The organism is Kitasatospora sp. NPDC096077, assembly GCF_040303245.1.
Lineage (GTDB): Bacteria > Actinomycetota > Actinomycetes > Streptomycetales > Streptomycetaceae > Kitasatospora.
Map to the genome: position 1 here is coordinate 1 of NZ_JBEOSV010000064.1, position 50,840 is coordinate 50,840.

Annotated in this window: 50 protein-coding genes and 1 rRNA gene; 36 read left to right on the plus strand and 15 right to left on the minus strand. The window is 72.3% G+C overall.

Going from position 1 to position 50,840, the window contains the following annotated elements; translation table 11 throughout:
- The 9 genes from rrf to pstB all read left to right on the plus strand — a co-directional run.
- A 5S ribosomal RNA gene (gene rrf / locus ABTZ03_RS34910) occupies nt 1–76 on the plus strand; the annotation flags it as partial.
- A 72-nt stretch (nt 77–148) separates the two neighbouring features.
- A complete protein-coding gene (gene mshD, locus ABTZ03_RS34915; protein WP_350517190.1) occupies nt 149–1,123 on the plus strand; it encodes a mycothiol synthase in 975 nt (324 codons plus the stop codon).
- A 353-nt stretch (nt 1,124–1,476) separates the two neighbouring features.
- Nucleotides 1,477–3,654 carry an RNA degradosome polyphosphate kinase gene (locus tag ABTZ03_RS34920; RefSeq protein WP_350517191.1) on the plus strand — a complete coding sequence of 726 codons (2,178 nt, stop codon included), beginning with the start codon at nt 1,477–1,479 and terminating at the stop codon, nt 3,652–3,654.
- A gap of 122 nt (nt 3,655–3,776) precedes the next feature.
- Entirely contained in the window at nt 3,777–4,865 is a 1,089-nt protein-coding gene (locus ABTZ03_RS34925; protein WP_350517192.1) for a CHAD domain-containing protein, read from the plus strand.
- 28 nt (nt 4,866–4,893) lie between these two features.
- Nucleotides 4,894–5,394, plus strand: a complete 501-nt coding sequence (locus tag ABTZ03_RS34930) for an NUDIX hydrolase (protein ID WP_502894687.1) — start codon at nt 4,894–4,896, stop codon at nt 5,392–5,394.
- Nucleotides 5,395–5,621: 227 nt separating this feature from the next.
- Complete coding sequence (pstS, locus tag ABTZ03_RS34935) at nt 5,622–6,758, plus strand: phosphate ABC transporter substrate-binding protein PstS (RefSeq protein ID WP_350517193.1); 1,137 nt, start codon at nt 5,622–5,624, stop codon at nt 6,756–6,758.
- Between the two features lie 150 nt (nt 6,759–6,908).
- Complete coding sequence (gene pstC, locus ABTZ03_RS34940; RefSeq protein WP_350517194.1) at nt 6,909–7,886, plus strand: phosphate ABC transporter permease subunit PstC; 978 nt, start codon at nt 6,909–6,911, stop codon at nt 7,884–7,886.
- Nucleotides 7,883–8,959, plus strand: a complete 1,077-nt coding sequence (gene pstA / locus ABTZ03_RS34945; protein WP_350517195.1) for a phosphate ABC transporter permease PstA — start codon at nt 7,883–7,885, stop codon at nt 8,957–8,959. Before pstC ends, pstA begins: the two co-directional genes overlap by 4 nt.
- A gap of 43 nt (nt 8,960–9,002) precedes the next feature.
- Entirely contained in the window at nt 9,003–9,779 is a 777-nt protein-coding gene (gene pstB / locus ABTZ03_RS34950) for a phosphate ABC transporter ATP-binding protein PstB (RefSeq protein ID WP_350517196.1), read from the plus strand.
- 282 nt (nt 9,780–10,061) lie between these two features.
- Here pstB and ABTZ03_RS34955 read toward each other — a convergent pair whose 3' ends face one another.
- Nucleotides 10,062–11,057 (minus strand): inorganic phosphate transporter, encoded by a 996-nt coding sequence (locus ABTZ03_RS34955; RefSeq protein WP_350517197.1) that lies wholly within the window; start codon nt 11,055–11,057, stop codon nt 10,062–10,064.
- 5 nt (nt 11,058–11,062) lie between these two features.
- Nucleotides 11,063–11,683 (minus strand): DUF47 domain-containing protein, encoded by a 621-nt coding sequence (locus tag ABTZ03_RS34960; protein ID WP_188298808.1) that lies wholly within the window; start codon nt 11,681–11,683, stop codon nt 11,063–11,065.
- A gap of 356 nt (nt 11,684–12,039) precedes the next feature.
- On the opposite strand from ABTZ03_RS34960, the gene ABTZ03_RS34965 reads away from it, so the two are divergent.
- Nucleotides 12,040–12,420 carry a metal-sensitive transcriptional regulator gene (locus ABTZ03_RS34965; protein WP_350517198.1) on the plus strand — a complete coding sequence of 127 codons (381 nt, stop codon included), beginning with the start codon at nt 12,040–12,042 and terminating at the stop codon, nt 12,418–12,420.
- Between the two features lie 71 nt (nt 12,421–12,491).
- Here ABTZ03_RS34965 and ABTZ03_RS34970 read toward each other — a convergent pair whose 3' ends face one another.
- Both ABTZ03_RS34970 and ABTZ03_RS34975 read right to left on the minus strand, forming a co-directional pair.
- Nucleotides 12,492–12,680: a hypothetical protein gene (locus ABTZ03_RS34970; RefSeq protein ID WP_400929272.1), complete on the minus strand. Its 189-nt coding sequence runs from the start codon at nt 12,678–12,680 to the stop codon at nt 12,492–12,494.
- 207 nt (nt 12,681–12,887) lie between these two features.
- Nucleotides 12,888–13,787, minus strand: a complete 900-nt coding sequence (locus ABTZ03_RS34975; protein WP_350517199.1) for an SCO4651 family lipoprotein — start codon at nt 13,785–13,787, stop codon at nt 12,888–12,890.
- Between the two features lie 159 nt (nt 13,788–13,946).
- On the opposite strand from ABTZ03_RS34975, the gene ABTZ03_RS34980 reads away from it, so the two are divergent.
- Nucleotides 13,947–14,141 carry a hypothetical protein gene (locus tag ABTZ03_RS34980; RefSeq protein WP_350517200.1) on the plus strand — a complete coding sequence of 65 codons (195 nt, stop codon included), beginning with the start codon at nt 13,947–13,949 and terminating at the stop codon, nt 14,139–14,141.
- Here ABTZ03_RS34980 and ABTZ03_RS34985 read toward each other — a convergent pair.
- Nucleotides 14,138–14,932: a phosphatase PAP2 family protein gene (locus ABTZ03_RS34985; RefSeq protein ID WP_350517201.1), complete on the minus strand. Its 795-nt coding sequence runs from the start codon at nt 14,930–14,932 to the stop codon at nt 14,138–14,140. The genes ABTZ03_RS34980 and ABTZ03_RS34985 overlap by 4 nt on opposite strands.
- A gap of 179 nt (nt 14,933–15,111) precedes the next feature.
- Complete coding sequence (locus ABTZ03_RS34990) at nt 15,112–16,290, minus strand: C40 family peptidase (RefSeq protein WP_350517233.1); 1,179 nt, start codon at nt 16,288–16,290, stop codon at nt 15,112–15,114.
- Between the two features lie 248 nt (nt 16,291–16,538).
- On the opposite strand from ABTZ03_RS34990, the gene ABTZ03_RS34995 reads away from it, so the two are divergent.
- From ABTZ03_RS34995 to ABTZ03_RS35020, 6 genes are all read left to right on the plus strand, one after another.
- Complete coding sequence (locus ABTZ03_RS34995; protein ID WP_350517202.1) at nt 16,539–16,889, plus strand: DUF8827 family protein; 351 nt, start codon at nt 16,539–16,541, stop codon at nt 16,887–16,889.
- Nucleotides 16,890–17,058: 169 nt separating this feature from the next.
- Complete coding sequence (locus tag ABTZ03_RS35000; RefSeq protein ID WP_350517203.1) at nt 17,059–17,877, plus strand: hypothetical protein; 819 nt, start codon at nt 17,059–17,061, stop codon at nt 17,875–17,877.
- Nucleotides 17,867–19,150, plus strand: a complete 1,284-nt coding sequence (locus tag ABTZ03_RS35005; protein ID WP_502894684.1) for a hypothetical protein — start codon at nt 17,867–17,869, stop codon at nt 19,148–19,150. Before ABTZ03_RS35000 ends, ABTZ03_RS35005 begins: the two co-directional genes overlap by 11 nt.
- A gap of 7 nt (nt 19,151–19,157) precedes the next feature.
- On the plus strand, nt 19,158–20,747 hold the full coding sequence (locus ABTZ03_RS35010) for an SCO6880 family protein (RefSeq protein ID WP_350517205.1): 1,590 nt from the start codon (nt 19,158–19,160) through the stop codon (nt 20,745–20,747).
- Nucleotides 20,748–20,797: 50 nt separating this feature from the next.
- Entirely contained in the window at nt 20,798–22,147 is a 1,350-nt protein-coding gene (locus ABTZ03_RS35015) for an ATP-binding protein (RefSeq protein ID WP_350517206.1), read from the plus strand.
- 219 nt (nt 22,148–22,366) lie between these two features.
- Nucleotides 22,367–24,166, plus strand: coding sequence for a bifunctional metallophosphatase/5'-nucleotidase (locus ABTZ03_RS35020; protein WP_350517207.1), 1,800 nt, complete (start codon nt 22,367–22,369; stop codon nt 24,164–24,166).
- A gap of 72 nt (nt 24,167–24,238) precedes the next feature.
- Here the strand turns inward: ABTZ03_RS35020 and ABTZ03_RS35025 are convergent, their stop codons facing one another.
- From ABTZ03_RS35025 to ABTZ03_RS35045, 5 genes are all read right to left on the minus strand, one after another.
- The gene (locus ABTZ03_RS35025) at nt 24,239–25,723 is read right to left on the minus strand and encodes a sensor histidine kinase (RefSeq protein WP_350517208.1); all 1,485 of its coding nucleotides are present in this window, start codon (nt 25,721–25,723) and stop codon (nt 24,239–24,241) included.
- The gene (locus tag ABTZ03_RS35030) at nt 25,720–26,490 is read right to left on the minus strand and encodes a response regulator transcription factor (RefSeq protein WP_350517209.1); all 771 of its coding nucleotides are present in this window, start codon (nt 26,488–26,490) and stop codon (nt 25,720–25,722) included. The genes ABTZ03_RS35025 and ABTZ03_RS35030 overlap by 4 nt, the downstream gene beginning before the upstream one ends.
- Before the next feature lie 126 nt (nt 26,491–26,616).
- The gene (locus tag ABTZ03_RS35035; protein ID WP_350517210.1) at nt 26,617–27,843 is read right to left on the minus strand and encodes a S1C family serine protease; all 1,227 of its coding nucleotides are present in this window, start codon (nt 27,841–27,843) and stop codon (nt 26,617–26,619) included.
- A 115-nt stretch (nt 27,844–27,958) separates the two neighbouring features.
- Nucleotides 27,959–29,017, minus strand: a complete 1,059-nt coding sequence (locus tag ABTZ03_RS35040) for a LacI family DNA-binding transcriptional regulator (protein ID WP_350517211.1) — start codon at nt 29,015–29,017, stop codon at nt 27,959–27,961.
- A gap of 136 nt (nt 29,018–29,153) precedes the next feature.
- A complete protein-coding gene (locus ABTZ03_RS35045) occupies nt 29,154–29,885 on the minus strand; it encodes a response regulator transcription factor (protein ID WP_350517212.1) in 732 nt (243 codons plus the stop codon).
- Between the two features lie 647 nt (nt 29,886–30,532).
- On the opposite strand from ABTZ03_RS35045, the gene ABTZ03_RS35050 reads away from it, so the two are divergent.
- The 7 genes from ABTZ03_RS35050 to ABTZ03_RS35080 all read left to right on the plus strand — a co-directional run bounded on the left by ABTZ03_RS35050 (nt 30,533) and on the right by ABTZ03_RS35080 (nt 35,185).
- The gene (locus ABTZ03_RS35050; RefSeq protein WP_350517213.1) at nt 30,533–30,826 is read left to right on the plus strand and encodes a MoaD/ThiS family protein; all 294 of its coding nucleotides are present in this window, start codon (nt 30,533–30,535) and stop codon (nt 30,824–30,826) included.
- A 5-nt stretch (nt 30,827–30,831) separates the two neighbouring features.
- Complete coding sequence (locus tag ABTZ03_RS35055) at nt 30,832–32,292, plus strand: hypothetical protein (RefSeq protein WP_350517214.1); 1,461 nt, start codon at nt 30,832–30,834, stop codon at nt 32,290–32,292.
- 101 nt (nt 32,293–32,393) lie between these two features.
- Nucleotides 32,394–33,116 carry an LmeA family phospholipid-binding protein gene (locus ABTZ03_RS35060; RefSeq protein WP_350517215.1) on the plus strand — a complete coding sequence of 241 codons (723 nt, stop codon included), beginning with the start codon at nt 32,394–32,396 and terminating at the stop codon, nt 33,114–33,116.
- 250 nt (nt 33,117–33,366) lie between these two features.
- Entirely contained in the window at nt 33,367–33,447 is an 81-nt protein-coding gene (locus ABTZ03_RS35065; protein WP_350517234.1) for an Ms5788A family Cys-rich leader peptide, read from the plus strand.
- 229 nt (nt 33,448–33,676) lie between these two features.
- Nucleotides 33,677–34,513: a sulfurtransferase gene (locus ABTZ03_RS35070; RefSeq protein WP_350517216.1), complete on the plus strand. Its 837-nt coding sequence runs from the start codon at nt 33,677–33,679 to the stop codon at nt 34,511–34,513.
- A gap of 37 nt (nt 34,514–34,550) precedes the next feature.
- Nucleotides 34,551–34,841 (plus strand): DUF1416 domain-containing protein, encoded by a 291-nt coding sequence (locus tag ABTZ03_RS35075; RefSeq protein ID WP_030244525.1) that lies wholly within the window; start codon nt 34,551–34,553, stop codon nt 34,839–34,841.
- Between the two features lie 65 nt (nt 34,842–34,906).
- The gene (locus tag ABTZ03_RS35080) at nt 34,907–35,185 is read left to right on the plus strand and encodes a DUF3099 domain-containing protein (RefSeq protein WP_350517217.1); all 279 of its coding nucleotides are present in this window, start codon (nt 34,907–34,909) and stop codon (nt 35,183–35,185) included.
- Between the two features lie 22 nt (nt 35,186–35,207).
- Here the strand turns inward: ABTZ03_RS35080 and ABTZ03_RS35085 are convergent, their stop codons facing one another.
- Nucleotides 35,208–35,570, minus strand: coding sequence for a DsrE family protein (locus ABTZ03_RS35085; protein WP_350517218.1), 363 nt, complete (start codon nt 35,568–35,570; stop codon nt 35,208–35,210).
- A 348-nt stretch (nt 35,571–35,918) separates the two neighbouring features.
- On the opposite strand from ABTZ03_RS35085, the gene ABTZ03_RS35090 reads away from it, so the two are divergent.
- The 3 genes from ABTZ03_RS35090 (at nt 35,919) to ygfZ (ending at nt 38,048) form a co-directional block, all read left to right on the plus strand.
- Nucleotides 35,919–36,503 carry a heme-binding beta-barrel domain-containing protein gene (locus tag ABTZ03_RS35090; protein WP_350517219.1) on the plus strand — a complete coding sequence of 195 codons (585 nt, stop codon included), beginning with the start codon at nt 35,919–35,921 and terminating at the stop codon, nt 36,501–36,503.
- A 98-nt stretch (nt 36,504–36,601) separates the two neighbouring features.
- The gene (locus ABTZ03_RS35095; RefSeq protein ID WP_350517220.1) at nt 36,602–37,066 is read left to right on the plus strand and encodes a Fur family transcriptional regulator; all 465 of its coding nucleotides are present in this window, start codon (nt 36,602–36,604) and stop codon (nt 37,064–37,066) included.
- Nucleotides 37,067–37,085: 19 nt separating this feature from the next.
- Nucleotides 37,086–38,048: a CAF17-like 4Fe-4S cluster assembly/insertion protein YgfZ gene (ygfZ, locus tag ABTZ03_RS35100; RefSeq protein WP_350517235.1), complete on the plus strand. Its 963-nt coding sequence runs from the start codon at nt 37,086–37,088 to the stop codon at nt 38,046–38,048.
- A 47-nt stretch (nt 38,049–38,095) separates the two neighbouring features.
- Here ygfZ and dtd read toward each other — a convergent pair whose 3' ends face one another.
- Complete coding sequence (dtd, locus tag ABTZ03_RS35105; RefSeq protein WP_350517221.1) at nt 38,096–38,554, minus strand: D-aminoacyl-tRNA deacylase; 459 nt, start codon at nt 38,552–38,554, stop codon at nt 38,096–38,098.
- 522 nt (nt 38,555–39,076) lie between these two features.
- On the opposite strand from dtd, the gene ABTZ03_RS35110 reads away from it, so the two are divergent.
- The 3 genes from ABTZ03_RS35110 (at nt 39,077) to ABTZ03_RS35120 (ending at nt 41,009) form a co-directional block, all read left to right on the plus strand.
- A complete protein-coding gene (locus tag ABTZ03_RS35110) occupies nt 39,077–39,688 on the plus strand; it encodes an RsiG family protein (RefSeq protein ID WP_350517222.1) in 612 nt (203 codons plus the stop codon).
- Nucleotides 39,689–39,760: 72 nt separating this feature from the next.
- Complete coding sequence (locus tag ABTZ03_RS35115) at nt 39,761–40,720, plus strand: asparaginase (protein WP_350517223.1); 960 nt, start codon at nt 39,761–39,763, stop codon at nt 40,718–40,720.
- Between the two features lie 79 nt (nt 40,721–40,799).
- Nucleotides 40,800–41,009, plus strand: a complete 210-nt coding sequence (locus tag ABTZ03_RS35120) for a dodecin (RefSeq protein WP_350517224.1) — start codon at nt 40,800–40,802, stop codon at nt 41,007–41,009.
- Between the two features lie 130 nt (nt 41,010–41,139).
- On the opposite strand, the gene ABTZ03_RS35125 is transcribed toward ABTZ03_RS35120, so the two are convergent.
- A complete protein-coding gene (locus ABTZ03_RS35125) occupies nt 41,140–41,631 on the minus strand; it encodes an inorganic diphosphatase (RefSeq protein ID WP_350517236.1) in 492 nt (163 codons plus the stop codon).
- A gap of 76 nt (nt 41,632–41,707) precedes the next feature.
- Between ABTZ03_RS35125 and dacB the strand changes: the two genes are divergently transcribed.
- From dacB to folE, 6 genes are all read left to right on the plus strand, one after another.
- Nucleotides 41,708–43,351, plus strand: coding sequence for a D-alanyl-D-alanine carboxypeptidase/D-alanyl-D-alanine endopeptidase (gene dacB / locus ABTZ03_RS35130; RefSeq protein WP_350517225.1), 1,644 nt, complete (start codon nt 41,708–41,710; stop codon nt 43,349–43,351).
- Between the two features lie 161 nt (nt 43,352–43,512).
- Nucleotides 43,513–44,697, plus strand: a complete 1,185-nt coding sequence (locus ABTZ03_RS35135) for an Rv3626c family coenzyme F420 biosynthesis-associated protein (protein ID WP_350517226.1) — start codon at nt 43,513–43,515, stop codon at nt 44,695–44,697.
- Nucleotides 44,698–44,981: 284 nt separating this feature from the next.
- Complete coding sequence (gene tilS, locus ABTZ03_RS35140; protein ID WP_350517227.1) at nt 44,982–46,109, plus strand: tRNA lysidine(34) synthetase TilS; 1,128 nt, start codon at nt 44,982–44,984, stop codon at nt 46,107–46,109.
- A gap of 70 nt (nt 46,110–46,179) precedes the next feature.
- On the plus strand, nt 46,180–46,734 hold the full coding sequence (gene hpt, locus ABTZ03_RS35145; protein ID WP_045692298.1) for a hypoxanthine phosphoribosyltransferase: 555 nt from the start codon (nt 46,180–46,182) through the stop codon (nt 46,732–46,734).
- Nucleotides 46,735–46,961: 227 nt separating this feature from the next.
- A complete protein-coding gene (ftsH, locus tag ABTZ03_RS35150) occupies nt 46,962–49,016 on the plus strand; it encodes an ATP-dependent zinc metalloprotease FtsH (protein ID WP_350517228.1) in 2,055 nt (684 codons plus the stop codon).
- A 109-nt stretch (nt 49,017–49,125) separates the two neighbouring features.
- Nucleotides 49,126–49,731, plus strand: coding sequence for a GTP cyclohydrolase I FolE (gene folE, locus ABTZ03_RS35155; protein ID WP_350517229.1), 606 nt, complete (start codon nt 49,126–49,128; stop codon nt 49,729–49,731).
- A 28-nt stretch (nt 49,732–49,759) separates the two neighbouring features.
- On the opposite strand, the gene ABTZ03_RS35160 is transcribed toward folE, so the two are convergent.
- Nucleotides 49,760–50,548: a ferritin-like domain-containing protein gene (locus tag ABTZ03_RS35160; protein WP_350517230.1), complete on the minus strand. Its 789-nt coding sequence runs from the start codon at nt 50,546–50,548 to the stop codon at nt 49,760–49,762.
- Between the last annotated feature and the right edge of the window lie 292 nt (nt 50,549–50,840).

Sequence of the window (50,840 nt, forward strand, 5' to 3'; positions counted from 1 at the left end):
GAACCCGGAAGCTAAGCCTCACAGCGCCGATGGTACTGCAGGGGGGACCCTGTGGGAGAGTAGGACGCCGCCGAACAATCATTCAGAAAAGCCCCTGATCCCTTCGGATCAGGGGCTTTTCGCATTTCCCTTGACGTATCGTCGGGGCATGGACGATCAGACAGCGGTCATTGCGAACAACGTGCTCCGGCCCGAGCAGCGCGACGGCGCCCTGCGCGTGCTGGCGGAGGCGCAGGCGGTCGACGGCCGGGCCGCCGTGTCCGAGCAGGGCCGGCTCCGGCTTCGGAACGCCGAGACTCCTCGCCCGGGCGTGACCCACGTCGTCGAGACCGAGGCCGAGGCCGGGGCCGGAACGGAGACCGTCGTCGGCTACGGCCAGGTCGAGGTGCCGGAGGCCGGGACCGCCAATCCGGCCGCCGAGTTGCTGGTCGACCCGGCCGCCCGCGGCCGTGGCCTGGCCCGCCCGCTGGTCGACGCCGTGCTGGCCGAGGCCCACGCGGCCGGCCGGGACGCGGTGGACTTCTGGGTGCACGGCGGCCACCCGGCGGCCCGGCACCTGGCCGAGGCATACGGTGCCGAACTGGTGCGCGAGCTGCGGCAGATGCGTCGGACCGGTCGGCAGACCGAGGCGGTGGCCGTCCCCGCGGGCATCGAGCTCCGGACCTTCCGTCCGGGGGAGGACGACGCGGAGTGGCTGCGGCTGAACGCCCTGGCCTTCGCCCACCACCCGGAGCAGGGTTCCTGGACGGAGCGGGACCTGGCGGAGCGGATCGCCGAGCCCTGGTTCGACCCGACCGGCTTCTTCCTGGCCACCCGGGACGGCAAGGTGGTCGGCTTCCACTGGACCAAGGTGCACCCGGCCACCGCCACTGAGCCGGAGCTCGGCGAGGTGTACGTCGTCGGCGTGGATCCGGCCGAGCAGGGCAGCGGCCTCGGCCGCGCGCTGACCGCGGCGGGACTGCGTCATCTGACGGGGTCGGGCGCCGGCGAGCGTGGACTGGAGACGGTCCTGCTCTACGTCGACGCCGACAATCCGGCGGCCGTCCGGGTGTACGAGCGACTGGGTTTCACCGTCCACGAGGTGGACCTCATGTACCGCGCCCGGTACCGGACCGCCCACTAGCAGCAGCTTCGGCACCCCTGCGGGACCCTCTGCGACACCCCTGCGACACCCCTGCGGCGGTAACGAAGCGGTCGCGGGCGAGGGGCCGGACCCGGCTCCGCCCCTTGCTCCGACCGACTCAGCTTTCCTCCTGGCCATGCGGTGTTTACCGTGGATTCAATTGCTGCCGCGAAGATCACAGGATGAAGTCCGTAGTGTCTCGCTCGTGCAGAGTCGACCGCCCTTCTCCGGCCGGTCCTGTACGGACCGCGCCCGGTGGGTGGGCGCTGTCTCCGGGGGCGACCCGGGGCGAGGGCGACGGCCCGCAGAGCCCATCGCGTCCGGACGCCGTCCTGCTGGAGGAGCTGGAACCCATGAGCACCCCCCGCCCCGTCCCTGCCCCGGCGTCGCCGACGGCCCGGATGTCCACCGCCCTGGTCGTCCCCCCGGAGCTGCCGGCCTCGGACGAGCAGGAGTTCGAAGCGTTGCCCCAGGGCCGGTTCCTGGACCGTGAGCGCAGCTGGCTCGCGTTCAACGAACGCGTTCTGGAGCTGGCCGAGGACCCGGAGATACCGCTGCTGGAGCGGGCGAAGTTCCTGGCGATCTTCGCCAGCAACCTGGACGAGTTCTTCATGGTCCGGGTGGCCGGCCTCAAGCGCCGGATCGCCACCGGCGTCGCCCAGCGCAGCGCGTCCGGCCTCCAGCCGCGCGAGGTGCTGGACCTGATCTGGACCCGCTCGCGCGAGCTGATGGCCCGACACGCCGCCGCGTTCCAGCAGGAGGTGCTGCCGGACCTCGCCACCGAGGGCATCGAGGTGGTCCGCTGGCCGGAGCTGGCGGAGAAGGAGCAGGCCCGGCTGCACACCCTGTTCCGGCAGAAGATCTTCCCGGTGCTGACCCCGCTGGCGGTCGACCCGGCGCACCCCTTCCCGTACATATCGGGGCTCTCCCTCAACCTGGCCGTGGTGGTCCGCAACCCGGTCTCCGGCCACAAGCACTTCGCCCGGGTGAAGGTGCCGCAGTCGCTGGCCCGCTTCCTGGAGGCCTCGCCTCAGCGGTACGTCCCGCTGGAGGACGTCATGGGCGCGCACCTGGAGGAGCTCTTCCCCGGGATGGAGGTGCTCGCCCACCACGCGTTCCGGGTCACCCGCAACGAGGACCTGGAGGTGGAGGAGGACGACACCGAGAACATCCTCAAGGCCCTGGAGAAGGAGCTGATGCGGCGGCGCTTCGGCCCGCCGGTGCGGCTGGAGGTCGAGGAGTCGATCGACCCCTACATCCTGGACCTGCTGGTGCGGGAACTGAACATCACCGAGGCGGAGGTCTTCCCGCTGCCCGGGCCGCTGGACCTGACCGGGCTGTTCGGGATCGCCGAGCTGGACCGGCCGGAGCTCAAGTACCCGAAGTTCGTGGCCGGTACGGCCCGCGGGCTGACCGACGTCGAGTCGGCCTCCCAGCCGGACATCTTCGCCGCGATGCGCGAGCGCGACGTCCTGCTGCACCACCCGTACGACAGCTTCTCCACCTCGGTGCAGGCCTTCCTGGAGCAGGCCGCCGCGGACCCGGACGTGCTGGCGATCAAGCAGACGCTGTACCGCACCTCGGGCGACTCGCCGATCGTGGACGCGCTGATCGACGCGGCCGAGGCCGGCAAGCAGGTGCTGGTGCTGGTCGAGATCAAGGCGCGCTTCGACGAGCAGGCCAACATCAAGTGGGCCCGCAAGCTGGAGGAGGCCGGCTGCCACGTGGTCTACGGCCTGGTCGGGCTGAAGACCCACTGCAAGCTGTCGCTGGTGGTCCGCGAGGAGGGCGACACCCTGCGCCGCTACTCGCACGTCGGCACCGGCAACTACCACCCGAAGACGGCCCGGGTGTACGAGGACCTCGGTCTGCTCACCTCCGACCCGCAGGTCGGCGCGGACCTCTCGGACCTGTTCAACCGGCTGTCCGGCTACTCCCGTCGGGAGTCCTACCGCCGCCTGCTGACCGCCCCGCGCGGTCTGCGGGACGGGCTGGTCTCGCGGATCCACAACGAGATCGCCCACCACCGGGCCGGTCGGCCCGCGTACGTGAAGCTCAAGGTCAACTCGATCGTCGACGAGGCCGTGATCGACGCGCTCTACCGGGCCTCGCAGGCCGGGGTGCCGGTGGACGTCTGGGTGCGCGGGATCTGCGCGATCCGGCCGGGGGTGCCGGGGCTCAGCGAGAACATCCGGGTGCGCAGCATCCTGGGGCGCTTCCTGGAGCACTCCCGGGTCTTCGTGTTCGGCAACAACGGCGATCCGGAGGTGTGGATCGGCAGCGCCGACATGATGCACCGCAACCTGGACCGCCGGATCGAGGCCCTGCTGCGGATCACCGACCCGGCGCACCGCGCCGAGCTGTCGGGGCTGATCGACCTGGGGGTGTCGGACGAGACCGAGTCCTGGCACCTGGCGCCGGACGGTGCCTGGGCCCGCCGCTCCCAGGACGCCGAGGGCCGCCCGCTGCGGCACGTCCAGGACCTGCTCATCGATTCGCGCCAGCGCCGCCGGGCCGCCACCTCGCGCTGACGCGTCCACTGATGCGAGCCGCCGGAACGGTCGGGGCCCCCGGGGCCCCGGGGGAGCCGTTTCCGGCGGTCGGCCACCAGCTCCGGGGGAAGGTCCCCGGGGGAACGGGGATCTACCACGCCATGACCGAAGCGCCGATGACGGCCCAGGCGGCCTCCACAGCGACCGCCGGGGACATCCTTTCCCGCCAGCTCACCGCCCAGGCCGGGGCGTTCCTGCGCGCCCTGCCGCTCGCGGTGGGCGAGGTCGGCGCCAGACCGGGTTCGGCCGCGGCCGTCCCGGCGAGCGGCACCGTCGACCTGCTGCGGGCCGTCCGGCGGATCGGCGGGCTGCTGCACACCTTCGGCGCCGTGTTCGAGCAGGCCTGGGCGCAGGAGTCGCGGACCGAACTGCGCTGGCTGCTCAACCTGCTTGCGCTGGAGCCCGGTTACGTCCGTCGCTCGGCCCGGCTGCTGGGCGCGGTGGACTCGCTGAGCGGCACGGACCCGGAGGGGACGGGCATGCTGGCCGGGCACGCGGGCGCCCCCAAGGCGCGGGCGCTGCTGGACCGCCAGCTGACCCTGGCCCGGACCAGGGCGCACTCCACCGTGCTGCAGGAGCTGCGCTCGGCCCGGCTGCACGCGCTGGCGGACCGGATGACCCTGCTGGTCGGCGAGGCCCCGCTGCTGGAGGCGGCGGGCGGCCGGGCGGCGGCGGTGCTGCTGCCGCAGGCGGCGGCCGCGTTCACCGCGCTGGCGGCGAGCGCCCAGCAGCTGCCGCTGCAGCGGGCCGCGACGCCGTACGGCGGGGACGGGCTGCGCCGGCTGGGCGCGGTGCCGGTGGCGCGCGGCGCGGCGGACGCGGACACCGCGCTGGCGGCCGACGACGCGCCCTGGTCCCGGCTGCGGATCCTGGTGAAGCGGGCCCGGTACGCGCTGGAGGTGTGCGGCCGTCCGTCCGCCGAGCTGGACGAGCTGGACGCGGTACTGGGCCGGCACCAGGAGGCGGCGGACGCCGCGGTCACCGCCGCGACCGCGGCGCGCACCCCGCGGATCACCCCGGCGACGGCCTACGTACTGGGCGTGGTGCATGCTGATCAGCGACTGGAGGTGGAGGCGGCGCGGTACGCCTTCGGCCGCCGGTGGCCCGAACTCCCGCCGGGTCTGGACGGCTGGCTGGAGATCCCCCCTGCCGAGGGCTGGGGGCATTCCCCCGCACCACGGACGGCCTGAATTGCGTGATCGCCTGAGCAGCGGGCAGCTGTCGGCCCCGACCACGGCCGGCGCGGGCCGCGCCCCGGTGGTCCTGGCGGCGGGCGGGGTGCTCTGGTTGCCCGGACGGCCCAAGCCGAGCGGTCGGCTGGGGCGGCCGCGGATCGCGCTGATCCACCGCCCGAAGTACGACGACTGGAGCCTGCCGAAGGGCAAGCTCGACCCGGGCGAGGGGCCGGTCGAGGCGGCGCTGCGCGAGGTGTGGGAGGAGACCGGTTTCCACTGTCTGCTCGGTCCGGAGCTGCCGACCCAGCACTACCTGGCGCAGGGCCGGCCGAAGGAGGTCCGGTACTGGGCGGCGGTGCCGACCGGCGGGGCCTTCCGGCCGAACCGCGAGGTCGACCGGATGGAGTGGCTGCCGGCCGGCAAGGCCCGCGCCCGGCTGACGCACGACCGCGACCGGTTGCTGGTGGACGCCCTGCTGGTGATCCTGGGGGCGAGGCCCGTACGGGCGTGCGAGGAATCCCCGGGCACGGAAGGGCGGAAGTGATCTTCCCGCGCCCGCGCCGTGACGCAACCGTTACTACGTGACGTAGTTTCCTGTCATCCGTTCGAGGTTCACTCTCCGTTCACTTGCGACCGGCTGACGTGTCACTTACCCGGCCTAACTTCGGGACTACCGGAGGGCCGAACGGGCCCCGGACCACAGCAGAACCCACGCCCGGCCGTGTCCGCACGGCCCCGCGCAACGGGCAATGCCACAGAAAGGGACACCCTGTGAAGCTCCAGCGGAACGGCCGCTCCAAGGCCCTCGCCATCGGTGCCATGGCGCTCGTCAGCTCGCTGTCGCTCGCCGCCTGCGGTTCGGACGACAACAACAACACCAAGGCGTCCGGTGGCTCCGGCGGCTCCGCCGCGGCCAGCTCCGCGGTCAACTGTGGCAAGGCCGGCACCCTGCTCGGCGCGGGCTCGACCGCGCAGGCCCCCGCGATCGACGTGTGGAAGACCACCTTCGGCTCCGCCTGCTCGGGCACCACCGTCAACTACAGCGGCGGCGGCTCCGGTGCCGGTGTCCAGCAGTTCAACCAGGGCAAGGTCGCCTTCGCGGGCTCCGACTTCGCGCTGAAGCCGGCCGACGTGGACGCCTCCAAGGCCGTCTGCACCGGCGGCAAGGCGATCGACCTGCCGATGGTGGCCGGCCTGGTCTCGCTGGTCTACAACGTCGAGGGCGTCGACAACCTGGTCCTGGACGGCCCGACCGCCGCCAAGATCTTCGACTCGCAGATCACCAAGTGGAACGACCCGGCCATCGCCGCCCTGAACCCGGGAGCCAAGCTGCCGGACGCCGACATCCAGACCTTCCACCGTTCGGACGACTCCGGCACCACGTTCAACCTGACGTCCTACTTCGCCAAGACCTCCGGTGGCGCCTGGACGGCCGAGCCGAACAAGACCTGGAAGGGCAACAAGGGCCAGTCCGCGAACGGCAGCGCCGGCGTCTCCGCCCAGATCAAGCAGGTCAAGAACTCGATCGGCTACGCCGAGCTGTCCTACGCCCAGACCAACAACCTGAAGAGCGCCAAGATCGCCACCGGCGCCGCTCAGCCGGTCGAGGCCACCGCCGCCAACGCGGCCCTCACCATCGCCTCCTCCACCGTGTCGGGCACCGAGGGCGACCTCGCGCTGTCGCTGGACTACGGCACCAAGGCCGACAACGCCTACCCGATCGTCCTGGTGACCTACGAGATCGCCTGCGACAAGGGCAACAAGGCCGAGACCCTGGACACCCTGAAGTCCTTCCTGACCTACACCATCAGCGACGCCGCCCAGAAGTCGATCGGCGACAAGGGCTACGTCCCGATGCCGGCCGCGATCGGCGACAAGGTCAAGGCCGCGGTCTCCGCCCTCGCCTGATCCGACCGGACGCCCGTAGGGACGGCCCCGTGAGCGAGGGGGGCCGGGGCCGTCCCGACGGAACGCACCGATCCAGCACCACCGTCCGGGGCACCGCCGCCAGGGTGCCGTCCCCCTTCCGGGGCGGCACCACCAGACCGGAGTAGACCAATGACTTCATCCTCCCCTGCCGCCCCGCGAGGCAGGGAACGCCGAGCGCGCGACAGCCGCGTCGGCGACAAGATCTTCATGAACCTCGCCCGCGGTGCGGGCATCCTGCTGCTGGTCATCATGGCCGCGATCGCCGGCTTCCTGGCCTGGCGCTCGGGCATCGCGCTCAGCAACAACGACGGCAACTTCCTGACCACCTTCGAGTGGATGCCGGACGCCCCGAAGCCGGTCTTCGGCATCGCCGTCCTGGCCTTCGGCACCATCGTCAGTGCCCTCATCGCGATGGCGATCGCCGTCCCGGTGGCCATCGGGATCGCGCTGTTCATCTCGCACTACGCGCCGCGCCGGATCGCCCAGCCGTTCGCCTACCTGGTCGACCTGCTCGCCGCCGTCCCCAGCATCGTCTACGGCCTCTGGGGCGCGCTGTTCCTGGTCCCGCACATGGACGGGCTGACCAGCTGGCTCAACCAGTACCTGGGCTGGACGTACCTCTTCGACCAGACCACGAGCGGCCCCCCGCGCAACCTGTTCACCGTCGGCATCCTGCTGGCGATCATGATCCTGCCGATCATCACCGCGGTCTCCCGCGAGGTGTTCCGCCAGGTGCCGCGGATGCACGAGGAGGCGGCGCTCGCGCTCGGCGCGACCCGCTGGGAGATGATCCGCACTGCGGTGCTGCCGTTCGGCCGCCCCGGCATCATCTCGGCCTCCATGCTCGGCCTCGGCCGCGCGCTCGGCGAGACCATCGCGGTCGCGGTGGTGCTCTCCGCCAACAGCGTCCTGTCGCTGCACATCCTGGACGCGGGCGGCGGCACCTTCGCGCAGAACATCGCACTGAAGTTCGCCGAGGCCGGCAACAACGGCCGCGACGCGCTGATGGCCTCCGGCCTCGTCCTGTTCGTCATCACCCTCCTGGTGAACGGTGCCGCGCGACTGATCATCGCCCGCCGCAAGGAGTACTCGGGGGCCAACGCATGACCACCGTCACCACCGTCCCCGAGGACGCCCGGCCGCAGATCGGCCAGAAGCTCACCGCCAACCGGCTGCCCAAGTGGACCCCGCCCGTCGTCGCCGTCGCCTCGATCGCGGTCGGCTGCGGGATCGGCGCCGCCGCCGGCCTGGAGAGCCACCTCCAGTGGGGCCTGATCTCGGCCCTGCTCTTCCTGCTCGGCAGCTACCTGCTCTCGGCCCAGGTCGAGGGCCGCCGCCAGGCCAAGGACCGCTTCGCCACCTCGGTGGTCTGGGTCGCCTTCATCCTGGCGGTCGTCCCGCTGGCCTCGCTGACCGTCTACACGATCCAGCAGGGCATCGGCGTGGTGAACGGGAACTTCCTGAGCCACTCGATGAAGGGCGTCATCCAGTCCGGCCCCGGCGGCGGCATCTACCACGCGCTGCTCGGCACCCTCCAGCAGGTCGGCCTGGCCACCCTGATGGCCGCCCCGGTGGGTCTGCTCACCGCCGTCTACCTGGTCGAGTACGGCCGCGGCCGGCTCGCCAAGACCGTCACCTTCTTCGTCGACGTCATGACGGGCGTCCCGTCGATCGTCGCGGGTCTGTTCATCCTCTCGCTCTGGAACCTCGCCCTGGGCTTCAACTACTCCGGCTTCTCGGGCAGCCTCGCGCTGGCGATCCTGATGATCCCGGTCGTGGTCCGCTCCACCGAGGAGATGCTCAAGCTCGTCCCGAACGAGCTGCGCGAGGCGTCGTACGCCCTCGGCGTGCCGAAGTGGAAGACCATCCTGCGGATCGTCCTCCCCACCGCGATCGGCGGCATCACCACCGGTGTGATGCTCGCGGTCGCCCGCATCACGGGCGAGACCGCCCCGGTGATGATGCTGGTGTTCGGCGCCGACTACATCAACAGCAACCCGTTCGACGGACCGCAGCAGTCCCTGCCGATGTACATCTGGCAGCAGTACTCGGTGGTCAACAACGACTTCGGCTACGCCCGTGCCTGGGGCGCCGCGCTGGTGCTGATCGCCTTCGTGATGGGGCTCAACCTCATCGCCCGGGGCATCGCACGCTGGCGCTCGCCCAAGGCCGGACACTGAGCGACCGACTGACGTACGAAGACAGACGAGAGAAGCAACGATCATGGCCAAGCGCATCGACGTCAGCGGACTGTCGGCCTACTACGGCACCACCAAGGCCATCGAGGACATCTCGATGAGCATCGAACCCCGCTCGGTGACCGCCTTCATCGGCCCCTCCGGCTGCGGCAAGTCCACCTTCCTGCGCACCCTCAACCGGATGCACGAGGTGATCCCCGGCGCCCGGGTCGAGGGCAAGGTCCTCCTGGACGACGAGAACCTCTACGCCTCCAACGTCGACCCGGTCGCCGTGCGCCGCTCGATCGGCATGGTCTTCCAGCGCCCGAACCCGTTCCCGACCATGTCGATCTACGACAACGTGGTCGCCGGGCTCAAGCTCGCCGGTGTGAAGAAGAAGGCCGTCCTGGACGAGGTGGTGGAGCGCTCGCTCAAGGGCGCCAACCTCTGGAACGAGGTCCACACCCGGCTGAACAAGCCGGGCGCCGGCCTCTCCGGCGGCCAGCAGCAGCGCCTCTGCATCGCCCGCGCGATCGCCGTCGAGCCGCAGGTCCTGCTGATGGACGAGCCCTGCTCCGCGCTCGACCCGATCTCCACCCTCGCCATCGAGGACCTGATCGGCGAGCTGAAGTCGCAGTTCACCATCGTCATCGTGACCCACAACATGCAGCAGGCGGCCCGCGTCAGCGACCGCACCGCCTTCTTCAACCTGGCGGGCGTCGGCCAGCCGGGCAAGCTGATCGAGCTGGACGACACCCAGCGGATCTTCTCCAACCCGTCGGTGCAGGCGACCGAGGACTACATCTCCGGCCGCTTCGGCTAGAGCCGGACCCCAGCTGTCCCGCGGTGCTGCATGGCGGTGCCGCCGCGGGGCATGAAGAAGGGCCCGCCCCCCGAGATGTGGGGGGCGGGCCCTGCTCTGTGATTCGCCCGCTCGCCTCCGGGCCGCTCTGGTCCGGTGCCGACGGTCGGCGCTCCGGCGCTCGTACCTCGCTTGTCGCTTCTCCCTTTCGGCACCGGCGCGGCCCTTCGGCTCGGGGCGGTGCTTCGCCCGCTCGCCTCCGGTTGCGCCTCGGGGCGGGGGTCGCCCGCCGGCTCTTGGGCGTCAGCCCCAGAAGAGGTGGACGAACCAGTACATCAGCGCTGCGACGATGGCGGCCGCCGGCATCGTGATGAACCAGCCGAGCACGATGTTCTTGGCGACGCCCCAGCGCACCGCGCGGATCCGCTTGGTGGCCCCCGCGCCCATGATCGCCGCGGTGATCACGTGGGTGGTGGAGATCGGCGCCTTGAAGACGAACGACGTGATGTACATGATCGCCGCCGAGGTGGCCTCGGCCGCGAAGCCCTGCGGCGGGTCCAGCTCGATGATCTTGCGGCCGAGGGTCCGCATGATCCGCCAGCCGCCCGCGTAGGTGCCCAGCGAGAGCATCGTCGCGCAGGAGATCTTCACCCAGACCGGGATGTCTCCGGTGGTCTGGTGGCCCGAGATGGTGAGCGCCATGACCACGATGCCCATGGTCTTCTGGGCGTCCTGCAGACCGTGCGCCAGCGCCATCGCGGCGGCCGAGGCGGTCTGGGCGACCCGGAAGTTGCGCTTGGCGCGGTGCGGGTTGGCCCGGCGGAACAGCCAGAGGATCGCCAGCATCACGGCGAAGCCGCCGATCAGACCCACGATCGGCGAGACGATCATCGGGATGACGATCTTGTCGATCACCCCGCTCCAGATCACGTCGATGCCGCCGGCCAGCGCCGCGCCCACCATGCCGCCGAACAGCGCGTGCGAGGAGGAGGACGGCAGACCGAAGTACCAGGTGATCAGGTTCCAGGCGATCGCGCCGACCAGGGCGGCGAACAGGATCGCCATCCCCTGGTTGCCGGTGGGGGTCTCGATGATCCCCTTGGAGACGGTGTGCGCCACCCCGCTGCCCAGGAAGGCACCGGCCAGGTTCATCACGGCGGCCATCGCGAGCGCGGCCTTCGGGGTCAGCGCCCGGGTCGAGACCGACGTGGCGATCGCGTTAGCCGAGTCGTGGAAGCCGTTGGTGTACGTGAAGAAGAACGCAACGCCGATGACGGCGATGAGTGCTGCCATGTCCACGAGGGTCAGGACTCCTTGACGGCGATGGTCTCCACCGTGTTGGCGACGTGCTCGAAAGCGTCCGCCGCCTCCTCCAGGACGTCCACGACCTGCTTGAGCTTGAGCACCTCGATGGCGTCGTACTGGCCGGAGAACAGGTGGGCGAGCAGCTTGCGGTGGATCTGGTCGGCCTGGTTCTCCAGGCGGTTGACCTCGATCCAGTACTCGGTGAGGTTCGACATGCTGCGCAGGTTCGGCATCGCCGCGGCGGTGAGTTCCGCGGCCCGGGCCAGCACCTCGATCTGCTGCTCGACGCCCTTCGGCAGGGTCTGGATGTCATAGAGGACGACCAGATCGACGGCCTCCTCCATGAAGTCCATGATGTCGTCCAGCGACGAGGCCAGGCTGTAGATGTCCTCGCGGTCGAAGGGCGTGATGAAGGAGGAGTTCAGCTGGTGGAAGACGGCATGGGTGGTGTCGTCCCCGGCGTGCTCGGCGGCGCGCATGCGCTCGACGATCTCCGCGCGGGCCGACACGTCTGATCCCAGCAGTTCCAGCAGGAGCTTCGATCCGACGACGAGGTTCTCCGCGGCGGCGGCGAACATGTCGTAGAAACTCGTCTCCTTCGGGGTCAGGCTAAAACGCACGGAATTCTCCGATGTGCGGGGTAGGGACTGAACGATGCTAGGTGCAACCGAGCACGATCGCGCAAATGGGGTGGTGGCCGGGGAGGCGGATCCTCCCCTTCCGTTCGTGTCGCACCGGATGGCCCGACCGCACGGTTGAACGCGGACGCGAGGCCCCAGTCTGACGGAACCTCGCCCGGATCGCCCTCGTCCTGCGCGCGCACGACCGGGGCGCCGCTCAGACGGGTGAACCCCGGCACGATCCCCACCGGGCGCTCCGGCACATGCCGGGTGGGCCGTCGGAACACCACACGGGGCCCCGGTGTTGGACACTGGTGGCCGACGCAGCCACCAGGCACTCAGACGAAGGCGGGCCGATGACCACGACGCAAGCGCGCACCGAGCCGGACCACACGCCCGGCACCGAGCCGCAGGCCGACACCCCCGCCGCCGCGGGCCACGCGGGTGGTCACGGCCCGCACGGCTACAGCGCCCAGAAGGACGCCCACCTCAAGCGGCTGCGCCGGATCGAGGGCCAGATCCGCGGCCTCCAGCGGATGGTCGACGAGGACGTCTACTGCATCGACGTGCTCACCCAGGTCTCGGCCAGCACCAAGGCCCTGCAGTCCTTCGCGCTCTCCCTGCTGGAGGAGCACCTGCGGCACTGCGTCGCCGCGGCCGCCGAACAGGGCGGGGCCGAACTGGACGCCAAGGTGGCGGAGGCCACGGCCGCGATCGGCCGACTGCTGCGCAGCTGACCCGCCGGCGGACGGCCCGGGGCGCCCCGGCTGCCCGGTCGGTCGCACCGCCGACCACTGACCGCCGCTCGTCAGCCGTCGCCCTCCCGCTCGGCCCGGGCCGGATCCACCCGGTCCAGCAGCACCTCGTCGATCCGCTCGGTCGGCAGCCGGTCACCGGCGCTGGCCGTCGCGGCGATCATCAGCTCGCCGGCCAGCTCGATCTCGTCGAGGGCCGCGTCGTCGTGGCCACCGCTGCGGCCGCCCGTGGACGACACCACCTGCACCACCCCTTCAGTGCCTCGCCAGCCCGGGCGGCAGCCACCCGACGTCCAGCCTAGGCACTCCGGGGCCCGTCCACATGGCACGGACGGGCCATCTCGGCGCCGCCGAAACGGGTGGCCGTCGCTCCCCGGACGGCCACCCGCTCCGGCGGCGCCCCGCTTCGCCCCGGCGCCGGAGCGCTGCCCCGGGCCCTGCCCCGGGTGCTACTTCGGGCTCTCCGAGGGCTTCATCTGGTAGATGTCCGAGGCCGCCGGCTCGGCCGCCTCGACCGGCTTGCCGAAGTCCGACAGCGAGGTGGTCGAGGTGACCTTCACCTGGTCCTTGGCCTCCTTCGACCCGGCCACCCCGGCGAAGGTGAACACCTCGACCACCTTGTGCAGCCGGCCCTGGTCGTCCAGCCAGGCGTCGTACGGGACCTCCTTGACGGTGAAGGTCTGCCCGCCCATCCGCAGGCCGTCCCCGCCCCGGCCGCCGGTGGCGTCGGCCGCCTTGGCGAGGTCCAGGGTGCCCCGGTAGTGGTGCAGCGGGGTGCCGTCCACCGTCTCGGTGCCGACCAGGTCGGCCTTCTGCGCCCCGCGCAGCGCACCCGCCGCCGAGGCCGGGTCGGTGGCGCCGCCGCTGACCAGGTTGCCGTCCGGCAGCTGGCGCACGTCCAGCTTGACCCACTTGCCCTCGGGCACCTTCGCGCCGCTGTTCTGCAGGTAGACGGTGCCCGGCAGGACCACCTCGACGATCTTCCCGGTGGTCGCCGCGCCCGGCGGCACCTGGACCTCCAGCCGGCCGATCCGCTTCACGTAGTCGTAGCCGCCGGTCCCGGTGAAGGAGGCCTTCTTGTCGGCGGACTCCGTCACCAGCTCGGTGCCGGCGTGCGCGGAGCCGGTGCGGCCGGTGATGTCGGCCGCGTTGCGGACCGCCGTCAGCGGGTCGGCGGCCAGTTGGTCGGGGGCGCTCGACTGCTGGTCGGCGGAGCCGCCGCCGGAGTGGCCCGAGCACCCGGCCGCCCCCGCGGCCAGGGCGGCGGCCAGCAGGGCGGCCCCGGCCGCCGAACGCAGGTGCGGCCCCGGTCGGCGCGCCGACCGTCCGGTTCGCTGCTGGTCGGTCATCTTCATCCTCGCGACAACCCCCTCGGGCCCGACTGCCCTGCCGGACGCCGCAGCGGACAGAGCTCTTTCCGGGCAAACGAGTTGGAGCGCCAAGAGTTACGGGTCCGGGGTCCCGACGGGGTTCGCGCACCGGCCGCCCGGCGCGTTACGGTGAACGACGTGCACAGTGAGCTGCCGGTCGTCCCCGGCACCACCCCGATGCCCGAGCACCGTGTCGCGGTCAGCGAACGCGGTTCCTTCGCCTTCGCGACCTGCAGCTGCGGCTGGTACTCCGCCGCCCGCCGCTCCCGTGACCTGGCCCGCCGCGAGGGGGCCGACCACCTCGCCGGATCCGGCGGCGATCCGGCGGACTAGACCATTTCCCGGCGGGGCCGATCAGGCCGCGAGGTCGGACTCCGGCGGCTGCTCCTCGCAGCGCACCGCGTCGCGCCCGCGCCGCCGTCCGCGCGGGGCGGCGCCGCGGCCCTTGCCGCCCTTTTTGTTCCTGCCGCCGCTGCCGGTTTGTTCCTGCCGCCGCTGCCGGCGCGTTCCGGTGCCCGGATCAGCGGGGCGACCGCCGTCCGGGTCAGCGCGTGGCAGAACGGGACCAGCACCGCCATCGCGATCGGCGCCAGCAGCAGCACCACGGCGACGGCCAGCGCGAAGCCGCCGATCACGTCGGTCGGGTAGTGGACGCCCATGAACATCCGGCAGAAGCCCTGCAGCAGGGCGAGGCCCCCGGCGATCCAGCCCAGCTTCCGGTTCACCAGGAAGAGCGACACCGCGACCGCCATCGTCATGGTCGAGTGGTCGCTGACGAAGGAGTGGGTGCCCGCCTTGCCGTCCACCAGCACCAGCAGCCCCGGGTGGTCGACGAAGGGCCGCGGCCGGTTCACGATCGCGGCGATCGGCAGGTTGGCCAGCTCGGCGATCGCCACCGAGAGCGGCACCCAGAGCAGCCCGGCGATCGCCACCGGGGCGTCCGTCCGGCGTCTGGCCTGCAGCCAGCCCACCAGCCCGAGCATCCCGAGGCCGATCAGGATGCCGTACTCACCGATCCACGAGACCAGGTGGTCCAGCCACTGCGGGGAGCGCTTGGCCAGGCCGTTGATGGCGTAGAGCAGGCCGAGGTCGGGGTTGGTCGTGTCGGCAAGCGGCGTCGACACGCCGCACCTCCTTCTGGTCCGCTGCACCTGTTCGTTCCCGCCGGGGCCCGCCCGGCGCGGAAAGCTGACGAGGGACCACCGGACCCAACGTCATCGCCGGGACCAAGCGTTCCACGGAAACGCGCGGTTATGGAAACTTGACTCAGCGTCCACAGGCCGCACACAGATCGACGGACGACTCAGCCGGTACCGGTGGTTCCGGCCGGTCCGTCGGGTCGGCCCGGCCCGGTCGGGGCGGGCGGGGCGGCGACCGCGGGCCGGGCGGGTGCGGCCGGGGTCGCGGGTGCGGCCGGCGTGGTCGGTGCCGTGGTGCCCGGGCGACTCGGGGCGTTGATCGCGCCGCTGTCGTTGTTGCGGCTCGGCAGTGCCTGGGCGCCGTCCGTGGTGACCCGGGTCGCCCCGAAGTACTCCTTGGTGTCGATCTTGTCGTAGCGGATCACCGCGTTGGTGTGCGGCGCGTTGATCATGTAGCCGCCGCCGACGTAGATCCCCACGTGGTGGATGCTCCGCGGGTCGCTCAGGTCGGTCGCGAAGAACACCAGGTCGCCCGGCCGCAACTGATCCCGTGACGGGTGCGGACCGGCGTACCACTGGTCGTTCGCCACCCGGGGGAGGGTGATGCCCACGGTCTGGAACGCGGCCACGGTGAGCCCGGAGCAGTCGAACCGCCCGTTCTGCCAGGGCGCCCCGTCACCGCCCCACAGGTACGGGGTGCCGAGCTTGGTCTGGGCGAAGTAGATCGCGGCGGCCGACTGCGGGGAGACCTCCAGCGGCGCGGTCGGCGTGGGCGGCGCGGCGAAACTGCGGGCCATCGCCTGGATGTTCCGCACGTAGCCCTGGGTCTCCTTGTACGGCGGGACGCCCCGGTTCTTCGTCACCGCGTACGGGCCGGCGTTGTAGGCCGCCAGCATGTTGGCCTGCGGATCGCCCGGCACCCCGGCGACGTCCTTGGCCAGCGCGCAGTCGTAGACCGCCGCGGTGGCGATCGCGTCGTACGGGTTCCAGACGTCCTTCCTGCCGTCCCCGTCACCGTCCGTCGCGTACACCGGCCAGGTGTCCGGCATGAACTGCGCCATTCCCTGTGCCCCGACCGGGGATTGGGCCTTGGGGTCGAAACCGCTTTCCTGGTACAGCTGCGCGGCGAGCATCGGCGGGGAGATCTCCGGACAGAGCGAGCCCCACTTCTGGATCGCGTCCTGGTAGGCCGCCGGGACGGTGCCGGGGGAGAGGGCGGAACGATTCGCCGACTGCTGCGGCGTCCCACTTGCCGCATACGTCCCGATCGTGACCAGACCGAGGAACCCGAACGCAACAACTCCCGCCGCAGCGGCGGCCGTACCGGCCTTCCGGAGTACCATCAGCACCATCCCGACGAATCGTCAGTCGAAGTGTCCCGGAAGGCGTTGCTCACCGCAATCATCAGAGATACAAAGAGTGAGCGCTATCCTTCGTACGGTGGACATCCTCGCGTACGTGTCCGATGCCTCACGACCAATCCGCGAGAAGTAGCCAAGTCGACATCAGATCTGGCCAAGAATAGGCACCGACCCTTCGCGCGGGCGGGGTCCGGGCCCTTGAATTTGCCTGATCGGGCGGTGAGATGGAAATGAACCTGAGCAGCGTGCACACCTATGCGGTCGGCCACCTGGCCGAGGACCCTCCCAAGAAGCCGAATATCGACACCATCATCGGCGGGATCGCCCCGGACTGGGGCCCGTTCGCGAGCCTCGGGTCGGAGGCCCGGGTGATGGTCGAGGTCATCATGGCCGTCGCCATCCTCATCTGCCTCGGCCTCGCCGTCTGGGGGGCGGCCAAACAGCGGATCGGCGCGACCGCGATGCGGGACAGCTTCGGCGCCGAACAGGGCAAGGGGCTGATCGTCGCCGGACTGACCGGCGTGTTCATCATTGGATCACTCGGCACTCTGTTCACCATTGTCTACGGCATGGCTGTCTGACGATCGGACAGCAGTGACCCGGCCCGTCTGAGGGCAGGTCCTCCGCCCGGACCTCCCCAACGGTCCGACCCGCCAGGAGTCCACCCCCCGTTCCCACCCTCCGTCCGCGCCCGCCCCCGGGCGGAGGGCCCCCGGAGCCGCCCCGGCTCCCCGCACCAGGAGGGCCGCCGTGCCGTTGTCCGACGACCAGCCGCACACCCGTACGCGGCTGCCGGTCGACGAACAGCCCTCGGAACTTCCGACCATCCGTCAGTCCAGGCCGCTGCGCACCCTGCTGACCGTCCTGGTGGTCGTCACCCTGCTCGTGGTCGCCATCTCCATCGCCAACCGCGGCAAGCCCGGCTCCGGCGGCAGCAGCGGCAGCTCCGCCGACCACGCGGCCGCGAACGCCACTTCCGGCGCCGGCCCGGCCCCCAGCGGCGACCAGCCCGTCGGCACCACCGTCAACGGCATCGCCTCCGGCTTCCCGCACAGCGAGCAGGGCGCCCAGTCCGCCGCGGCCAACTACGCGGTGGCGATCGGCTCCGCGGACATGTTCCGCACCGACAGCCGCCACACCATCGTCGCCACCATCGCCGACCCGGGCGCGGCGGGGGCACTGCAGAGCCGGCTGGACCAGGGCTTCTCCCCGGAGACGGCGGCCCGGTTCGGTGTGGACGCCCAAGGCCGGCCACCCAAGGGACTGACCTTCGTCAGCCGGACGATTCCGGTCGGGACCAGGAGTAACGGTTACACCGCGGAGAGCGTCAAGGTCGACGTCTGGTGCAACGGGCTGTTCGGGCTGGCCGGAGACCGTTCGACCAAGCCGGTGTCCGAGGAATGGTTCACGCTCAACCTCAGCCTGCGGTGGACCGGGACGGACTGGAAACTGACCGACTTCAGCCGAGCGGCGGGCCCCGCCCCCGTCCCGCCGGACCAGCAAGCCGCGACCGCGGAGGAGATCACTGGTGCCGTCGAGCAGTTCGGAGGCTTCCGCTATGCCCGCTGACGGCAATTCCGGTCTCGCCAGGCGGTTCGTCGGCCGTGTGGCCGGCGCAGCGCTGTTCGGCGCCGTCTCGGCCGTGCTGGCGGCCAACCGCGCGATAGCGGATCCGGCGCCAACCCCCAGCGCGGGCGTCACCAACACGGCGTGCCCGGGTGTTCCACTCCCCGGAAACGACGTCTACTGCGCTCCGCCCGGTGGCGGCGCCCTCCCCGGGAGCGGCACCGTAGGGACCGTCACCGACCCCCTCGGGTCGCTGGCCAAGGGCTGCGCCCAGGCCGCGGCCTGGGTGGTGCGGAACCTGTCGGGGGCGATCGACGGGACGACGTCGGTGGACTTCACCAACCAGTCGTTCCTGCAGCAGTACGCCGTGGTGTTCGCGGTGTCGACGGTGATCACGCTGGTGCTCTGGCTGCTGGCGGTGACCAAGCGGGCGGCGCGCGGGGTGCCGTTGACGACGGCGATCTCGGAGGCGATCGGCTTCCTGTGGCTGACCGTGGTGGCCTCCGCCTTCACGCCGCTGATCCTGTACACCGTGGTGAGCGTGACCGACGGGCTGACCAAGGCGATCGCGGTCGGGACGAAGTCGGACACCGGGACGTACCTGGGCGGGTTCGCCGACACCCTGGAGAAGGGGAACGTCGGCGGCGGTCCGCTGATCCTGGTGATCGTGTCGCTGGTGGCGGTGCTGGCGGCGGCGGCGCTCTGGATCGAGCTGGTGATCCGGGCGGCGATGCTCTACGTGGGGGCGCTGCTGGGGACGGCGGTGTACGCGGGGCTGGTGGACCGGCAGTTGTGGAAGCACGTGCGCCGGTGGGCCGGGATGATGCTGGCGGTGGATCTGGCGAAGCCGATCATCGTGATCATCCTGGGTCTGGCGGGCGCGGTGGCGACCGGTGCCGGGGCCAACGACGACTTCGCCCGGGTGCTGTCCGGGCTGGCGATCCTGTTCCTGTCGATCTTCGCGAGTGCCGCGGTGTACCGCTTCGTGCCGACCTTCGGCGACGAGATGCTGAACATGCGGCGGGCCCGGGCGAGCGCGGTGCAGGCCGGTTCGGCGATGATCAACGGCACCGCGAACCTGATGAAGCAGGGCATCACGACCCACGGTGACCGCGGTCCGCAGGCGGCCGGCGGGGGTGGCGGGGGTGCGGGCGGCGGCTCGGTCGCGCCCGGCATCGCCGCGCACGCCGGCCGGACGCCGGCCCCGCCGCCGCAGGCCGGGCCGCCGCAGGCCCCGGTTCCGATCCGCGACAGCAATCCAGCGAAGGGAGGGTGACGGGTAAGTGAGCAGCGAACCGCTCGGCCAGTACGGGGCCCAGTACGCCCAGCCGTACGTGCACCAGCGCCGCACCTACCTGATCGGCAAGGCCCGCCCGAACGCGCCGATCGGCCGGAACCGGGAGTCCGGGGAGATCCTGCTGATCATCTTCGGGGCGTTCCTCGGGATGCTCTGGGGTCTGCTGATGCCGGTCCTGGCGCTGCGGATCGCCGGGTTGATCGGCCTGCCGCTGCTGGCCATCGCGGCGGTCTACGTGCCGTACCGCAAGCGGACGTTCTACAAGTGGGTGGAGATCAACCGCACCTACCGCCGGACGGCCCGCAGCGGGCGCGGGCTGTGGCGTTCGGACGCGATGGACGCGGGTACCCGGATGGACGGCCGGGAGGTGGAGATCGGCCCGCCGCCCGGGGTGGGGCGGCTGCGCTGGCTGACCGCGCCGTTCGGGCCGGACGAGGTCGGGGTGCTGATGCACCTGGAGCGGCGGACGGTGACGGCCGCGATCGAGATCGAGGGCCCGGGCGTCGGGCTGCGCGACTCGGAGGACCAGGAGGCGCTGGTCGACCGCTTCGGTACGCTGCTGAAGCACGTCGCCAACGGGGACGGCTTCGTGACCCGGCTGCAGATCCTGGCCCGCACCCTGCCGGCCGACCCGGACGCGCACGCCAAGGACGTCGAGCGGCGCGGGGACCACGACGCGCCGCGCTGGCTGCAGGACTCGTACGACCAGCTGCAGTCGATGGTGTCGACCTCCTCGGAGCAGCACCGGGCGTACCTGGTGGCCTGCATGCACTACACCCGTGACCTGGCGGCGGAGGCGCACGCGATGGGCCGCAGCGCCCACGACAAGCGCGCGGCCGGTGCCCCGTCCCGGGACGACGACGGGCTGGCGGCCGTGATGGCCCGCGAGCTGACCGACATCTGCGCCCGGCTGGCGGAGGCGGACATCAGGGTGCGCCAGCCGCTGGGCCAGGCCCGGCTCTCCTCGCTGCTGCACTCGATGTACGACCCGGACCACCCGATCGACCACATCCAGGCGATGTCCCGGCGCAACGCCTGGCCGGCCGAGCTGGACGCGACCCACCCGCAGTACCTGACCGCGAAGACCCGGGAGTCGGCGACCCGGGAGCCGTGGTGCCACGCGACGGCGTGGGTCAAGGAGTGGCCGCTCACCCCGGTGGGCGTCAACTTCCTGGCCCCGCTGCTGGTGCACACCCCGGATGTGATCCGGACGGTCGCGGTGACGATGGACCTGGAGCCCACCGACGTCGCGATCGAGCGGATGCTGACCGAGAAGACCAACGACGAGGCGGAGGCCAGCCGCGCGGCCAAGATGAACCGCACGGTCGACCCGCGCGACCTGGCCCACACCGGCCGGGTGGACCAGCGCGGTGACGACCTGGCCTCCGGCGCGGCCGGGGTGAACCTGGTCGGCTACATCACGGTCTCCTCGCGCAACCCCGACGCGCTGGCCCGCGACAAGCGGACCATCCGGGCCTCGGCCGGTAAGAGCTACCTCAAGCTGGAGTGGTGCGACCGCGAGCACCACCGGGCCTTCGTCAACACCCTGCCGTTCGCCACCGGCATCCGGCGCTGACCCGCCGCCCGTGACCGTCCACCCCGCCCGCTGACACCAGGAGGCCGCCCATGGCGCTCGGCAACCTCACCGACGCGTTCACCAGCCTGATGTTCGGCAAGGTGGAGACCACCCGGCTGCCGGTGCGCACCTCCACCGGCCAGGCCCAGGCGGTCTACCTGCCCACCGCCGCACCGGGGTTGGGCGACTCGGGGGTGATCATCGGGCGCGAGGTGTACAGCGGCAAGGGCTACGTGTACGACCCCTTCCAGCTGTACGGGCAGCAGCTGCCGGCTCCGCACTGGCTGGTGCTGGGCGAGTCCGGCAACGGCAAGTCCGCGCTGGAGAAGACGTACGTGCTGCGGCAGTTGAGGTTCCGGGACCGGCAGGTCGTGGTGCTCGACGCGCAGGGCGAGGACGGCGTCGGCGAGTGGAACCTGATCGCGAACGCGCTGGGCATAAAGTCCATCCGACTGGACCCGATGGCGGCCCGGGACGGCGGGGTGAAGCTCAACCCGCTGGACCCGGCGATCACCCAGACCGGCCAGCTGTCGCTGCTGCGCACCATCGTCGAGGTGGCGATGGGGCGCGGCCTGGAGGAGCGGGCGGGCTTCGCGCTGAAGGCCGCGCACGCCCATGTGGTGGCCTCGGTGCGGGATCGTCAGCCGGTGCTGGACGACATCATCGACACCCTGCGCAACCCCGACCTGTCCTCGGTGGAGTCGCTGGGCGTGGCGGTGGACGAGGTGCAGTCCTGGGGCCTGGACGTGGCGCTGGTGCTGGACCGGCTGGTCGACGGCGACCTGCGCGGCATGTTCGACGGCCCGACCACCGACGGCATCGACCTGGACGCGCCGCTGATCGTCTTCGACCTCTCGCACATCGACCGCAACTCGATCGCGATGCCGATCCTGATGGCGATCGTCGGGGTGTGGCTGGAGCACACCTGGATCCGGCCGGACCGGAAGAAGCGCATCTTCCTGGTCGAGGAGGCCTGGCACATCATCAACAGCCCGTTCGTGGCGCAGCTGTTCCAGCGGTTGCTGAAGTTCGGCCGCCGGCTCGGGCTCTCCTTCGTGGCGGTGGTGCACCACCTGTCGGACGTGGTGGACGGGGCGGCGGCCAAGGAGGCCTCGGCGATCCTGAAGATGGCCTCCACCCGGACGATCTACATGCAGAAGGCCGAGGAGGCGCGGGCCACCGGCCGGGTGCTGGGCCTGCCGCGCTGGGCGGTGGAGATCATCCCGACCCTGTCGCCGGGCATCGCGGTCTGGGACGTCAACGGCAACGTCCAGGTGGTCAAGCACATCATCACCGACACCGAGCGGCCGCTGGTGTACACCGACCGGGCGATGACCGAGGACGCGGTGGCCGAACGGGCGCGGGCCGAGCGGCAGTTGGCGGCCGAGCCGGGGGTCTGAGCGGGGCCCTGGGCCGCGGCCCGGGGCGCCTTCGGGGGGTCGTGCGCAGGCCACCGGTCCCGTCGGGACGGCGGTGGTTCGTCGACAGGTAATCCTCTCGTTACGTCAGACACCCTGACAGCTACGCGCGTTGACCCTAGGCTGCACTCGCGCAACACATCGCCCACGCACCGGTGCCCTCGCCGCCGCGTGCTCCTCCACAGTGCAGGGGAACCTCTCATGCTCACCGTCAGATCCCGACGGGCGGCGTTCGCCGTCGTCGCCGCCGCAGGTCTGTTCGGCACGGTGGTCGTGCCGACGGCCGCCCAGGCCGCCGACGCCAACGCCAAGCGTCACAAGACCGTCAACCTCCAGCTGCTGGCGATCAACGACTTCCACGGCAACCTGGAGCCCCCGGCCGGCTCATCCGGCACGATCAAGGAGATCGACCCGGCCACCGGCCAGGTGGTCTCGACCCCGGCCGGCGGCATCGAGTACCTGGCCACCGAGCTGCGCAAGGCGCGGATCCCGGCCGACGACTCGATCACCGTCGCGGCCGGTGACATCGTCGGCGCCAGCCCGCTCACCTCGGCGCTGTTCCACGACGAGCCGACCATCGAGGCGATGGACAAGCTCGGCCTGGACGTCACCTCGGTCGGCAACCACGAGTTCGACCAGGGCGCGGCGGAGCTGCTGCGCAAGCAGGAGGGCGGCTGCCACCCGACCGACGGCTGCTACGAGCCCGGTCGCACCTTCAAGGGCGCCAACTTCAACTACCTGTCGGCCAACGTCACCGACGAGCAGACCGGCAAGCCGCTGCTGCCGCCGTACTGGGTGACCAAGTCGCAGGGCGTGAAGATCGGCTTCATCGGCGTCACCCTGGAGGGCACGCCGAACATCGTGACGGCGGAGGGCGTCAAGGGCCTGAAGTTCGGCAACGAGGTCAGCACGATCAACAAGTACGCCGCGGAGCTCAAGGCCAAGGGCGTCAACTCGATCGTCGCGCTGATCCACGAGGGCGGCTACCCGGCCGGCGGTGTCTACAACTACGACTGCGGCCCGGCCGGCCAGGGGATCTCCGGACCGATCGTCGACATCGCCAAGAAGATCGACCCGGCGGTCGGCGCCATCGTCACCGGCCACACCCACAACGCGTACTCCTGCAGCATCCCGGACCCCAACGGCGTGCCGCGCTCGGTGACCAGCGCCGCCTCCTTCGGCCGGCTGTTCACCCAGATCGACATGAAGCTGGACAAGACCACCGGCGAGATCGTCCGCCCGTCGGTCAAGGCCGAGAACCACGTGGTGCGCCGTACGGTCGAGAAGGCCCCGGACATGACGGCGCTGATCGACCGCTACTCCAAGCTGGCCGCCCCGAAGGCCAATAGGCCGATCGGCTGGATCGCCTCGGACATCAACGGCCGTGGCAGCGGCGACCTGGAGAAGCCGCTCGGTGACGTGATCGCCGACGCCCAGCTGGAGGGGCTCGCCCCGGCCGACAAGGGTGGGGCGCAGGTCGCCTTCATGAACCCCGGGGGCCTGCGCTCCGACCTGGTCTACAAGGCCTCGGGCGGTGAGGGCGACGGGGTGGTGACCTACGGCGAGGCGTTCACCGTCCAGCCGTTCACCAACATGATGCAGGTCAAGACGCTGACCGGGGCCCAGCTGATCCAGCTGCTGCAGCAGCAGGTGAGCGGCCTCAACGACGCGGCACCGAAGGTCCTCCAGGTGTCGAACAACCTCCACTACACCCTGGACATGCGCAAGACCGGCGCGGACCGGGTGGTCCTGGACTCGATCCGGCTGAACGGCGCCCCGGTCGACCCGGCCGCCAGGTACCGGGTCGCGGCCAACGAGTTCCTGGCCGGCGGCGGCGACGGCTTCCCGGCCTTCGCGGCCGGCACCGACAAGCTCGTCGGCGTCTCCGACCTGGACGTCTTCACGGCCTACCTGACGGCCCACAGCTCGGCGGGCTCGCCGCTGAAGGCGCCGGCCCAGGACCGGATCAAGGTCCTCGGCCCGGGCGGCGACATCGACTGACCGGCCGTCGGCCGGATCCGAGGACGGGCGGGGCGCTGTCGGGGCGCCCCGCCCGTCCGTTGTTCCCGGCGGCTACTCGGGGGCGGGGCCGCCGGGAAGTCTCACGGTCGCCAGCGCGCCCGGTCCGCCGTCCCCGGCCGGGCCGAGCGTGACCTCGCCGCCGGCCTCCCGGACGCTCTGCGCGACGATCGACAACCCCAGGCCGGAGCCGGGCAGTTGGCGGGAGGAGGGGGAGCGCCAGAACCGGTCGAAGACGTACTGCAGTTCGTCCGGCGGGATGCCGGGGCCGTGGTCGCGGACGGTCAGCACGCCCTGGTGGAGCCGGACGTCGATGGTGCCGCCGGGCGGGCTGTACTTGACCGCGTTGTCCAGCAGGTTGATCACCGCCCGCTCCAGGCCGGCCGCGTCGCCGTGCGCGTACCAGGGCTCGGTGCTCACCTCGAAGACCAGGCCGGGACCGCGGAGCTTCGCGCGCTCGACCGCCCGGCCGGCGATCTCGTGCAGGGCGACCACGGTGAGGTTGGGACCGGCCTTGGGGGTGTCGGGACGGGAGAGCTGGAGCAGGTCGCCGATCAGCACGGTGAGTTCCTGCATCTGGGCCTTCATGTTGCCCAGCAGCTTGGTCTTGGTGGCGGCCGGCAGCGGGCGGCCGGTGTCGTTGCTGCGGATCAGCAGGTCGACGTTGGTGCGCAGCGAGGTGAGGGGCGTGCGCAGCTCGTGGCCCGCGTCGGCGATCAGCCGGGTCTGCCGCTCGCGGGAGTTGGCGAGGGCGGTGCTCATCGAGTTGAAGGAGGTGGAGAGCCGGGCGATCTCGTCGTCGCCGTGCACCGGGATGGTGGTGCCGACCTCCTCGGTCCGGGCGATGTGCTCGACGGCGTCGGTGAGTTGGTCCACCGGCTTGAGGGAGGAGTGGGCCACCAGGCGGCCGGCGACGGCGGCGAGCAGGATGCCGCCGAGGGAGACGGCACCGAGGAGGACGGCGAGGCCCTGGAGGGAGTCCTCGACGGACTTGGTGGGGGTGGCGACCATCGCGATGGCCGGCCCGAGGTTGTGGCCCTGGGCGGCGGAGATGCGGATGATGGCGGGATCGCCGTTGGCGTAGTAGCCGTCACGGACGATCGTCTGGCCGGGCTTGAGGTGGTAGCCCTGGGCGTCACTCGGTTCGATCGCGATGGCTCGGCCGGCTCGTATGGGAAAGCAGACCTGACCGGTGTTCGCCAGGACGAACTGGAGGTCCCTGAGCGGGTTGCTGCCCTCGGACGACGAGCCTCCCTGTGCTGTCGGCGCCTCCTGCGGGGAGTTGGCGCAGTACACGACCGAGGGGACGGCGCGGGGCGTCGGGGCGTCGAGCAGTTCCGTTCGGACCTGGCCGTACAGCTGCCTCTCCACGATGAACCAGCACGCCAGCGCCGACATGGCGATGGCCACCGCCACCGCCGCCGCGCTCAGGAAGGTGAGGCGGCCGCGGAGCGAGCGGGAGCGGTACCAGTGGACGGCGCGCGCGCGGCGGCCGGGCGCCCGCGGGGGAGCCAGGGGCGGGGGCGGAACAGTGCTCACGCGCTGGTGCCGGCGGCCGGGCGCAGGGCGTAGCCGACGCCGCGTACGGTCTGGATGAGCCGCGGCAGGCCGCCCTGCTCGGTCTTGCGGCGCAGGTACATCACGTACACGTCCAGGGAGTTGGAGGACGGTTCGAAGTCGAAGCCCCAGACCGCCTTGAGGATCTGCTCGCGGGTCAGGACCTGCCGGGGGTGGGAGAGGAACATCTCCAGCAGCATGAACTCGGTGCGGGTGAGTTCGACCGCCTTGCCGCCGCGGGTGACCTCCCGGGTGGCGGTGTTCATCCTCAGGTCGGCGAAGGCGAGCACCTCGCTGTCGTCCTCGACGGAGGCGCGGGCGGCGGCCTCGGTGGCGAGGGCGTTGCGGCGCAGCAGGGCGCGGACGCGGGCGAGGAGTTCGTCGAGCTCGAAGGGCTTGGCGAGGTAGTCGTCGGCACCGACGTCGAGGCCGGTGACGCGGTCGCCGACGGCGTCGCGGGCGGTGAGCATCAGGACGGGGACGGTGTCGCCGCGGGAGCGCATCCGGCGGACGGCGGTGAGGCCGTCCATCCGGGGCATCATGATGTCCAGCAGGACGAGGTCGGGCTTGTCGCGCTCGACGGACTCCAGGGCCTCGTAGCCGTCGGTGGCGGTGGCGACCTCGTAGCCCTCGAAGGCGAGGCTGCTCTCCAGGGCGTCCCGGAGGGCGGGTTCGTCGTCGACCACGAGGAGCCGGGCGGAGGGGTGGCCGGCCTCGGCGGTGGTGCGGTCGTCGGCGGACGGGGTCATGGGCGGGTGCCCTTTCTCGTCGGGTGGAGGGCCTGCTGGGTCTGCTGGTCGTGCTGGTTCTGCTGGTGGCCATTGTCCGCCTCGCGGACTCGCCGGTCCTACGGATTCCGGCTCACCGGCCGTGCCTCACAGGTTCTGGCCGGCTTCGAGCTTCGGCAGGACCTGCTTGATGTCGTTGATCGGGATGGCGAAGCCGAGGCCGACGCTGCCGGCGCCGCTGCTGCCGGAGGAGCCGGAGCCGCTGGGCGCGTACATCGCCGAGTTGATGGCGATGACCTGGCCGTTGGCGTTGATCAGCGGGCCGCCGGAGTTGCCGGGGTTGAGGGCCGCGTCGGTCTGGAAGGCCTTGTAGGTGGTGGTGCTGCCGTTGTTCTGCTGTTGCTGTTGCTGCTGCTGGGCGCCGCCGCCGCGCATGCCGGGCAGGCCGGGCAGGAACGGGAGGCCGAAGCCGCCGTTGCCGCTGGTGGAGCTCTCGTCGACCTGGACGGTGACGTCGCGGTTCTCGGCGCTGATGATGCCGGAGGTGACGGTGCCGGTGAGGCCGTCGGGGTTGCCGATGGCGACGACCGGGTCGCCGATGGCCACGGTGGAGGAGTCGCCGAGGACGGCCGGGGTGAGGTTCTTGGCGCCGGTCGCGGTGATCACGGCGACGTCGAGGTTCTTGTCGGTGCCGGTGACGGTCGCGGGGGCGGTGGAGCCGTCCTTGAAGGTGACGGTGATCTGTCCGCCGTCGGCGGCGGTCGAGATCACGTGGAAGTTGGTGAGGATCTGGCCGCCGTCGTTCAGGACGACGCCGGTGCCGGTGGCGGTGCCGTTGCGGTCCTTGACGGTGATCTGCACGACGCTGGGCGAGACGGTGGCGGCGATGGCGGGCACGTTGGCGGTGCCGTCGGTGCGGGCCGAGACGGGGCTGGCGATGGTGCTGACCCGGGTGTCGCCGGACTGCCGGTCGGCGGCGATGACCCCGCCGGTGACACCGCCGATGACGGCGGCGATCGCGGCGACGGCGGTCACCAGGGCGAGCCGTCCGCGCAGCAGGCCGCGCCGGGCCCGGCCGTGGTTGCCGGGGCCCTCGGGGCCGCTGGGGTGGCCGAACAGGGTGGGCGGCTCGGGCGGCATCGGCGGCGGGGGCGGGGTGGCGCCGAAGGCGCCGCCGGAGTGGTCCTCCTGGTGGCCGTACCCGCGGTACGGGTCGGTGCCGCCCTCGGTGGCGCTTTCGGCGCCGCCCTGGTGGTGGCCGTACCCGGTGTAGGGGTCGGTGCCGTCGGTGCCGGAGCCCAGCACGGTGCCCTCGATGACGCGGGGCTCGTACTGGCCGTACTGCTCGCTGGGGTTGTGCCGCTGTTCGCTCATGTCCACCAAGCTCCGCCTGGTGGATGAGGACCGGATGAGAAGCGGCTCAGAACGCGGCGAGAAGCCCGTTGACTTCTCATAAAGCCTGGTCAGACCGCCTCCGGAGCGGAACCTGCTATTCCGTTACGGCTGCGCCGGGTGCGGCGCCGTCGCAGCCGCAGGAACGGCGGATGACCAGGCGGGACGGGAACTTCCGGACCCGCTCGGTGTCCGAGCCGGGCACCATCAGGGAGTCGTCCAGCACCAGGTCGACGGCGGCCCGGGCCATCGCGTCGCGGTCGGAGGCGACGGTGGTCAGCGGCGGGTCGGCGAGCGCGGCCTCGGGCACGTCGTCGAAGCCGGCCACCGCGAGGTCCTCGGGGACCCGCAGGCCGACCTCGCGGGCGGCCCGCAGCACGCCGATGGCCTGGTCGTCGGTGGAGCAGAAGACCGCCCGGGGGCGGTCCGGGGAGCGCAGCAGGTCGAGCGCGACCTCGTAGGCGCCGTAGCGGTGGAAGGGCGCGTCGATCAGGTGCGGCGCGGTGGGGACGCCGTGGGCGTCCATGGCGCGCTGCCAGCCCTCGACGTGGTCGATGACCGGGTCGCCGGGGGCGGGGGACTCCACCGGGCCGCCGAAGCAGGCCACGTACGGGTGCCCGTGCTCCTCCAGCAGGTGGCGGACGACGGCCTCGGCGCCGCCCACGTCGTCGGTGACCACCGCGACGTCGTCGATCGCCTCCGGGCGGCGGTGCAGCAGCACCACCTTCGCCCCCTCCATCGCGGCGAACTCCTCGGCGGCGCGCTGCGAGGGGCCCTGGCTGACCAGGATCAGACCGGAGACCCGCATGCCGAGGAAGGCGCGGACGTAGTGGACCTCGCGGTCGTCGACGTAGTCGGAGTTGCCGATCAGCACGAGCTTGCCGCGCTCGGAGGCGGCCCGTTCGACGGCGTGGGCCATCTCGGCGAAGAAGGGCTGGCGGGCGTCCGGGACGACCATGCCGATCAGGTTGGTCCGGCGGGAGGCCATCGCCTGGGCGACGCTGTTCGGCCGGTAGCCGAGCTGCTCGATCGCGGCGAGGACCTTCTCCCGGGTCGCGGGCGCGACCGGGCGCGGACCGTTGTTGATCACGTAGCTGACGACCGCGGTCGAGGTCCCAGCCAGTCGGGCTACATCGTCGCGCGTCACCTTGGCCACGGGGGGAGTCTACGCGTGTGGCCCCCGGGGCGGCAGTGGGACCTGGGGCCGCTCCGGGGGCTCGACGGGGCCGCACCGGGAGCAATCCGGACGAGCCGGGCGGGGGACGGGCCCGCCCGGCTCCGCGGCGCGGGGGTCAGGCCTCCAGCGGGGCCGAGGGGCGCTGGGCGAGCTCCGGGCGCTCGCTCTTCTCGGGCTTCTCCGGGACGACGAAGCGGTAGCCGACGTTGCGCACGGTGCCGATCAGCTGCTCGTTCTCGACGCCGAGCTTGGCGCGCAGCCGTCGTACGTGCACGTCCACCGTCCGGGTGCCGCCGAAGTAGTCGTAGCCCCAGACCTCCTGCAGCAGCTGGGCCCGGGTGAAGACCCGGCCGGGGTGCTGGGCGAGGTACTTGAGCAGCTCGAACTCCTTGAAGGTGAGGTCGAGCGCCCGGCCCTTGAGCTTGGCGGAGTAGGTGGCCTCGTCGACCGAGAGGTCGCCGTTGCGGATCTCCATCGGGCTGTCGTCGGCGACGACCTGGAGCCGGCCGAGCGCGAGCCGCAGCCGGGCCTCGACCTCGGCCGGGCCGGAGGTGTCCAGCAGGACGTCGTCGATGCCCCACTCGGCGGTCACCGCGGCCAGGCCGCCCTCGGTGACCACCAGGATCAGCGGGCAGCCGATGCCGGTGGAGCGCAGCAGCTGGCAGAGGCTGCGGATCTGCGGCAGGTCGCGCCGCCCGTCGACCAGGATGACGTCCGCGCTCGGGGTGTCCACCAGCGCCGATCCCTCGGCGGGGGCCACCCGGACGTTGTGCAGCAGCAGGCCGAGGGCCGGCAGCACTTCGGCGGACGGCTGCAGTGCGTTGGTGAGGAGGAGGAGTGAACTCATACCCGGTGGTCCCCTTTCCGGGTCGTCGCGGTCGCGTCCCGGCTGCCGCCGCAGTCGGAGGACGCCGGGGTGAGGGGGAAGGACGCCCGGGCGGTGTCGGGGAAGCGCTGGGCGCGCCGGGGGTCCCGCAACCCCCGGTGCACCGTTCCTGCCCTGTTCATCCCGCGAACCCTCCGGTCTGGTCCGGTCCCGGGTGGCGGCCCGGCGCCGGGTGGCGACCCCGCCGGGCCGGCACGTCCTTGTGCCGCGAGAGGCGGGGCGGTTCCCGCGAAGCGCCGGGGGTGGGCCGACGAATCGCACGAACGTCCGTACTGGCGTCCTGAAAGCACAAAAGGACCCGGGGGCGACTCTGCCCGGATCCCTCTTGGTGGTCGAGGATAGCCGACCGGCTACCGCGCCGGGAGTGCGCGAATCCGGCGGTTCGCCCAATCCGGGCGTGCGCCGGGTGAGCCTGGACACAGCTTCGAGCGCCGCTGCGGGTCGGTCCGGCCAGGCCGGTTGCCGTCCGCACCGGCGGACACGCCATCATGGGACGCACATCGGCGGCGCTGCCGGGATCCACCGTTCGGGTGGTTCGGCGGGCGCGGCGACGGCGAGCCGGACCGGGGCACCGGGGCCGGGCGAGGACGAACGGAAGGGGTGGCCCGATGGGCGCGACCACCGAGCCCGCGAGCGGCGCCCGGGCGCGCGGGACGATCCGCTACTGGGCGGCGGCGAAGTCCGAGGCCGGGCTGGCCGAGGAGCCGTACCGGGCGGCGACCCTCGCGGAGGCGCTGGCGGCGGCCCGGGAGCGGCACGCCGACCGGCCGAAGTTCGTCCAGTTGCTCGGGCACTGCTCGTACCTGGTCGACGGTGCACAGGTGGGCGGCCGGGACCACGCGACCGTGGCCCTGACCGAGGGCGGGACGGTCGAGGTCCTCCCGCCGTTCGCGGGAGGCTGAGCGGCGTGACGGACATGAACAACCCGAACCACGGCGGGGGCTACGGCAACTGGCCGCAGCAGCCCCAGCCCCAGCCCCAGCCGCCCCATCCGCACCGGCAGCCGCCGCACCCGCAGCAGCACCCGTACGGCTATCCGGTGGACGACGAGGCGGCGACCACGCTGCTGCCGCCGGTGCCCGCGCTGGACGACGCGGCCGCGACCACCCTGCTGCCGCCGGTGCCCCCGATGGACGACGCGCCGACCGCGCTGCTGCCGCCCGTCCCGCCGCTGGACGACGCGGCGGCCACCACGCTGCTGCCGCCGGTGCGGGTCTCCGGCGCGATGCCGGTCGCCCCGCCGCCGCACTTCGGGCAACCGCCCGTGCAGCAGTCCCCGATGCCCGCACCGATGCAGGCACCGATGCAGGCCCCGATGCAGGCACCGCCGGCGTACCAGCCGCCGCAGCCGCCGGTGCAGCAGCCGCAGCAGCCGTCCCGGGCACGGCACCGGGCCCCGGCGGCGCAGCAGCCCGCCGCCGCCCCTGCCCCGGTCGCGCAGCAGCAGGCCGCGCCCGCCGGGCCGCCCGCGGCCGGGATGCCGCCGGGCGCCGGGATGCCCCCGGGCGGGCTCGGCTTCGACCCGCCGACCATGACGCTCAAGCGCCCGGACGTCCCCGGCGGCCCCGCCGGGCCCGTCGGCCCCGCCGTCCCGCCGTACGGCGGCGTCCCACCGCAGCCGCTGCCGGTCGCCCCGCAGGCCGCCGCTCCGGCCGCCCGGACCGGTTCGCCGATCATCGACCCGGGCCTCCAGCCCGCCCTGATCACCGCCGCCGCGGCCGCGCTGCTGGCCGGCGGCGCCGCGCTGGGCCAGGTGGCGCTGGCCCTGGTGGTCGCGCTGCTGCAGCTGCTGACGGCGGCCGGCTGGTTCCGGCTGAACGGCATGTGGCCGGCCCGGCAGGGCATCCTGCTCGCCGCGCTGGCCGGGCTCACCGCCGACGCGGCGGTGCTGCTGGCGGACGTGAACGGCGGTGCGGCGGCCGTGGTCGGCACCCTGGGCGGGTTCTTCCTGCTGGTGCTGGTCCTGCAGACGTTCCGTCCCTCGGACCCGAAGGAGCGGTTCTACGCGCTGACCGTGCTGGGTTCGGCCACCGTGGTGACGGCGCTGTGCACCACGCTGCTGCTGGCCGACTGGGTGCCGGCCGGGGTGGGCGCGGTCGCGCTGGCCACCCTGCTGGCGGCGGCTCCGCTGCCCGGCCCGAAGCAGCTGGGCCCGGTGCTGGGCCTGGTCGCGGCGGTGCTGCTGGGCGTCCTGGTGGGTGCGCCGGTGGCGCTGGGTGCGCTCGCCGGGCTGGGTGCCCTGGTCGGCCGCCGGGTCGCGGCGTACGACTTCCCGTCCCGCTTCGTGCACATGACGGCGGGCGTGGCGCTGCCGCTGGCGGTGGCCTCGCCGCTGATCTGGCTGGCCACCGACCTGCTGGCCGGCTGAGCCGGGTACGTCACAACCGCGTCCCGTCCCGGAACCACCTTCCGGGGCGGGACGTCGTACGGTCGTGCGGTGGACGGCGACCGGCGACGACGGGGGACACGATGCGCGGATGGCTGAAGGCGACGATCGCCCTGGTGGTGCTCGCCGGGCTGCTGGTGGGCGCGGACCGGATCGCGGTCGGGGTGGCCGAGGACGAGGCCGCCGACCAGCTGGTGAAGAGCGGCCAGATGAGCAAGCGGCCGGACGTCACGATCGAGGGCTTCCCGTTCCTCACCCAGGTGCTCTCGAAGAAGCTGGACGACGTCCGGATCACCTCGGACGGCCTGACCGTGCAGAACGACGGCAAGCAGGTGGCGCTGCACTCCTTCCAGGCCAAGCTGTCCGGGGTCGAGGTCGGCGGCAACCTGAAGAGCGCCACCGTGGACAGCGGCAGCGGCAGCGGCGTGATCACCTACCAGGACCTCGCCCAGTTGCTGCCGCCGGCCTCCCAGCTGATGGGCGGCGCCCCGCTGCCGGGCGGCGCCAACTCCCGGCTGAGCCTGTCGTACGGCGGTCCGGGCAAGGTGAAGGCCTCGCTGGGGCCGGTCTCGGTCGGTGAGGCGACCGTGCACAACCAGGGCAACACCATCACCGTGGACGGCCTCAAGCTGAGCTCGCTGGCCGAGATGTTCGCCGGTCTCACCAACCGGAAGGTCGAGCCGGCCAGCTTCACCCTGGACTCGATGCCGGCCGGGCTGCAGCTGGCCGGGAAGGACGGCGTGACGCCGCTGCCGGACGGCCTCCAGCTGTCCTTCGAGGGCAAGGGCGTCAAGCTGCTGGGCTGATCCCGGCCCCCGCCGGGAGGCCCCCGTTCCGTTCCCCGTTCCCCGTTCCGCTCCGCGAGACGCGCTGTCCAGCGCGGCCCGCGGGGCGTCGTCGTTTCCGCCCGTTGTGCGCCGTCGCCGGGCCCTCGTCCGGCGCCCGCCCGGTGCCCGGCGGGCCGCTTTCACGGTGAATCCCAGCATGCGGTCGTTTCGATCCCGGCATTCGATACGCTGATGACAGCGGCCCCCGGGTGTCCCTAGCATCGTCACCATGAAGCGACAGACGGATCTCACGAAGCGGCGGGCGGTCGACCTGTGCCGCGTGGCCGCCTGTCTGTGTCGAATGCGCTAAGTCGGCGTCTTGGCAGGGCAGTTGAAGCCCGCCGCCGAACTTCCCGGTGATCCTGCCCGGCCTCCTTGGCCGCTGGTCGCCGCCGTACTCCGCAGTTCCCCGCCCGGTTGTCCCGGCTTCGCCGCTCCGTCCCATCATTCGGACAGGAATTCGGACCGGACCCGTCCGGGCACCCCTGCAGCACCCGTGAGCAGCACCTCCGCACACCGCCCTCGGATGGAGAACCACCATGAGCCGCAGCGACGTCCTGGTCGACGCCGACTGGGTCCAGGCCCACCTGGACGACCCGAAGGTCGTCATCGTCGAGGTCGACGAGGACACCTCCGCGTACGACAAGAACCACATCCGCAACGCGGTCCGGATCGACTGGAAGAAGGACCTCCAGGACCCGGTCCGCCGCGACTTCATCGACCAGGCCGGCTTCGAGGCGCTGCTCAGCGCCAAGGGCATCGCCAACGACGACACCGTCGTGCTGTACGGCGGCAACAACAACTGGTTCGCCTCGTACGCCTACTGGTACTTCAAGCTGTACGGCCACGGCGACGTCCGCCTGCTGGACGGCGGCCGCAAGAAGTGGGAGCTGGACTCCCGCGACCTGGTCTCCGAGGTCCCGGCCCGCCCGGCCACCCAGTACGCCGCGCAGGCCGCCGACGCCTCGATCCGCGCCTTCCGCGACGACGTGCTCGCCGCCATCGGCAACCTCAACCTGGTCGACGTCCGCTCGCCCGACGAGTTCTCCGGCAAGCTGCTCGCCCCGGCCCACCTCCCGCAGGAGCAGTCGCAGCGCCCCGGCCACGTGCCGAGCGCCCGCAACATCCCGTGGGCCAAGAACGCCAACGACGACGGCACCTTCAAGAGCGACGACGAGCTCAAGGCCCTGTACGAGGCCGAGGGCATCGACCTGGCGAAGGACACCATCGCCTACTGCCGGATCGGCGAGCGCTCCGCGCTCACCTGGTTCGTCCTGCACGAGCTGCTCGACCAGCAGAACGTGAAGAACTACGACGGCTCGTGGACCGAGTACGGCAGCCTGGTCGGCGTGCCGATCGAGCTCGGCAGCAACTGAGCCCCCGGCTCGACCCGTAAGTCAGAAGGAGACAGACATGTGCGGTGCGAAGGCCGGCGGCCCGGACCTGGCAGGAGTTGACGTGGCGAACGAGACGATCATCCAGGGTTCGGTGACCCGCGACGGAGAGCCGGTCAACGGCTACGTCCGGCTGCTGGACGAGGGCGGCGAGTTCACGGCCGAGGTGCCCACCTCGGCGACCGGCCAGTTCCGGTTCTTCGCCCGCCCGGGCAAGTGGACCCTGCGCGCGCTGGTCCCGGGCCAGACCGTGGACCGTCAGGTGGTGGCCTCCCAGGGCGCCGCCGTCGAGGTCGCGATCGCGGTCTGACCGGGCCGGACGAACACACCGAGGGCCCCTGCCGAGCAGGGGCCCTCGGTCGTACCGTGGAAGACGTGCAGACGAGGCGTCGGCGGCGCTACTACTACGCCATGATGGGCGTGTGCCTGGGCCTGTTCGTCCTGGCCTGGGGCGTGGTGCGGTTCTTCTCGGTGGGGGCCGCGGTGGGCCTGTGCGTGTTCGCGATGGTCATCCCGCCGGCCGCCGCGGTGTTCGCCAACAAGCGGGACCCGGACGACGACTGGTGGAACGACCCCCGCTGGGACGACCCGAAGTGGGACGACCCCGGTCACGACCGGGACCACCCCGACCACGAGCGCCACGACAAGCCGTAGACGTTCCTCGGCCGGACAGGGCCTAGTAGACGAGCGCCTGGACGCCGTCCGCCATGATCTCGCTGACGAAGACCTGGGCGCCCGCGATCCGGACGCCCTCGACGGTGTCCTTCTGCTCGATCCCGCGCCGGACCGCGCACTGGGTGCAGAGCGTCACCGAGCCGGACTCCAGGATCGACTCCAGGAGGTCCGGCAGCGGCGCGGCGTGCGGCAGTTCGAACTCCGCGGCCCTGCCCGGCAGGGCGAACCAGGAGGACTCCCCGGTCAGCCAGAGCGAGACCTCGATCCCGCTGGCGACGGCCACGGCCGCCACCGTGAAGGCCTGCGAGCAGCGCTCCGGCGCGTCCGCCCCGGCCGTGACCTTGATGACGAGCTTCTTCGACATGGCGCCACCTTAGAGGTCCCGCCGCCGCCGTCCGCCGTCATCGTGGAATCCCTTGGGCAAACCTTGGACGGCGTCCCGGATCCGGCACGAAACCCGACGTGGTGGGGCTCACCGCGACCGCCCGGACCCCGCTGGATAGAGTGGGCGCGAGCAGAATCCACCACACTGTCGCTGCCTGGGAGCCAACCGTGTCCGCTCTGGAAATCTTCTTCGACGGTCTGCTGGCCCTGATGGCCGTGCTGATCACCTGGTTCGCCATCTTCTCCGTGATGAAGCTGTACCAGGGCCAGCGCTGACCCTGCCGTACGGTTGAGGCAGACCGCACCGACCACGACAGTGACCAGGAACATGATCGAGATCCCCTCTGACCTCCACAAGGACGTCGTCCCGCTCGCCTTCCTCCTCGGTACCTGGGAGGGCGCGGGGGTGTACGACTTCCCGGGCACGGAGAAGTGCAACTTCGGCCAGGAGATCGTGATCCGGCACGACGGCCGGCCCTTCCTGGAGTTCCGCTCCCGCACCTGGGTGCTGGACGAGCAGGGCGAGAAGGTCCGTCCGCTGGAGAACGAGCACGCCTTCTGGCGCATCACCAGCAACCACGACGGCACCACCGGCGCCCGCGGGATCGAGATCTCCTCCGTCCGCGACGACGGCACCGTCGAGATCTGGTACGGCGAGCTGGCCGACGGCAAGCCGCAGGTCGACGTCTCCACCGACGCGGTGGCCCGGATCGAGGGCTCCCCGGAGTACTCCGGCGGCAAGCGGCTGTACGGCTTCGTCAACAACGAGCTGCTCTGGGTCGGCGAGAAGGCCGCCCCGAGCGTCCCGCTGCGCCCGTACATGTCCGCGCAGCTGAAGAAGGTGCTCAGCCCGGCCCAGCTGATCAAGGACATCAACGACCTGCCGGACGACGGCATCGCCTTCTTCAAGTAGGCCTTCGAGTTCGCACGATCCGTGCACGAGGTAGGGACCGGCCCCCGGCCGGTCCCTACACTTGCCTCAGGACCCCCGACCTTGGCAGGGACAGAACCGTGGCGGACACCGGCACCACCGACTGGCAGCTCTCCGGCGACTGGAAGGCCGACCTGCGCGAGCGCGGCTACCGCCTCACGCCCCAGCGGCAGCTCGTGCTGGAGGCCGTGGACGTGCTCGACCACGCCACCCCCGACGACATCCTCTGCCACGTCCGCAAGACCGCCAGCGGCATCAACATCTCCACGGTCTACCGCACCCTGGAGCTGCTGGAGGAGCTGGGCCTGGTCTCGCACGCCCACCTCGGCCACGGCGCCCCGACCTACCACCTGGCCGGCCGCCACCACCACCTGCACCTGGTCTGCCGGGACTGCGAGAAGGTCACCGAGACCGGCACCGAGATCGCCCAGCCGCTGATCGACCGGCTGCGCGAGCAGCACGGCTTCGACACCGACCTCAAGCATTTCGCCATCTTCGGCCGCTGCGCCGACTGCGCCGCCGGGCAGGCCGAGGACCGGTCGTAAGCTGGCCGGTATGACCGGTGTGAAGAGCCCGCTGCTTGCCCTGCCCGGAGCCGTCCCCGCCGAGGGGGCCGACGAGGGAGTCGCCGCCCACTACGGCGACATCTTCCGCGAGCAACGGAACCTGTCGCGGGGCACCGGCTTCGTCGACCTCTCGCACCGCGGCGTGGTCACCGTCACCGGTGCGGACCGCCTCGCCTGGCTGCACCTGCTGCTCACCCAGCACGTCAGCGGGCTGGAGCCGCAGCACGCCACCGAGGCGCTGGTGCTCTCCGCGAACGGACACGTCGAGCACGCGCTCTACCTGGTCGACGACGGCACCACCACCTGGGCGCACGTCGAGCCCGGCACCCAGGAGGCGCTGGTCGGCTACCTGGAGAGCATGAAGTTCTTCTACCGGGTGGAGGTCGCCGACGCGACCGCCGAGTACGCCGTGGTGCACCTTCCGGCCGGCTCCACCGGTTCGGTCGAGGGCGTCCCGGCCGTCCGCGAACTCCCGTACGGGCGCGACCTGTTCGTGCCGCGCGCCGAGCTGGAACAGCGCACCGCCGGGTACGGCCCGGCGGCCGGGGTGTGGGCGTACGAGGCGCTGCGGATCGAGGGCCACCGGCCCCGGCTCGGCTTCGAGACCGACCACCGGACCATCCCGCACGAGGTGGACTGGCTGGGTACCGCCGTCCACCTGCAGAAGGGCTGCTACCGCGGCCAGGAGACCGTCGCCCGGGTGCACAACCTGGGCCGCCCGCCGCGCCGGCTGGTCTTCCTGCACCTGGACGGCACCGAGGAGACGCTGCCCCCGCACGGCACCGAGGTGCGGCTGGCCACCGACCCGGACGGGCGGTCGCTGGGCTTCGTGACCTCCTCGGCCCGGCACCACGAGCTCGGGCCGATCGCGCTGGCGATCGTCAAGCGGAACGTCCCGGTGGACGCGGTGCTGCTGGCCGGGACGGTGCCGGGCACCCAGGACGTGATCGTCCCGCAGTAGCGCGGACGGCGCGGTCCGCTCGGACCGCGCCGCTCGGACCGCGTCGCTCAGACCTCCACGAGGACGGTGAACGGGCCGTCGTTCACCAGCGCCACCTGCATGTCGGCGCCGAACCGGCCCGTCTCCACCTTGGCGCCGAGCACCCGCAGCTGGGCCACCACCTCGTCCACCAGCGGCTCGGCGACCGGCCCGGGGGCGGCGGCGTTCCAGGTGGGGCGGCGGCCCTTGCGGGCGTCGCCGTAGAGGGTGAACTGGCTGATCACCAGCAGCGGGCCGCCGATGTCCGAGCAACTCCGCTCCACGCCCTCGTTGTTACTCCCCCGCTCGGGGGAAGGCGGCAGGATCCGCAGCGTCCAGAGCTTGCGGGCCAGTTGGGCCGCCTGGGCCGGGGTGTCCCCGTGGGTCACGCCGACCAGGACGCACAGTCCGGGCCCCTCGATCGCGCCGACGGTCTCTCCGGCCACGGTCACCCGGGCCTCGGTCACTCGCTGCACCACTGCTCGCATGCCGCCATTGTGCCGGAGCGCGGTACGGGCCCGTGGGGCTCCGGGGGATCCGGGGACGCCGCGTGCCGGCGGGCGTCCGGGGCGGGGCCGGACGGCGTACGCGAGGGGCGTGTGGAGCCATGGCGCGCGCCGTGTAGCGCACGCCTGCGCAGGGTCGGGCGCCGCTCTTCCAGCGGAAAGGCCTGGTCATATCAGCCACCCCCGTTCGCCAGGGGGCCGTTCGGGTGCACGGGCGGTGCGCGCGCGCCGGGTGGGGTGGCACGCTGGGGAACCGTACGAGGGGCCCGGCGCGCCTGAAGGTCCGCCGCACCGGGCCTGGGTTCGGCCGGGCGGTCGAGCCGGTAGGTCAGGCGTTCTGTCGGGGTCGCCCCGGCGGGTGGTCCCGGCCGGGGAGCGGAACCCTTCGGGGCCCCCGGGCGTGCCAACGGACGGGACGTGCGGGCCCGTCGGGGGACGGGCCGGGCCGGCGGCAGGGACGGAGTGCCGCGAGCGGGCGGGATCGGACGACGGCAGGTGGGTTGGATGATGGACGCGAGCAGCGCGGCGTGGAGCCTCTCCGGGCGGGTGGCGCAGGCCCCCGGGGCCCCGGTCGGCCCGGACGGCGAGCCCGACCTGGAGCGGCTGGGCCTGGACCAGCTGCGCACCCTGCGCCGGGAGACCCTGGAGCAGGAGGCCGACCTGTCCTACCTGCGGCGGCTGCTGCACGGGCGGATGGACATCCTGCGCGCCGAACTCGACCGCCGCCCCGGCGGCCCGGTCCGGACCGGCGGTGTCCGGCCGGCCGGCGAGGAACCCGGCGGCGACCTGCTGGACCGGCTGCCGGCCATCCTGACCGACGCCCCCTCCACGGTGCGGCGCTCGGCCCGGCACGTCACCCTCGGCCCGCCGCGCACCCAGGAGTCGCAGCTGGAGGCGGACGCGTTGATGGGCGACGTCCAGCTCGCCGACCTGGCCGCCCACCCGGCCGAGGAACTGCTGGCCGCCCTGGAGCGGCTGCGCGCCCACGAGCGCGAGGTGTCCGGCCGCCGGCAGCTGCTGCTGCGGACGGCCGACGGTTGCAACGCCGAGATCACCCGCAGGTACCGTGATGGGGAAGCACGGGTCGACGACCTGCTCGCGGAGAGGCCGCTCTGACCGGGTGAGTCGTCGGGGGCGGGTGGGGTCCGGCTTCCTCCCGGCCCACCCTCGCCCCCGGAAGGCTCTTCGATGCCCCAGTCCGCCACCCCGCCCGTGCTCGCCGAGGTCATACGCTCGGGCTTCACCGAGGGCCGTCACCACGGTTCCCTGGTCCTGCTCGCCGCCGACGGCTCGGTCGAGTTCGCGCTCGGCGACCCCGACGCGCCGGTCTTCCCCCGCTCGACGGCCAAGCCGTTCCAGGCGGTGGCCACCCTGCGGGCCGGGCTGGCGATCGAGGGCGAGCTGCTGGCGCTGGCGGCCTCCAGCCACTCTGCAGAAACGTTCCACCTCGACGGTGTCCGGGCCATCCTCGGCTCGGCAGGCCTCGACGAGTCGGCCCTGCGCACCCCGGCCGACCTGCCGCTGGACGAGACCGAGGCGGAGCTGCTGCTCGCGGCCGGCGGGCGGCGCGCCCCGATCCTGATGGACTGCTCGGGCAAGCACGCCGGCTGGCTGGCCGCCTGCGTCGCCAACGGCTGGGACACCGAGGGCTACCTCGACCCGGCGCACCCGATCCAGGACCTGGCCCGCGAGGCCCTCGCGGAGGGCACCGGCGAGACCCCCGTGCACACGGGCGTGGACGGCTGCGGCGCCCCGCTGCTGGCCGTCACGCTGACCGGCCTGGCCCGCGGCTACCGCAGCCTGGTGCTGGCCGCCGAGGGCAGCGCGCCGCGCCGGGTGGCCGACGCCATGCGCGCCCACCCCGAGTACGTGGCCGGCACCCGCCGGGCCGACACCTGGCTGATGCGGGCCGTCCCGGGCGCGCTGTCCAAGATGGGCGCCGAGGCCGTCCAGGTGGTCGCGCTGCCGGACGGCCGGGCGCTCGCCTTCAAGATCGAGGACGGCTCGGAGCGGGCCCGCGGCCCGGTGCTGGCGGCGGCGCTGCGCCGGCTCGGGGTGACCGGGGCCGACGACACCGTCGAGCGGATCGGCGCGGCCCCGCTGCTCGGCGGCGGCGTCCCGGTCGGCGAGGTCCGGGCGGCGTTCTGACCGCGGCGCTCGGGGTGCGGGCGGACCCGGGGCGGTGCACGGTGGACCGGGGGCCGTCGCACAGCTGAGGGAGTCCGCCATGACCGACCACGTGTACCGGGTGACCGAGATCGTCGGGTCCTCGCCCGAGAGCGTCGACGCCGCGATCCGCAACGCGGTGGAACGCGCCTCCCGGACGCTGCGCAACCTCGACTGGTTCGAGGTCGGGCAGGTCCGGGGCCACCTGGAGGACGGCCGGGTCAAGCACTACCAGGTGTGCATCAAGGTCGGCTTCCGGCTGGAGGACTGAGCGCCGGAGGACCGGGCGCCGGAGGCCCGGACCTCAGGACCTCCGGACCTCCGGACACGACAGGGGCCGGGCCGCGGACGAATCCGCGGCCCGGCCCCAAAGGCGTCCCGACTCAGATCGGAACGACGGCTCAGTGGCCGCCCTGCTCCGCCAGGCGCTTGACCGAAGCGGTGACCTCGGCCTCGGCCTCGACGCGGCCGACCCAGTTGGCACCCTCGACCGACTTGCCGGGCTCCAGGTCCTTGTAGACCTCGAAGAAGTGCTGGATCTCCAGGCGGTCGAACTCCGACACGTGGTGGATGTCGCGCAGGTGCTCCCAGCGCGGGTCGGTCGCCGGGACGCACAGCAGCTTGTCGTCGCCGCCGGCCTCGTCGGTCATGTGGAACATGCCGATGGCGCGGCACTTGATGAGGCAGCCCGGGAAGGTCGGCTCGTCCAGGATGACCAGGGCGTCCAGCGGGTCGCCGTCCTCGCCGAGCGTGCCCTCGACGTAGCCGTAGTCGGCCGGGTAGCGGGTCGAGGTGAAGAGCATCCGGTCGAGCCGCAGACGACCGGTCTCGTGGTCGACCTCGTACTTGTTACGAGAGCCCTTCGGGATTTCGATAAGGACGTCGAACTCCAACGGTGCCTCCAAGGTAGGGACTGACAGAATCCAAGTGTCTCCTACGGGAGTGAGTGCTCGGGAAAGGGGCCGGTCGGTGGGAGCTGGGGTGGGGGCGGCGCGCCGTCGCAGGGGGACGGCCGCCGGACTGTTCGGGGCGGCCCTGCTGGTCGTCGGGACGGTGCTGGGCGCGGGCGGTGCGTACGCCCAGCCGTCCCCCGGGCCGGGCGGGCACACCGCCGGACCGGGCGGGGACGACAACAGCCAGGGCGGCCGGGGGGACCTGGGCGACCAGGGGGGGCGGGACGGCCGCAAGGGCGAGCCGGGCCGGACCGAGCCGGGCCGGACCAGGCCCGCACCGGGCCAGAGCAGCGGCGGCCCCGGCCGCCGGGCCGAGCCGCCCGGCACCGCGGCCACCACCGCGCCCGGCGGCGGTTCGCCGGTCGCCCGCCCGGTGCCCGCGACGGGCGCCGTGCTGACCGGCGTCGACAGCGCTCCGGAGGGCGCCGTCCCCACCGCCCAGGGCCTCCAGCAGGCGCTCGCCCCGGCCCTCGCCGACCGGAGCCTGGGCACCGTGACCTTCGCCGTCGCGGACGCGGCCACCGGGCAACTCCTGTACGGCTCGGGGGAGAACACCCCGGCCACCCCCGCCTCCACCACCAAGCTGGCCACCTCGGTCGCCGCCCTGTCGCTGATCCCGGCCGACACCCGGCTCACCACCCGGGCGGTCCGCGGCGCGGACCCGGGCACCGTCACCCTGGTCGGCGGCGGGGACCCGACGCTCACCGCGCTGCGCGCCGACCAGGTGCAGATCGGCGACCAGCCCGCCGACGCCGACACCGCGCCCGCCTCGCTGGAGGAGCTCGCCCGGCAGACCGCGGCCGCCCTCAAGGCGGCCGGCACCGGCACCGTCAAGCTGGACTACGACCTCTCGCTGTACAGCGGTGGCCAGCCGCACCCGACGAACCCCGACAACCAGAACATCGCCCTGGTCGTCCCGCTGATGGTGGACGAGGCCAAGACCGACCCGAAGAGCCGGGAGGAGGCCCCGAACCGGGTCGCCGACCCGGCCAGGGCGGCCGCCGACGCCTTCGCCGCGCTGCTCGCCGCCCAGGGCGTCACCGTCGAGGGCAAGGCCAGGCCCGCCGCCGCCCCGGCCGCCGCCGACGCCCCGGTGCTCGGCCGGGTGGACTCCCCGACCGTCGCCCGGCTGATCGAACGGATGCTGACCACCTCCGACAACCAGCTCGCCGAGGCGATCGCCCGTCAGGTCGCCCTCGCCGGGCACCAGCCGGCCAGCTTCGAGGGCGCGGCGACCGCCGTCACCCAGGAGCTGACCAGGCTCGGCGTGCCGATGACCGGCGTGGTCCTCAACGACGGCAGCGGCCTGCACAAGGGCAACGCCATCCCGCCGGTGACGCTGGTCCGACTCCTCGCGCTGGCCGCCTCCGACCAGCACCCGACCCTGCGCCCGGTCCTCACCGGCCTCCCGGTCGCCGGCTTCACCGGGACCCTCGCCAAGCGCTACGGCTCCGGTTCCGGCGCCGCCGACGCGGCCGGCCTGATCCGCGCCAAGACCGGCACCCTCAGCAACGTCAACACCCTGGCCGGCACCGTCGTCGACGCCGACGGCCGGCTGCTCACCTTCGCCGTCATGACCAGCACCCAGGCTCCCGCCGACACCGCCCGCGCCGCCATGGACCGGATCGCCGCCCGCCTCACCTCCTGCGGCTGCCACTGACCCCGGGCCCGGCCGTCGGGGCGGTCCCCGGGCGGGGGCGCGGGCGCGCGAGGGGCGGGCAGAACAGCCGCGGGGCGGGTGGGACGGCCCGCCCGTCGGGCCGGCCGGGTGTTCCCGGCGGGTGACTGCCGCTGGTGGTGGGGAGCACGTACGGTGAAGGCATGACGAGCGCGAGTGGTGGGGCTGACATGGTCGACTGGAACCTCGCGGTCGCAACCGCGACCAGGTTGGTGCGGCCGGGGCCGGAGGTGAGCCGGGCCGAGGCGGCGGTGGTGGTCGCCGAGCTGCGCCGGCACGCGCTGGAGGCCGAGGAGCACGTGCGGGCCTTCACCGGGATGCGGTCGAGCAGTCTGACCGCGGCCGCCGCGACGCCGGTGCTCGTCGTGGACCGTCCGGGCTGGGTGCGGGCGAACGTGGCGGGCTTCCGCGCGGTCGTCCAGCCGCTGGTGGAGAAGCTCCAGGCGCGGCGGGCGAACAGTGCGGCGGCGGGCGTCTTCGGGGCGGTGGGGGAGAAGGCCACCGGGATCGAGGTCGGGGCGCTGCTGGCGTTCCTGTCCACCAAGGTGCTGGGCCAGTACGAGACCTTCGCCCCGGCCGAGCCCTCGCTGGAGGCGCCGGACAGCCCGGCGGCGCTGTTCGACAAGCCGCGGCTGGGCCCGGAGGGCCCGGGGCCGGGCCGGCTGCTGCTGGTGGCGCCGAACATCGTGCACGTCGAGCGGGAGCTGGACGTGGACCCGTCCGACTTCCGGCTCTGGGTCTGCCTGCACGAGGAGACCCACCGGACGCAGTTCACCGCGGTGCCGTGGCTGCGCGACCACATCCAGTCCGAGGTGCAGTCCTTCCTGGCCGAGACGGACGTCGACCCGGGCGCGCTGCTGGACCGGCTGCGCGACGCGGCGGGCGCGCTGGGCGGCGGCTTGCCGGGGACGGGCGCCCGGGAGAGCCGGGACGGCGCCTCCGCCGGGAACCTGCTGGAGGTCGTCCAGACGCCCGCGCAGCGGGAGATCCTGGGCCGGCTGACGGCGGTGATGTCGCTGCTGGAGGGTCACGCGGACGTGGTGATGGACGGCGTCGGCCCGGCCGTGGTGCCGACGGTGGCGGAGATCCGGGAGAAGTTCCAGCAGCGCCGCGACCGGGGGGCGAACCGGCTCGACCTGGTGCTGCGCCGGCTGCTCGGGATGGACGCCAAGCTGCGGCAGTACCAGGACGGCACGGTGTTCGTCCGGGCCGTGGTGGAGCAGGTCGGCATGGAGGGGTTCAACCGGGTGTGGACGTCCCCGAACACCCTGCCGACCAAGGACGAGATCCACGACCCGGCCGCCTGGGTCGCCCGGGTCGCCCGCTGAGTCGCGGACCCCGATCGGGCATTCCCGGCACGCGGCGGGACCGTCGTCGGTCGGCGGCGGTCAAACCCGCTCGTACGAGTGGTCCAATCAGGCAGGGGGTGGGTGAAGATACGTTTCTCCATTCACCCGAACGTGGGACGGTGGTCGTACCGGTGGCGCGGGTGGCGTAGCGGGTCGCCACTATCTGCCACCATCTGTGAGCGCCCGGTAACGCGGCGCTATGCAGCTGTGCGGCCCCGGCCGCCCGCCGCAGTCCTGTCCCCTCCGTCGAGGAGTCGTCCGCCGTGGGCCCTCACCCCGCCGTCGCCGCGATACGCCTGGCCGTTCGCCGTACGCTCACCGACCTCGTCGCCGAGGCCGGTTCCACCTTCACCGCGCCCGTGCGCGAGCCCCGCGAGCGTCCGGCCGGGACGCCGCTGGTGGGTGCCGCCGTCGGCACCACCCTGATCGGCAACGCCGCCCGCCACCCCTCCGGGCTGCCCCGCACCCCGGCCGCCCCCGGCTCGCCGCTGGTCCTGGTCGCCGTCAGCGGCGGCGCGGACTCCATGGCGCTGGCCATCGCCGCCGCCTTCGAGGCCCCCAAGATCGGCCTGCGGGTCGGCGCCGTCACCGTCGACCACGGCCTCCAGGACGGCTCCGCCGACCGGGCCGCCCAGGTGGCCGAGCGGCTGCGCTCGCTGGGCCTGGACCCGGTCGAGGCGGTCCCGGTGCGGGTCGGCCGGGCCGGCGGCCCGGAGGCCGCCGCCCGGGACGCCCGCTACGCCGCCCTGGACGAGGCCGCCGAGCGGCACGGCGCGATCGCGGTGCTGCTCGGCCACACCCGGGACGACCAGGCCGAGACCGTGCTGCTGGGGCTGGCCCGCGGCTCCGGCTCCCGGTCGCTGGCCGGGATGCCGGCCCAGAAGGGCCGCTACCGCCGCCCGCTGCTGGAGCTGGACCGGGCTGCCACCCGGCAGGCCTGCTCCGCCCAGGCGATCCCGGTCTGGGACGACCCGCACAACTGTGATCCCGCCTACACCCGCTCGCGGGTCCGCCACGAGGTGCTGCCGGTGCTGGAGAAGCACCTGGGCGGCGGCGTGGTGGAGGCGCTGGCCCGCACCGCCCGGCTGTTCCGCGACGACGCCGACGCCCTCGACCAGTGGGCCTCCCTGGCGGAACGCGACCTCCGTACGGGCGAGGGCGCCCTGGACGCCGTGAAACTGGCCGAACTGCCGCCCGCCGTACGGCGCCGGGTGCTGCGCCGGGCCGCGCTGCGCGCGGGCTGTCCGGCCGGGGACCTGTTCGCCCGTCACCTGGAGACGGTGGACCTGCTGGTCACCGGATGGCGGGGCCAGGGGCCGCTGCACCTACCCGGGGGCGTCGAGGCGACCCGCAGGTGTGGCACGCTGGTCTTTCGGCGGCAGGGCGACTGAGGGCGAGGCATGTCCCGGGGGAGCCGGCCGTCGGCCACACATACCCCGAACGTTTGAGGACGTATCCCCGGTGGACCAGAACGACATGGGCGCTGACCTCGCGAAGGTGCTCATCAGCAAGGACGAGATCGACGCCAAGCTCCAGGAGCTGGCCGAGCGCATCGACCGGGACTACGCAGGCAAGGACCTGCTGATCGTCGGCGTCCTCAAGGGGGCCGTGATGGTCATGGCCGACCTGGCCCGGGCCCTGCACTCGCAGGTCACCATGGACTGGATGGCCGTCTCCTCCTACGGCATGGGGACCAAGTCCTCCGGCGTGGTGCGGATCCTGAAGGACCTGGACACCGACATCGCCGGCCGGGACGTCCTGATCGTCGAGGACATCATCGACTCCGGTCTGACGCTGTCCTGGCTGCTGGGCAACCTGGGCTCGCGCGGCCCGGCCTCGCTGGAGGTCTGCACCCTGCTCCGCAAGCCGGACGCGGCCAAGGTCGAGATCGACGTGAAGTACGTCGGCTTCGACATTCCGAACGAGTTCGTGGTGGGCTACGGCCTGGACTACGCGGAGAAGCTGCGTAACCTCCCCTTCATCGGCACCCTCGCCCCGCACGTCTACGGCGGTTGAGGGCCCCGTTCGGGCTACGGGCGGGAACAGTAGGTTGTTCCCGCCCGTTGGACCGGGGGACAAAGAACCAAAGCCGTCTCGCCGTGCTCCCGCCACGGGTGGGTCCCACTGCGGTACGGTCCAATAAACCGCTCTTCACATGAGCACCGATTCCGGATGCGCCGCGGCCCCCAGCCTCCCGGCGCCGCTGAGTGGCAGGAGGGACGGGGCGGCAACGCCCCGCATGGATGGACGTCAAGCGATACTTCCGTGCGCCGATCATGTGGATCGTGCTGGCCGTCCTCGCCGTCATCGTTTTGATGCAGGTCGTTTCGGACTCGAACGGCTACAAGACGGTGGACACCGGTCAGGTCGTTGCCGCGATCGATGCGCACAACGTCAAGTCGGCGCAGATCACCACCGGTGACTCGAACACGATCAAGATCCAGCTGAAGGACGGCGCCACGCTGTCCCCCGCCGGTTCGGGCAAGGCCCCGTCCGGCACCAAGTTCCAGGCCTCGTACATCGGTGACCAGGGCGTCGCGATCGCCGACAAGCTCCAGTCGCAGATGAACGACAAGAGCAGCGCCCTCACCGAGGGCTACACGGTCAGCCCCGAGAAGCAGAGCACCTTCGTCAGCCTGCTGCTGTCGATGCTGCCGATCGTGATCATCGTCCTGGTCTTCCTGTTCCTGATGAACCAGATGCAGGGCGGCGGCTCCCGCGTCATGCAGTTCGGCAAGTCCAAGGCCAAGCTGCTGACCAAGGACACCCCGAAGACCACCTTCGCCGACGTCGCCGGCGCGGACGAGGCGGTCGAGGAGCTCCACGAGATCAAGGAGTTCCTCCAGGAGCCGGCCAAGTTCCAGGCCGTCGGCGCCAAGATCCCCAAGGGCGTGCTGCTCTACGGCCCGCCCGGTACCGGCAAGACCCTGCTGGCGCGTGCCGTCGCGGGCGAGGCCGGGGTGCCGTTCTACTCCATCTCCGGCTCCGACTTCGTCGAGATGTTCGTCGGCGTCGGTGCCAGCCGGGTCCGCGACCTGTTCGAGCAGGCCAAGGCGAACGCCCCGGCGATCGTCTTCGTCGACGAGATCGACGCCGTCGGCCGGCACCGCGGTGCGGGCCTCGGCGGTGGCCACGACGAGCGCGAGCAGACCCTCAACCAGCTGCTGGTCGAGATGGACGGCTTCGACGTCAAGGGCGGCGTGATCCTGATCGCGGCGACCAACCGCCCCGACATCCTGGACCCGGCGCTGCTGCGCCCGGGCCGCTTCGACCGCCAGATCGCGGTGGAGCGTCCCGACCTCCAGGGCCGACTGGACATCCTCAAGGTGCACCAGAAGGGCAAGCCGATCGCGCCCGACGTCGACATGTCGGCCGTCGCCAAGCGCACCCCGGGCTTCACCGGTGCGGACCTCTCGAACGTGCTCAACGAGGCCGCGCTGCTGACCGCCCGCTCGGATAAGAAGCTGATCGACAACGGCATCCTGGACGAGGCGATCGACCGCGTCGTGGCGGGTCCGCAGAAGCGCACGCGGATCATGTCCGACAAGGAGAAGAAGATCACCGCGTACCACGAGGGCGGTCACGCCCTGGTCGCGGCGGCCTGCCAGTACAGCGACCCGGTGCACAAGATCACCATCCTGTCCCGCGGTCGGGCCCTCGGCTACACCATGGTGCTGCCGGACGAGGACAAGTACTCCACCACCCGCAACGAGATGCTCGACCAGCTGGCCTACATGCTGGGCGGGCGCGCGGCGGAGGAGCTGGTCTTCCACGACCCGACCACCGGTGCCTCGAACGACATCGAGAAGGCCACCGCCACGGCGCGGGCCATGGTCACCCAGTACGGCATGACCGAGCGCCTGGGCGCGATCAAGTTCGGCTCCGACAACTCGGAGCCGTTCCTGGGCCGCGAGATGGGCCACCAGCGCGACTACTCGGAAGAGGTCGCCGGGCTGGTCGACGAAGAGGTCAAGAAGCTCATCGAGAGCGCGCACAACGAGGCCTGGGAGATCCTGGTCGAGAACCGCGACGTGCTCGACAACCTGGTTCTGGAGCTCCTGGAGAAGGAGACCCTGAACAAGGAGCAGATCGCCGAGATCTTCGCCCCGATCGTCAAGCGCCCGCACCGGCCGGCCTGGACGGGCTCCGCCCGCCGCACGCCGTCCACCCGGCCGCCGGTGCAGTCGCCGAAGGAGCTGGCGCTCACCAACGGCGCCGCGGCCTCCTCGGACACCGCGCCGGTCGACATCGTGAAGCTCCCGCCGCTGCCGGCCACCGAGCCGCCGACCGAGGGCTGACCGGGCTTCCCGGTAGGGAATGGTTGCCGCGTCACCAGGGTTTGTACCCTGGAGGCGCGGCATCCGTGCTGTTCAGCCAGAGTTCTTCCCACAACTAAGCGAGGCCCGCATGATCGACCCGGTGACGCTCGACGGTCCGCCCGCCGTCGGGACCTTCGACCAGAAGCGGGCCGAGAACGCCATCCGCGAGCTGCTGCTCGCCGTCGGGGAGGACCCGGACCGCGAGGGCCTGCTGGAGACCCCGGCCCGGGTCGCGCGGGCCTACAAGGAGATATTCGCGGGCCTGTGGCAGGAGCCCGAGGACGTCCTGACCACCACCTTCGACCTCGGTCACGACGAGATGGTGCTGGTCAAGGACATCGAGCTGACCTCGGTCTGCGAGCACCACCTGGTGCCGTTCCGCGGCGTCGCGCACGTCGGGTACATCCCGTCCCCCAACGGCAAGATCACCGGGCTGTCCAAGCTCGCCCGGCTGGTCGACGTCTACGCCCGCCGCCCCCAGGTGCAGGAACGGCTGACCAGCCAGGTGGCCGACGCGCTGATGCGGATCCTGGAGCCGCGCGGGGCGATCGTCGTGGTCGAGTGCGAGCACATGTGCATGTCGATGCGCGGCATCCGCAAGCCCGGCGCCAAGACCATCACGTCCTGCGTGCGCGGCCAGCTGCGCGACCCGGCCACCCGGGCCGAGGCGATGAGCCTCATCATCGGCCGGTAGCGCCGAAGGGCCGACCGGGCGGTACGACTCAGGGCACCTCGGGCTCCGCGTGCGGCGGAGCCGGGGTGCCCAGTGCGTTCCGGCGCTCCGGCATCCGCAGCGTGACCATCCGCCGCCAGCCGTAGGCCCGGTCGTACAGGTAGAGCGCGTGCACCCCGAGGGTCACCAGAGCCAGCTGCCAGCGGGACCAGCGCAGGATCCGCGCCATCCGGGCGGTGACGGCGAGCCCGACGTCCCGGTGGGTGCGGATCTCGCCGCGGGCGGTGGTCTCCAGGGCGTGCCGGATGTACGGGCCGTGGCCCTGGGCGGCCAGCCGCAGCAGCTCCTCGTGGCAGTACGCGAGGTGGTTGTCCTCGTCGGCGGAGATCATCCGCATCGCCCGGCCGAGCTCGGGGTCGTCCCCGTACACCCTGACCAGCTGGCGCATCTGCTCGGCGGCGCGCTGCTCGGTGACCCGGCTGTGCGCGAGGTAGGTGATGATCTCGCGCTCGGTCAGCGGGGCGTCGCCGGTCAGCCGCTCGTGGGAGAGGCCGACGCCCTGGCGCTCCAGCAGCATGCAGTAGTCGGCCTCGTCCGGGACGGGCACCCTGGGCAGGCCGCGCTTGTGCAGCAGCTGGGTGAAGATCCGGCCGTGCTTGCGCTCGTCCGCGCCGTGCCGGGCGACCTTCGGGGCGAGCACCGGGTCCCGGGTGAGGGCGGTGATCCGCTCGTTCTCCCAGCCGCCCTGGTCCTCGCCACCGGCCGCGATGCTGCAGAACAGCTGGTAGGCCTGGTCGTTCCGGTAGATCTCGTTGAAGAGCGATCTGGTGCTCAGCACGGCGCCTCCTGCGCGGATCCGGGGCGGGGGGGCGGCGGCGGCGCGCGCCGCCCCCGCCCCCGCCGGGCGGCCGCCGCGCCGCGCCCCGGCCGCTCAAGACCGGGTGGGGGTCGCCGGCGTGGTTGTCCACGTCCCCCCCCCCCCCGCGCCGGACCGCGCACTGGGTGCAGAGCGTCACCGAGCCGGACTCCAGGATCGACTCCAGGCCATCCTGCCGATCCGCGGCAAGATCCTGAACGTCGAGAAGGCCCGGATCGACAAGGTGCTGCAGAACACCGAGGTCCAGGCGCTG

Bases quoted from the DNA above. Each gene is read 5' to 3' on its own strand.
- mshD (WP_350517190.1), top strand. From the start codon at position 149: ATGGACGATCAGACAGCGGTCATTGCGAACAACGTGCTCCGGCCCGAG.
- ABTZ03_RS34920 (WP_350517191.1), top strand. From the start codon at position 1,477: ATGAGCACCCCCCGCCCCGTCCCTGCCCCGGCGTCGCCGACGGCCCGG.
- ABTZ03_RS34925 (WP_350517192.1), top strand. From the start codon at position 3,777: ATGACCGAAGCGCCGATGACGGCCCAGGCGGCCTCCACAGCGACCGCC.
- pstC (WP_350517194.1), top strand. From the start codon at position 6,909: ATGACTTCATCCTCCCCTGCCGCCCCGCGAGGCAGGGAACGCCGAGCG.
- pstA (WP_350517195.1), top strand. From the start codon at position 7,883: ATGACCACCGTCACCACCGTCCCCGAGGACGCCCGGCCGCAGATCGGC.
- pstB (WP_350517196.1), top strand. From the start codon at position 9,003: ATGGCCAAGCGCATCGACGTCAGCGGACTGTCGGCCTACTACGGCACC.
- ABTZ03_RS34965 (WP_350517198.1), top strand. From the start codon at position 12,040: ATGACCACGACGCAAGCGCGCACCGAGCCGGACCACACGCCCGGCACC.
- ABTZ03_RS34975 (WP_350517199.1), bottom strand. From the start codon at position 13,787: ATGACCGACCAGCAGCGAACCGGACGGTCGGCGCGCCGACCGGGGCCG.
- ABTZ03_RS34990 (WP_350517233.1), bottom strand. From the start codon at position 16,290: ATGGTACTCCGGAAGGCCGGTACGGCCGCCGCTGCGGCGGGAGTTGTT.
- ABTZ03_RS34995 (WP_350517202.1), top strand. From the start codon at position 16,539: ATGAACCTGAGCAGCGTGCACACCTATGCGGTCGGCCACCTGGCCGAG.
- ABTZ03_RS35005 (WP_502894684.1), top strand. From the start codon at position 17,867: ATGCCCGCTGACGGCAATTCCGGTCTCGCCAGGCGGTTCGTCGGCCGT.
- ABTZ03_RS35015 (WP_350517206.1), top strand. From the start codon at position 20,798: ATGGCGCTCGGCAACCTCACCGACGCGTTCACCAGCCTGATGTTCGGC.
- ABTZ03_RS35020 (WP_350517207.1), top strand. From the start codon at position 22,367: ATGCTCACCGTCAGATCCCGACGGGCGGCGTTCGCCGTCGTCGCCGCC.
- ABTZ03_RS35030 (WP_350517209.1), bottom strand. From the start codon at position 26,490: ATGACCCCGTCCGCCGACGACCGCACCACCGCCGAGGCCGGCCACCCC.
- ABTZ03_RS35035 (WP_350517210.1), bottom strand. From the start codon at position 27,843: ATGAGCGAACAGCGGCACAACCCCAGCGAGCAGTACGGCCAGTACGAG.
- ABTZ03_RS35045 (WP_350517212.1), bottom strand. From the start codon at position 29,885: ATGAGTTCACTCCTCCTCCTCACCAACGCACTGCAGCCGTCCGCCGAA.
- ABTZ03_RS35050 (WP_350517213.1), top strand. From the start codon at position 30,533: ATGGGCGCGACCACCGAGCCCGCGAGCGGCGCCCGGGCGCGCGGGACG.
- ABTZ03_RS35060 (WP_350517215.1), top strand. From the start codon at position 32,394: ATGCGCGGATGGCTGAAGGCGACGATCGCCCTGGTGGTGCTCGCCGGG.
- ABTZ03_RS35065 (WP_350517234.1), top strand. From the start codon at position 33,367: ATGAAGCGACAGACGGATCTCACGAAGCGGCGGGCGGTCGACCTGTGC.
- ABTZ03_RS35070 (WP_350517216.1), top strand. From the start codon at position 33,677: ATGAGCCGCAGCGACGTCCTGGTCGACGCCGACTGGGTCCAGGCCCAC.
- ABTZ03_RS35075 (WP_030244525.1), top strand. From the start codon at position 34,551: ATGTGCGGTGCGAAGGCCGGCGGCCCGGACCTGGCAGGAGTTGACGTG.
- ABTZ03_RS35085 (WP_350517218.1), bottom strand. From the start codon at position 35,570: ATGTCGAAGAAGCTCGTCATCAAGGTCACGGCCGGGGCGGACGCGCCG.
- ABTZ03_RS35090 (WP_350517219.1), top strand. From the start codon at position 35,919: ATGATCGAGATCCCCTCTGACCTCCACAAGGACGTCGTCCCGCTCGCC.
- dtd (WP_350517221.1), bottom strand. From the start codon at position 38,554: ATGCGAGCAGTGGTGCAGCGAGTGACCGAGGCCCGGGTGACCGTGGCC.
- ABTZ03_RS35110 (WP_350517222.1), top strand. From the start codon at position 39,077: ATGATGGACGCGAGCAGCGCGGCGTGGAGCCTCTCCGGGCGGGTGGCG.
- ABTZ03_RS35115 (WP_350517223.1), top strand. From the start codon at position 39,761: ATGCCCCAGTCCGCCACCCCGCCCGTGCTCGCCGAGGTCATACGCTCG.
- ABTZ03_RS35120 (WP_350517224.1), top strand. From the start codon at position 40,800: ATGACCGACCACGTGTACCGGGTGACCGAGATCGTCGGGTCCTCGCCC.
- ABTZ03_RS35135 (WP_350517226.1), top strand. From the start codon at position 43,513: ATGACGAGCGCGAGTGGTGGGGCTGACATGGTCGACTGGAACCTCGCG.
- ftsH (WP_350517228.1), top strand. From the start codon at position 46,962: ATGGACGTCAAGCGATACTTCCGTGCGCCGATCATGTGGATCGTGCTG.
- folE (WP_350517229.1), top strand. From the start codon at position 49,126: ATGATCGACCCGGTGACGCTCGACGGTCCGCCCGCCGTCGGGACCTTC.